Consider the following 57,671-nt stretch of genomic DNA (forward strand, 5'->3'; position numbering starts at 1 on the left):
GATACAACACCTGCACCCACGGTACGACCACCTTCACGGATCGCGAAGCGCAGACCTTCGTCCATCGCAATCGGGCAGATCAGGGTAACGGTCATCTGGATGTTGTCACCAGGCATTACCATTTCTACGCCTTCCGGCAGCTCACAAGCGCCGGTCACGTCAGTGGTACGGAAGTAGAACTGAGGACGGTAGCCCTTGAAGAATGGAGTGTGGCGACCACCTTCATCCTTGGACAGTACGTAAACCTCACCTTCGAACTTGGTGTGAGGAGTGATAGAACCGGGCTTAGCCAGTACCTGACCACGCTCAACCTCGTCACGCTTGGTACCACGCAGCAGAACACCAACGTTCTCACCGGCACGACCTTCGTCCAGCAGCTTGCGGAACATCTCTACACCAGTACAGGTGGTAGTGGTGGTGTCTTTGATACCAACGATTTCGATTTCTTCACCAACCTTGACGATACCGCGCTCAACACGACCGGTAACAACGGTACCACGACCCTGGATGGAGAATACGTCTTCGATCGGCATAATGAAGGCACCGTCGATCGCACGCTCAGGCTCAGGGATGTAAGAGTCCAGAGTCTCAACCAGCTTCTTAACAGCGGTGGTACCCAGCTCGTTGTCGTCTTCGCCGTTCAGGGCCATCAGGGCAGAACCAGGGATGATCGGAGTGTCGTCGCCAGGGAACTCGTAAGTGTCCAGCAGCTCGCGCAACTCCATCTCAACCAGCTCCAGCATCTCGGCGTATTCTTCAGAATCAACACCGCCACAGTCTTCAGCCAGCAGGTCAGCCTTGTTCAGGAACACAACGATGTATGGTACACCAACCTGACGAGACAGCAGGATGTGCTCGCGGGTCTGAGGCATTGGGCCGTCAGTCGCACCACATACCAGGATAGCGCCGTCCATCTGAGCAGCACCGGTAATCATGTTCTTAACGTAGTCGGCGTGACCCGGGCAGTCTACGTGCGCGTAGTGACGATCGGGAGAATCGTACTCTACGTGAGAGGTGGCGATGGTGATACCACGCTCACGCTCTTCAGGCGCATTGTCGATACCGTCGAAAGCAACGGCGTCGCCACCCCAAACCTCGGCACATACGCGAGTCAGGGCTGCTGTCAGGGTAGTTTTACCGTGGTCAACGTGACCGATGGTACCCACGTTTACGTGCGGTTTGGACCGCTCAAATTGCTCTTTTGCCACTGTTTTATTCCTCTAAAAAATATTCAGCAACGAATGATAAAACGGTAAGTTATTCACCGCCCTTGTATAAATAAGCCAGTGCCAACCACTAGCTTTTAGCCATCACTTCATCAGCGATATTTTTTGGAGCCTCTGCATAACGCTCGAACTCCATGGTAAAGGTCGCACGACCCTGAGTTGCCGAACGCAGGTCAGTGGCGTAACCGAACATTTCGGCCAACGGCACCTCAGCGTTAACAACCTTACCAGATGGATTTTCATCCATACCCTGAATCATGCCACGACGGCGATTGAGGTCACCGACCACGTCGCCCATGTTTTCTTCAGGGGTAACCACTTCAACCTTCATCATTGGCTCGAGCAATACCGCACCGCCCTCTTCTGCCAATTTTTTGGTTGCCATGGAGGCTGCAATCTTAAACGCCATCTCGTTAGAGTCAACATCGTGGAAAGAGCCATCATAAAGCGTAGCCTTCAAACCCAGTAAAGGAAAGCCGGCCAGTACGCCATTTTGCATCTGCTCAGAGATGCCTTTTTCAACCGCGGGAATATACTCTCGCGGTACAACGCCACCTACGATTTCGTTAACGAACTCGAGGCCTTCGGCATTGGAATCTTCTGCAGGTTCGAACTTCACCCAAACGTGGCCATACTGGCCACGACCGCCTGACTGGCGCACAAATTTACCTTCAATTTCCGATATCCGGGTAATGCGCTCGCGATAGGCCACCTGAGGCTTACCGATGTTGGCCTCAACGCTGAACTCGCGTTTCATACGGTCAACAATAATGTCCAGGTGCAGCTCACCCATACCGGAAATAATGGTCTGACCCGTCTCTTCATCGGTTTTAACACGGAAAGACGGGTCTTCCTGGGCCAGCTTGCCCAGCGCCACACCCATCTTTTCCTGGTCCGCCTTGGTGCGAGGCTCAACCGCTACCGAAATAACCGGCTCGGGGAACTCCATGCGCTCCAAAACGATCTTGGACTCTTCGCTACAGAGGGTGTCGCCTGTTGTCGTGTCCTTGAGACCGATGGCAGCGGCAATATCACCCGCCAGCACTTCCTTGATCTCTTCGCGGGAGTTGGAGTGCATTTGCACCATACGGCCAACGCGCTCTTTTTTGCCCTTAACGGAGTTGTAGACCGCTGTGCCACTTTCAAGCTTGCCGGAATAAACCCGGAAGAAGGTCAGCGTACCCACAAACGGATCGGTGGCAATCTTGAACGCCAGCGCTGAGAAAGGGGCATTATCGTCGGCTTCGCGGGTTGCAACGGTCTCACCGTCGTCGAGCGTACCTTCGATGGCTTTTACCTCTTCCGGGGAGGGCAGGAATTCAATCACGGCATCCAGCATGGCCTGAACACCCTTGTTCTTGAATGCCGAACCACCAATGACCGGAATAATCTCATTGGCCAGCGTGCGCTGACGGATGGCTGACTTGATTTCCTCTTCGGACAATTCACCGTCTTCCAGGTATTTGTCCATCAGCTCATCGTTGGCTTCGGCGGCAGCCTCAACCAGAAACTCGCGCATTTCTTCGCACTTGTCCTGCATCTCCGCCGGGATGTCGCCGTACTCGAAGGTCATGCCCATGTCATCCTCATTCCAGAGTATGGCCTTCATCTTGATCAGGTCGACAACACCTTTGAATTCGTCTTCGGCACCGATGGTCATTTGCAGAGGTACCGGGTTGGCGTTCAGCCGCTCTTTCAGCTGACTGACAACCATTTCAAAGTCTGCGCCAGCACGGTCCATCTTGTTGACGAACACCATGCGGGGGACTTCATACTTGTTGGCCTGGCGCCAGACCGTTTCGGTCTGAGGCTGTACACCGGAGGAGCCACACAATACAACAACCGCACCGTCCAGCACTCGCAGCGAACGCTCTACCTCAATGGTAAAATCCACGTGCCCGGGAGTGTCGATGATATTGATGCGATGCTTATCGAACTGCTGCTGCATACCGGACCAAAAACAGGTGGTTGCTGCAGAGGTGATGGTGATACCGCGTTCCTGCTCCTGCTCCATCCAGTCCATCGTGGCTGCACCGTCGTGGACTTCGCCGATCTTGTGAGACAGACCGGTGTAGAACAGAACCCGTTCAGTGGTGGTGGTCTTGCCGGCATCTACGTGCGCACAGATACCAATGTTGCGGTAGCGTGCGATAGGAGTAGTACGTGCCACGAGGGTTCTCCAAATGTTTGCTGCTTTTTATTGCGGCTTGTAAACGGTAAAAGGCAGCGATAGTAGCTGCCTTTTATTAAGCCTTTTTGACGTCTGGGCCGCCATCCAGCGGCCCGGCCTTGCGGCCCTGTCGCTACCTTAGAAGCGGTAGTGAGAGAACGCCTTGTTGGCTTCGGCCATGCGGTGCACGTCTTCACGCTTCTTGACTGCACCACCTTTGCTCTGGGATGCGTCGAGCAGCTCACCAGCCAGACGCTGGGCCATGGACTTCTCACCGCGCTTGCGAGAGAACTCCACCAGCCAGCGCATTGCCAGCGCTTGACGACGGGCCGGGCGAACTTCAACCGGCACCTGGTAGGTTGCACCACCCACACGGCGAGACTTAACCTCTACCAGTGGGGCAATTTTTTCCAAAGCGTCATCGAACAGCTCGAGAGCGTCATTTCCGCTTTTTTCGGCAACGATATCCAGAGCACCGTATACGATGCGCTCAGCGACGGACTTCTTGCCGCTTACCATTACCATGTTCATAAATTTCGCCAGAGTGACATTACCGTACTTGGGATCTGGTAATACTTCACGCTTGGCGACAACGCGTCTTCTTGGCATTTGCTTCGCCTCTTCTTCAGGTTTGTTCTAAGACAACGCTCTCACAACTTCTTCGTGCTTTCGCCTGCTTTAAGCTACTTGCTGATTTAACTATGAGCGCGCTTAGCCTTACTCGGTTCAACCGAAAACGTTAATACAGTTTCACAACGCCCTTACTTGGGACGCTTGGCACCGTACTTGGAACGACCTTGCTTACGATCGCTCACGCCAGAGGTATCGAGGCTACCGCGGACAGTGTGATAACGAACACCTGGCAGGTCTTTAACACGACCGCCACGGATCAGTACCACGCTGTGCTCCTGCAAGTTGTGACCTTCACCACCAATGTAAGAAGTCACTTCAAAACCACTGGTCAGGCGCACACGGCAAACCTTACGCAGAGCAGAGTTTGGCTTCTTAGGAGTAGTGGTGTAAACGCGGGTGCAAACACCACGGCGCTGAGGGCAAGCTTGCAGAGCGGGAACGTCGCTCTTCTGAACCTTACGTTTTCTAGGCTTACGAACCAATTGGTTGATCGTTGCCATGAAAAATAACTCCAAAAAAATGAATGCCTTACGAATAAGGCCAGTTAACAGTAGTCGGTGCGCCGTGCCGGTTAACCGGACACGCGAACCAGCCCCAATTTCCAGGGGTCGCGCATTGTACGGGGTCGGGTCTGGCAGGTCAAGTCCTGTGAATTGCGGCCAGGGGTACAACTATGGCTATAGAAGATGAGGGAGCCAGACAACGGCTATAAGGAGGAATCCAGGCTGTCCGGTAAGCCACTGAGCACAAGGTCATTTTAGGCCAAACACGGTTGAATTGAAGCCCGTTGTGTTGGGTGCCGCCACCCCTCCCTGGCAGCGACACCCGAACCGGCTACCTGAAAGTGGGCGGCCGGCATGGTTCCACTGGAGCTGAGCTCCGGCGTCGAGAGTGCAGGATGCTTGTCCTGCAACCTGACTGAAGAGCTTGGAGTCACCTCCCCAGCAGGCCGAAGCCATGATCAGGGATTACGGCGGATCTGTCTGTGTGCAAACGATGCGGATTATGTAACGGTTTGTAACCAGGCGACAATCAGATGGTTTCCGGCACCATCAGATAACCGCGGTTGCGCACGGTTTTAATCCGGCTTGGATTGTTGGGGTCATCACTGATTTTGTGGCGCAAACGGGAGATAGTGACATCCACAAAGCGGCTGATGCCATCGTACTCGATGCCTCTCACGTCGGAGAAAATGGACTCTCTGCTGAGCACCCGCCCGGCGTTGCGCGCCAATAGATAGAGCACGTCGTATTCGTGGGTGGTGAGCTCCAACGCCCGCCCCCGTTGCCTCACTTCACGGGCGACATTGTTGATGTGCAGATCCTGCACCGCAAGGGTTGTTTCGTTGGCGCCCAAACTTTGTTGAATACGACGGCTGACCGCATTGATCTTGGCGGCCAGCAAACGGGGCTCCACAGGTTTGCAAATATAGTCATCAGCCCCCATTTCCAGCCCGATGATCTGATCGATCTGGTCACTGCGAGCAGTCAACATGATGATCGGATTGCTAAAGACCTGTCGGACTTCGCGACAGATATCGATACCACTCTTGCCCGGCAACATAATGTCCAGCAACACGACATCAGGCTGCTCTTCCAGGATTCGCTCAACCGCACTTAAACCGTCGGCTTCGTGGCTGAGGCGATAATCAAAGTTACTCAGATACTCAACGGTCAATGCCGCCAATTCAGCGTCATCTTCAATCAGCAATATGTGAAGCTGGCTCATTGTGTTCAGAATCTCCTGTGCAGCTGCAACTGCAATTGGCTGCGCTCGTAATCGTGCAATCGATGATTGGCATGGTTACGATAATTGGACAAGGTCATGGACAGGCTGGTTTCGGCGGTAACCTTATAACGCCATCCCACTCGCAATAAATGAAAGTCCTCCTCTCTTTCATCATCATAGAGAGGTGCTTCGGGCGCTTCATAGTGGCTCGATCGCCAGTACCATTGAGACCAAAGCGCCCAGCTTGGCTGTGTCTGGTAAAAGAGTTTGGCACCGACCTCGGTAGCGTCGTAACTGTATAAATCGGCCTGCGCGTTATTCGTCACCCGATGAGCCTGTAAACTCAAGCGATAATTGGGATTGAGCCGCAGTTGATAATCCACACCTATCCCGAGGATATCGGCATCTTTATCTGACTCCGGCAGGGTTTGCTGATCACGAAAATTGTATCCCCGCTGGCGATATTCCATCTGCACACTGATTTGCCAATGCTTGTCACGCCACTGTATTTCCGGCGTCAGGCTGATGTCATTGATGTCTGTTCCACTGCCATAGCGATAGTGAGACAGCTCCCACTCCAGGCCCACCTGCCAATGGCTGGAAGTAAGCAGTGTCAGTTCACCCAGATACCGGAGATTACCCAGGTCGGCATCGTTTTGATCGGTATAGCTGCGTTGGTATATTGACAAGTAGTGACGCCAACGAAACTCGTCTGTACGCTTGTATGCATTCAGGGCCAGCAGCGCACCTCCGTAGTGGTCGCTTGCCTCCAGTGCCGAGGATGCCAGGCGCCGATTATCGACGCCGATATCTGCATCTTCCGGGCCGCTGTTGGCGTTGCTGTCGTATCCAAAGAAGCCGCTCAGGTCTCCTCCAAAGCGCCAATCAGCAGAATCAGAATTCGACGGCATGAGCGGCTGCTGGCGCTGTGCAAACAAAATTTGCTGATAAAAACGCAAGGTGTTTTCCCTGACCGTATCCGGCAGGGGCGCCTCGCTCATCACCTGACGAACCATCTGCCGGGCATCGCCATAACGCCCATCCAGGAAATATAAACGGGCCAGATCGAGGCGCCCCCGATGCCATTGAGGGTATTGCTCCAATCGATTTTCGAGGCTGCCGATTGCCTGTTTCGGCTGACTGCGGGAGAGAGTCGACAACTGTTTCAGGTAATCGGTGTGGATTCCGGGGAAACCCGTTTCTACGGGCTCTGCGTCCTGCGCCTGCAATGGCTGTATAACTACCAGCAGTGCGGTGATCAGCCATTGGACAATATTAGGGGAGCCTAGCCGTTCCATCAGCCTTAGTCTTTAACCGGGTGCTCAAATTCAGGTGCCAGGGTATCGAAGCCGGGCTTCGCCAAGGTTGTGTCTTCTTCCTGGTCCAGGTCGGGCGCCAGCGTCACGCCTTCGTCATCAATATTGTCCGAACCACTGACAATGGATTCTGGCATATCCCTGTCGGCATCGCTGCCGGTCACATTCCCGAGATTTTCGAACTGGCTGACAAAGTTGTCCAGAACTTCAGATTTGTTGAAATCCTGATCCACCGGCGTCATAGCTTCAATAGCATTTCCATCTCGGGTACCAACAGTCTCAATGGATTGTGTCCGCAGCAATATCCGATCCTGGGCTCCATCTATCTTCTGCGGTAGGCCACCCAGAGACTGCTCCATTCGCTCCAGCAACTCCAACTGTTCCATTTGCTGCAGTAGCGTGTGTTGGTGATCATGGGGATCGGCCTGTGCGTTATCGCGATCACCCGAGAAATTGCGATCGGCACCGTAGTCACCCAAGTCACTGCCATCCAGATGTTCAAACTGGGCCCGCTCCGGTGCCTCCAGATCTTCTGACAGTCCGGGCTTGGCACCGGGTCCAGGCTGTCCAGCAGGCAGGGGTTGCTCCACTTCCTGAGCCCAGTCACCCCAGTCTTCAGCCTCACCCCAGGCTCTGTTCTCAGCCCAGACAAGGGGCAACACCTGCAATACCAACACCAGCACAGGCCATTTGAGGTTGCGCATGACATCGGAGTAGTGGGAAAACAGCAGGGACAATCGAATGTTCACGTAAATTTCTCGCCGGATTCGGGCAGGCTTTCAGTATCCGGGCTTTGGTGCCACGAGTAAAATACTAATGTGTATCGGTTTGTATCGAATAACTATCTGTATCGGCTGGGGCAGTGCCACGACAGACGAACTCAAGACTGGCCTCTGCACCTCCCATCTTGGACTGACCTATCGACACCTCGCCACCATGCCAATGGGCAATCTGGCGCACAATAGCGAGCCCCAATCCAGTACCTCCTGTACGGCGGCTGCGGCTGCTTTCCACCCGTGTAAAGGGTTCAAGCACTGATTCCCGATGACTTTCAGGAATTCCAGGTCCATCATCACCAATTCGAACAATGACCTTGCCTTCAAAGCTGGCAGCAGTCACTGCAACGGTTGTTTCGGCGTATTGAAACGCGTTGTTCAGCAGGTTTTGCAGTGCTCGCTTGATGTAGTGTGAATCCGCGTCAATCATCAGACCCGGTTCCAGATGTCGCTGCACCTTGAGGTTTGGATTCTGTTCAACCAGGGGTACCAGCAAAAGCTCCAAAGCCGGTGCCAGGGGAAACTGCCGCAGCTGCAAATCGGGCCGATGGCTTTCCAGGCTGGCATAGAGCAGTATCTCCTCCACCAGGCTGTTCAACTCACCCAGATTGTCGCTGATTCCCCGCAGGTGCTTACGGGCAGGGTTATCGCCATCATTGCCTGCCGACGTCAGCTTTTGATCCGCCAGCTCCAAATGGAACCGACAGCGTGACAATGGCGTTTTCAGCTCGTGAGATACCGCGTGATTGAGATCCCGCTGCGCCTTGAGTAATTGGCCAATGCGTTCCGACATGGTGTTGATACTACCTGCGACCGCCGTCAACGTATCCCGGCCCTCAACCGTTAAATGGGTCGTATCAACACCGGGTTGCAGCGCCCGCACTTCGTCCATCATCCGATTGAGACGCCGTTCCAACGGGCGTATCAACAAAAAGCACAGCCCGGCTAAAAGCAGCAGACTCAAAATGATGAGAGCGACCAACCAGGCACGGGGAAATGGCACGTACAGCGGTGCATCCCCAAGCTGCAAAAATTCTCCGCTGTTGCCGATGGGGGCCAGGGTGCGAATGGCCCTGTCACCGTTGTCGAGAGTGGTCAGCTCTACCACCGTATCTCCACGACTGAGCGCCCGGTTTTGCACGTAGCCGGCCGCCAGTTGATCGCGACTGAGCCACCGCAGTACAAACCCGAATTGGTCCTGCATTTCTCTCAGTGCTTGCTGCCTGGACTGCTTCGGCAGGCGACCCAACTCATTCAACAGCAACAGCGTGGTTCCTCTGAAGAATTGTTCGCTGACTTTTCGCTCCGACAATACAAAACGCAGCCACTGGTCAGACACCCCGTCGAGCTGGGCCAACACCAACCGCTTGTCATCGCCGAGCCTTGCGAGGTGCAATTGCAGCGGCCCCCAACGGGTGGTCTTGAGCTGGACAGTGAGGTCCTTCGGCACCAGCTCAAAGTCTAGACCTGTGACTCGCTGACTCAGCTCTTTCCATTGATCCTGCCGCTCTCCACGATGCCGCTGCATGCCTTCGAAAATTAACTGAATGGTGCCACGTGACTGTTGCAGAAGATATTGATCGAGCCTCTCCGCCTGCCAATAGCGATACCCCAGCAGTGCACTGGTACCAACGGCGATAACCGCCAGCACGATACCAATATAAACTCGAAAAAAGATGCTTCGCATGTGCATTCTCCCGCCCCTGAACCACTCGATTCTAATTTTACTCTGCCCTAAAACGCAAAAAGCCCCCAGATGGGAGCTTTTTGCTGGCGGTTTAAAAGCGCTGAAATCAGCTGGCGCTGGACTTCAGTGCCTCGGTCAGAGCCGCTTCCACTTCTTCTGCTGTTGGTCCATCAGACTCGATGGTCAGCTCGGCATCGCGCTGGCGACGGCGTTCGGAGTGGTAAGCCAAACCGGTACCGGCAGGGATCAGTCGACCCACCACCACGTTTTCTTTCAGGCCGCGCAGGTTGTCCACCTTGCCGGTAACTGCCGCTTCGGTCAGTACGCGGGTGGTCTCCTGGAACGAGGCCGCAGAGATAAACGATTCGGTGGCCAGAGAGGCTTTGGTAATACCCAGCAGCTGGCGTTCGAACGTTGCGGGCTGACGATCGTCTGCTCGCAGTTTTTCGTTCTCTTCCAGCACGCGGTTGTACTCCGCCTGCTCCCCTTTAACGAAGGAGGAATCGCCCATGGAGCTGATTTCCACCTTACGCAGCATCTGGCGAATGATCACCTCGATGTGCTTATCGTTAATCTTCACACCCTGCAGACGGTAAACGTCCTGGATTTCGTTGGTGATGTAGCGGGCCAGTGCCTCAACACCCTGCAGACGCAAAATGTCATGCGGGTTACTGGGGCCATCGGATACAACTTCACCCTTCTCCACCTGTTCACCTTCGAACACGGTCATTACACGGTGCTTCGGAATCAACACCTCGTAATGGGTGGAACCATCCGGCAGCGGCTGGCCATCGTTCGGCGTGATCACCAGACGACGCTTGCCCTTGGTCTCCTTACCATAAGAAATGGTACCGGAGATTTCAGCCAGAATGGACGGCTCTTTCGGCTTACGCGCTTCAAACAGGTCGGCCACTCGAGGCAGACCACCCGTAATATCGCGGGTCTTCGAACCTTCCTGCGGGATACGTGCAATAACGTCACCGACACCGATCTGGTCACCGTTGGTGATGTTCAGAATCGCCTTGGCTGGCAGCATGTAGTGAGCCGGCACATTGGTGTTGGCCAGGGTCAGCTCGTTACCGGCTTCGTCGATCAGGGTCACGGCAGGCTTCAGATCCTTACCAGCGGCAGGACGTTCGGCCGGATCCAGTACCTCAATCGAGGTCAGACCGGTAAGTTCGTCTGTCTGGCGGCGAATGGACAGGCCATCTTCCATGCCAGCGAACAATACCTTACCCGCCACTTCGGTGATGATTGGGTGCGTGTGGGGATCCCACTTGGCGACAAACTGACCGCCGTCGACCTTCTCACCATCTTTGACCGTGATTTCAGCACCGTAGGGAACCTTGTAGCGCTCACGCTCGCGGCCGTTCATATCGGCTACCGCCAGTTCACCGGAGCGGCTGACTGCCACCAGGTTACCGGCGGCGTTTTCCACCACTTTCAGGTTAATCAGACGAACGGTACCGTCCTGCTTGACCTGTACGCTATCCACGGCAGAGGCCCGGGAGGCCGCACCACCAATGTGGAAGGTCCGCATGGTCAACTGGGTACCCGGCTCACCAATGGACTGTGCTGCAATAACACCCACGGATTCACCGGGGTTGGCACGATGGCCGCGGGCCAGATCACGGCCGTAACACTGGGCACAGATACCGTGGCGGGTTTCACAGGTAATCGGAGAGCGGACCATAACCTCATCGATGCTCATCTCTTCGATACGGTCGACCCACTTCTCGTCGATCATGGTACCGGCAGGCACCAGAATCTCATCGCTGTCGGCGCGGATCACGTCGCGGGCAACCACACGACCCAGGATACGATCACCCAGGGATTCGATAACGTCACCGCCCTCGATCACAGGCGCCATGGTCAGACCGTGGTCAGTACCACAATCGGTCTCGGTTACAACCACGTCCTGGGCAACGTCCACCAAACGACGGGTCAGGTAACCGGAGTTCGCGGTCTTAAGTGCGGTATCCGCCAGACCCTTACGAGCACCGTGGGTAGAAATAAAGTACTGACCTACGTTCAGACCCTCACGGAAGTTCGCCGTAATGGGCGTTTCGATGATGGAGCCATCGGGCTTGGCCATCAGACCACGCATACCGGCCAGCTGACGGATCTGAGCGGGGCTACCACGAGCACCTGAGTCGGCGTACATAAAGACGGAGTTAAAGGAGGACTGCTTCTCTTCCTCGCCGTCGCGATTGATGACCGACTCGTGGGAGATGCCTTCCATCATGGACTTGGCCACCAGGTCGTTGGCGCGGGACCAGATATCGATCACCTTGTTGTACTTCTCGCCCTGGGTTACCAGACCGGAGGCGTACTGGGATTCGATTTCCTTTACTTCCGCTTCGGCGGCGGCTACCAGAGAGTGCTTCTCGTCAGGGATTTCGAAGTCGTTCACACCAATGGAAGAACCGGACTTGGTGGAGTACTCGTAACCCATGTACATCAGCTGGTCAGCGAAGATAACGGTGGCCTTCAGACCCACGATACGGTAGCAGTAGTTGATTACCTGGGAGATGGCCTTCTTGACCATCGGGCGGTTAACCTGCTCAAAAGGCATGCCTTTGGGCACGATTTCCCACAGCAGAATACGACCGACTGTGGTCTCTACGATAGAACACCGTTCAGTGACTTCGCCGTCCTCACCCGTGATGTGCTCAACGATACGAACCTTGATACGCGCCTGCAGGCCAACTTTCTTGGCGTTATAGGCACGGGATACCTCCTGGGTATCGGCAAAAATCATGCCTTCGCCGGGTGCGTTAACGCGCTCACGGGTCATCCAGTACAAGCCCAATACTACGTCCTGGGAAGGTACGATAATAGGCTCACCGGAGGCCGGTGACAGAATGTTGTTGGTAGACATCATCAAGGCGCGGGCCTCCAGCTGCGCCTCAAGCGTCAGAGGTACGTGAACCGCCATCTGGTCGCCGTCGAAGTCAGCGTTATAGGCCGCACATACCAGCGGGTGCAGCTGAATTGCCTTACCTTCAATCAGTACCGGCTCAAACGCCTGGATACCGAGACGGTGCAACGTAGGTGCACGGTTCAGCATGACGGGGTGTTCGCGAATCACTTCGTCCAGGATATCCCAAACGATGGCTTCTTCACGCTCCACCATCTTCTTGGCCGCCTTAATGGTGGTGGCCAGGCCGCGCAATTCCAGCTTGGAGAAGATAAACGGTTTAAACAGTTCCAGTGCCATCTTCTTGGGCAGACCACACTGGTGCAAACGCAGGGTCGGACCTACCACAATCACAGAACGACCGGAGTAGTCCACTCGCTTACCCAGCAGGTTCTGACGGAAACGACCCTGCTTACCCTTGATCATGTCAGCCAGAGACTTGAGCGGGCGCTTGTTGGAACCGGTAATGGCACGGCCGCGACGACCGTTGTCCAGCAGCGCATCCACAGACTCCTGCAGCATACGCTTCTCGTTGCGCACAATGATGTCCGGAGCGTTCAGGTCCAGCAGGCGCTTGAGGCGGTTGTTACGGTTGATGACCCGACGATACAGATCGTTCAGGTCGGAAGTCGCAAAGCGGCCGCCATCCAGAGGTACCAGAGGACGCAGATCGGGTGGCAGAACCGGCAGCGCTTCCAGCACCATCCACTCGGGCTTGTTGCCTGAGTTGTAGAAGGCCTCCAGCAGCTTCAGGCGCTTGGACAGCTTCTTGATCTTGGTCTCGGAGTTGGTGTTCGGAATCTCTTCGCGCAGTTCCTGGATTTCGGCTTCCAGGTCGATGTCGCTCATCAGCTCCTGAATGGCCTCGGCACCCATCTTGGCTTCAAACTCGTCACCGAATTCTTCCATTGCCTCGAAGTACTGCTCATCGGTCAGCAGCTGGCCCTTCTCCAGTGTGGTCATGCCGGGGTCGGTAACCACATAGGATTCAAAGTAAAGGACACGCTCGATATTACGCAGTGTCATATCCAGCAACAGGCCCATGCGGCTTGGCAGGGACTTCAGGAACCAGATGTGGGCGGTCGGACACGCCAGCTCAATGTGGCCCATGCGCTCACGACGAACCTTGGACAGAGTGACCTCAACGCCACACTTCTCACAGATAATGCCACGGTGCTTCATGCGCTTGTATTTACCGCACAGGCACTCGTAGTCTTTTACCGGGCCAAAGATCTTGGCACAGAACAGACCTTCACGCTCGGGCTTGAAGGTCCGGTAGTTAATGGTCTCAGGCTTTTTCACTTCACCAAAAGACCAAGAACGAATCATTTCAGGCGACGCCAGTGCAATACGGATCGCATCAAACTCTTCGGTCTGACCTTGGGACTTCAGCAGATTAAGTAAGTCTTTCAAGGGAATGTCTCCAATTGTCTTAGCTGTCAGTTTCCAGCTCGATGTTGATACCGAGTGAGCGAATCTCTTTAACCAGTACGTTAAAGGACTCCGGCATGCCGGGCTCCATACGGTGATCGCCATCGACGATGTTCTTGTACATCTTGGTTCGGCCGGCCACGTCGTCCGACTTGACCGTCAGCATTTCCTGCAGGGTGTAGGCAGCACCATAGGCTTCCAGCGCCCAGACCTCCATCTCCCCGAAACGCTGACCACCGAACTGGGCTTTACCGCCCAGAGGCTGCTGGGTAACCAGACTGTAAGAACCGGTGGAACGGGCGTGCATCTTGTCGTCCACCAGGTGGTTCAGCTTCAGCATATACATATAGCCAACGGTCACCGGACGTTCAAATGTATCGCCGGTGCGGCCGTCACACAGCTCCATCTGACCGGTGTCGGACAGATCGGCCAGGCGCAGCAGCTCCTTGATTTCAGCTTCTTTGGCACCGTCGAATACCGCGGTGGCCATGGGGACACCGCCGCGCAGGTTACCGGCCAACTCAATGATTTCTGCGTCACTGAAGGAGTCCAGGTCTTCTTTGCGGGTGGCATCACCAGCAGTATTGTAGACCTCATGCAGGAAGCCGCGAATTTCGGCGACCGCACGCTGTTCACGCACCATTTCGTCGATTTTCACGCCAAGACCCTTGGCTGCCATACCCAGGTGAGTCTCGAGGATCTGACCCACGTTCATCCGCGAAGGTACACCCAGTGGGTTCAGAACGATGTCGACCGGCTCACCGTTGGCGTCATGGGGCATGTCTTCCACTGGCATGATCACGGAGATCACACCCTTGTTACCGTGGCGACCAGCCATCTTGTCACCGGGCTGGATGCGACGCTTGATCGCCAGGTAAACCTTGACGATCTTGAGGACGCCGGGCGCCAGATCGTCGCCGGTTTCCAGCTTGCGCTTCTTGTCTTCAAAACGCTCGTCCAGGATCTTGCGACGCTCGACCAATTGCTCTTCCGCACGGTCCAGCTGCTCATTCAGAGCGTCGTCAGACATACGCAGCTTGAACCACTGCTCACTGGGCAATTCATCCAGTTGGGCATCGGTCAGAGGCTCGCCGCGATTGACACCCTTACCGCTGGTGACAACCTGGCCGACCAGAGCATCGCGCAGGCGTTCAAAGGTCGCGGTTTCAACGATGCGGTACTCTTCGTTCAGGTCCTTGCGGATAGCGTCCAGCTGGCTCTTCTCAATTTCGAGGGAACGCTGGTCTTTCTCCAGACCGTCGCGGGTAAACACTTGTACGTCAATTACGGTACCGCGGGTACTGGTAGGCACGCGCAGAGAGGTGTCTTTAACGTCAGAGGCTTTTTCACCGAAGATGGCGCGCAGCAGTTTTTCTTCCGGCGTGAGCTGGGTTTCGCCTTTCGGAGTTACCTTGCCCACCAGAATGTCGCCAGGACCCACTTCCGCACCGATATAAACGATACCGGACTCATCCAGCTTGGACAGAGCGCCTTCACCGACATTGGGGATATCGGCAGAAATCTCTTCGCTGCCCAGCTTGGTGTCACGGGCGATACACGTCAATTCCTGGATGTGGATCGTAGTGAAACGATCTTCCTGTACAACGCGCTCGGACACCAGGATGGAGTCCTCAAAGTTGTAACCGTTCCAAGGCATAAACGCGATACGCATGTTCTGGCCGAGAGCCAGCTCACCCAGGTCCACAGAAGGACCATCGGCCAGAATATCGCCACGGGTAACGGTATCGCCGGTTCTGACGATTGGACGTTGGTTGATACAGGTATTCTGGTTGGAACGGGTGTACTTGGTGAGGTTGTAGATATCCACACCAGCGTCACCGGCTTCGGTCTCGGCATCGTGCGCCTTGACCACGATACGACCGGCGTCAACACGCTCGATCACACCACCGCGTTTGGCCACCACACAGACACCGGAGTCAGAGGCAACATTGCGCTCCATACCAGTGCCCACCAGAGGCTTCTGGGCACGCAGAGTCGGTACCGCCTGACGCTGCATGTTTGAGCCCATCAATGCGCGGTTCGCATCATCGTGTTCCAGGAACGGAATCAGAGATGCCGCCACAGATACCACCTGGCGTGGAGATACGTCCATATACTGGACTTCGTCGGCGCTCTTCAGGGTAAATTCACCCATGTGGCGCACAGACACCAGCTCATCAACCAGCTTGTTGTTTTCGTCCAGCTGCGCCGAAGCCTGGGCGATGATGTAGCCGGCTTCGTTAATGGCGGACAGGTATTCGATTTCGTCGGTAGCTACACCGTCGTTCACTTTACGATAAGGTGCTTCCAGGAAACCGTAGTTATTAGTACGAGAGTAGGTTGCCAGTGAGTTGATCAGACCAATGTTTGGACCTTCAGGTGTCTCAATTGGGCACACACGACCGTAGTGAGTGGGGTGTACGTCTCGCACTTCAAAGCCAGCACGCTCACGGGTCAGACCACCAGGGCCAAGCGCAGATACACGACGCTTGTGAGTCACCTCAGACAGCGGGTTGTTCTGATCCATAAACTGGGATAGCTGGGAGGAGCCGAAGAACTCTTTCACAGCGGCAGCAACGGGCTTGGCGTTGATCAGGTCCTGTGGCATCAGGCCTTCGGACTCGGCCATGGACAGACGCTCTTTAACAGCGCGCTCCACACGCACCAGACCCACACGGAACTGGTTCTCAGCCATCTCACCCACGGAACGCACACGGCGGTTACCCAGGTGATCGATATCGTCCACAACACCCTTACCGTTACGGATGTCCACCAGAGTCCTGAGCACGTCAACGATATCTTCGTTGGACAGAGTACCCTCACCGGTATCTTCATCACGCTGCAGGCGGCGGTTGAACTTCATGCGACCAACAGCCGACAGGTCGTAACGCTCCTGTGTAAAGAACAGGTTTTGGAACAGCGCCTCGGCAGACTCTTTGGTTGGCGGCTCGCCAGGACGCATCATGCGGTAGATTTCTACCAGTGCTTCCAGCTCACTGCGGGTCGGATCGATGCGCAGGGTATCGGAAACGAATGGTCCACAGTCCAACTCGTTGGTGTACAGGGTCTCAAGAGAGGTCAGGCCGATTTCGTCGACCTTTTCCAGAATCTCTTCAGTAATTTCGGTGTTACATTCGAACAGCAGCTCGCCGGAGTTGGTGTCAACCAGGTCACGCGCCAGGGAGCGACCCATCAGGTAGTCACGCGGTACTTCCAGCTCGGTCACACCGGCTTTTTCCAGTTGACGAATGTGGCGGGCGGTAATGCGACGCCCTTCTTCCACAATCACGCTGCCGTCGGCATCCTTGATATCGAAGGTCGCCACATCGCCACGCAGGCGGGAAGGCACCAGCTCAAGGCTGTAAACACCGTCTTTAACACTGAAGCTGCTGGTTTCGAAGAACATCTCGAGCATTTGCTCGGAAGTGTATCCCAGGGCACGCAGCAGAATACTCGCCGGCAGTTTGCGGCGGCGGTCAATACGTACGTAAACCAGATCTTTGGGATCGAATTCGAAATCCAGCCAGGAGCCGCGGTAAGGAATAACCCGCGCGGAGTAGAGCAGCTTACCGGAGGAATGGGTCTTGCCCTTATCGTGATCGAAGAATACACCCGGGGAGCGGTGCAGCTGGGAAACAATCACTCGCTCGGTACCGTTAATCACAAAGGTACCGTTGTCCGTCATGAGCGGAATCTCGCCCATGTACACTTCTTGCTCTTTAATATCTTTAATGGTTTTGTTCGCTGATTCCTTATCGTAGATAATCAGTCGAACTTTAACACGCAGCGGCACCGCGTAGGTGATACCACGTGATTGACATTCGGTTACATCAAATGCGGGCTTACCCAGAACGTAGCTTACGTATTCGAGGGCAGCACTTCCCGAGTAACTCACGATCGGGAACACAGATTTAAACGCAGCGTGCAGACCTACGTCCAGACGCGCCTCAGGCGACATGTCACCCTGAGTAAACTTGCGATATGAATCCAACTGTATCGCCAGGAGGAACGGGACATCCATGACGTGCGGCAATTTGCCGAAGTCCTTGCGGATACGTTTTTTCTCAGTATATGAGTAAGCCATCAGTATTCCCCAGCTTGTAAACGGATAAGGCTTTATCTCGCCACGGCAAAATCCCGTGGTACTCTAATCACCACGGAGACCTCCCGTGGGACTGCAAACGTGGCGGAGCTTCCCACTCCCCACAAGTTCGGCCTTGGTTTTGTCATTGCCGTTGGCCGAAAACGGCAAAAAGGCCGGCGGGCACAAACCCGCCAGCCTTAAGTCAGGCAGCTATTAAAAACGAATGGCTGCCAGACTTAGCGCTTGCCGAGATCTGAATTACTTCAGCTCGCCAGTCGCACCAGCTTCTTCCAGCTGCTTCAGAGCGTCTTCGGCTGCATCCTTGGCGGCGCCTTCCAGAACAACGGCTGGAACAGCTTCTACCATAGCCTTGGCTTCTTTCAGGCCCAGGCCAGTGATGGCGCGAACGGCTTTAATAGCGTTAACCTTCTTCTCGCCAGCACCGGTCAGTACTACGTCGAATTCGGTCTTCTCTTCAGCAGCACCGCCACCTTCACCAGGAGCAACAGCTACAGCAGCAGCGGCAGCAGTTACACCGAACTTCTCTTCCATTGCTTCGATCAGTTCAACAACGTCTTTTACAGACATCTCAGCAACAGCATTGATGATATCTTCTTTAGTCAGAGACATGAGTCTATTCCTACATTCGTTTGAGCCTTAATGGGCGAGACTGTTACGAAAGTCAAAACTGCCCGGCTCGTTAAGTCGTTTAAGAAAGCGATTTCCCAACAAGAGGAAATTAAGCTGCTTCCTGCTCTTCTTTTTGGTCGCGGATGGCCGCAATAGTGCGAACCAGTTTGCCAGCGGCTGCTTCTTTCATCACGCTCATCAGCTGGGCGATTGCTTCGTCGTATGTTGGCAGCTTGGCCAGCATTTCGACGTCAACCACTTCACCTTCGAAGGCTGCTGATTTCAGCTCCAGATTGTCATTACCCTTGGCGAACTCCTTGAAAATACGCGCACCGGCGCCAGGATGTTCGTTAGAGAAAGCAATCAGAGTGGGGCCGACAAAAGTGTCAGTCAGACACTCATAATCAGTACCTTCAACTGCGCGACGCGCCAGAGTGTTACGAACGACTTTTACCCAAACGCCGTTCTCACGAGCCTCTTTACGCAGAGCGGTCATGTCAGTCACAGATACACCACGTGCATCAGCGATTACTGCAGACAATGCGCTCTTAGCAGCTTCCTGGACTTCAGCGACAATCGCTTTTTTGTCTTCGAGTCCTAATGCCACAAGATTTCTCCTGGATTTGATTAGCTCAACTTAAATTCGTTTGACCTCGGGTCAAATTAACAAGGAGCGCCAATCGTTACTTCAATCCCTCTCCCAAACCTCGGGAGAGGAACGTTTTCGGTGATCAAATCCAGCTATAAACTGAATTGGGTCTCACCGTCTGCGCAGGGAATTAAGTGATCCAAGACATGCAATCACACCTGCGGTCTTTGACGGCCTGGGCTGGATAAACCAGCCCAGACCCCAAAGTACGTTAATCAGAGCGTCCGGATTAAACTTCCAGAGTGCTCTGATCCAAAACCACACCTGGGCCCATGGTTGTGCTCAGGGAGATCTTCTTCAGATACACACCCTTGGCAGAGGCAGGTTTGGCTTTCTTCAAATCGGCAATCAGCGCTTCCAGGTTTTCCTTCAGCTGCTGAGCATCAAAAGTCAGCTTGCCGATGGCTCCGTGGATGATACCGCCCTTGTCGGCACGGTAACGCACCTGACCGGCCTTGGCGTTTTTAACCGCAGTGGCGACGTCTGGAGTGACAGTACCGGTCTTGGGGTTAGGCATCAGGCCGCGGGGGCCCAGAATCTGACCCAACTGACCCACAACACGCATGGCGGCAGGATCAGCGATCACTACGTCGAAGTCCATGTTGCCAGCTTTAACGTCGGCGGCCAGTTCGTCCATACCAACGATGTCTGCACCGGCTTCTTTCGCGGCATCAGCGTTGGCACCCTGGGTGAACACAGCGACGCGAACTTCTTTACCGGAACCGTTGGGCAGAGTGGTGGCACCACGTACAGCCTGGTCGGATTTACGAGGGTCAATACCCAGGTTGATAGCAACATCAACAGTCTCGCCGAATTTGACGGAAGAGACTTCTTTCAGCAGGGATACTGCTTCTTCGATGCCGTATTGCTTGGTTGAATCCAGCTTCTCGCGAATCGCGCGCTGGCGCTTGCTCAGCTTAGCCATTACACCACACCCTCCGTTTCAAGACCCATTGCACGGGCGGAGCCGGCAATAGTACGTACCGCTGCGTCCATGTCGGCAGCAGTCAGATCCGGCTGCTTGGCAGTCGCGATCTCTTCCAGCTGAGCGCGGGTCAGCTTGCCGACCTTCTCAGTGTTGGGACGACCGGAACCACTCTTGATACCGGCAGCTTTCTTCAGCAGGAAGGAAGCTGGTGGAGTCTTCATGGTGAAGGTGAAGCTGCGATCGCTGTATACGCTGATCACAACAGGCACAGGAGCACCGTTTTCCAGGTTTTGGGTCTGGGCGTTAAACGCTTTACAGAACTCCATGATGTTCACACCGTGCTGACCCAGTGCAGGACCTACCGGGGGACTTGGGTTGGCCTGACCGGCAGGCACTTGCAGCTTAATATAAGCTTCAACTTTTTTAGCCATTGTATTACTCCCAAAGTTGGGTGTTAGCGCCTCGAGTAAGCTGTGGCGCAGCGTACCGTCTCAGGCTCCCCTATCTCTAAAGCATGCCGCTTAAACGGCAGTTTTTCAGAGACGCGAAAGCCCTCCTCTGCGCAAAGCAGAAGAGGGCCAGATTTTTCAGCGGAGTGGTTAGGCCTTTTCGACCTGACCAAACTCCAACTCAACCGGAGTTGAGCGTCCGAAGATCAGAACTGCAACGTGCAGCTTGCTCTTCTCGTAATTGACTTCTTCAACGACACCATTGAAGTCGTTGAATGGACCATCAATAACACGAACCATTTCACCGGGTTCGAAGATGGTCTTGGGCTTGGGCTTGTCGACAGAGTCATCCACACGCTGAAGAATAGCGTTGGCTTCTTTCTCGGTAATCGGGGCCGGCTTGTCCGCCTTGCCACCAATGAAGCCCATAACGCGAGGCGTTTCTTTCACCAGGTGCCAGCTGTCATCACTCAGCTCCATTTGCACCAGCACGTAACCCGGGAAAAACTTCCTCTCGGATTTACGTTTTTGACCACCGCGCATTTCCACCACTTCTTCGGTGGGGACCAGAATATCACCAAACTGGTCTTGCATACCGTGGAGTTCCACGCGCTCTTTGAGAGCTGAAGCTACTTTCTTTTCGTAGCCCGAGTAAGCGTGAACCACATACCAGCGTTTAGCCATGCCTCACCTCTATCCGATGATCAGAGATGCCAGCCAGCCCAGTAAGGTGTCCAGCAACCAGAGAATTACCGCCATAACAATCACAACGGCCACGACGATGAGGGTGGTCTGATTCACTTCCTGGCGGGTAGGCCATACCACCCGACGAAACTCCGCCTGCGCCTCGCGCAGCAGAGACCAGAAAGCCATGCCCTTGGCGGTATTAATCGCAACAAAGGCTGCTACCGCTCCGCCAGCCACCAAGGCAAGGACGCGGTAGAGTACAGCAACATCAGAGTAGTAGGAGTTGCCCACAACACCGGCGGCAACCAGCAGAACCACCACCAGCCACTTAAGGCCATCCAGGCGGTATTCCTTGGCTTCAACCTTGGCATTCATGGAATTGTGCAGCTCCGAGTGTACTCTTGAATGGAATATGGCAGGCCAGGAGGGACTTGAACCCCCAACACCCGGTTTTGGAGACCGGTGCTCTACCAATTGAACTACTGGCCTGAAAAGTTTGATGGAAGGCGATCCAATAAATCCTACCTTCCATCAACCGGCAAAGCAAAGCCTGCTTTGCCAGTTATTTCAGATCATCACTCGATGATCTTGGATACAACACCTGCACCCACGGTACGACCACCTTCACGGATCGCGAAGCGCAGACCTTCGTCCATCGCAATCGGGCAGATCAGGGTAACGGTCATCTGGATGTTGTCACCAGGCATTACCATTTCTACGCCTTCCGGCAGCTCACAAGCGCCGGTCACGTCAGTGGTACGGAAGTAGAACTGAGGACGGTAGCCCTTGAAGAATGGAGTGTGGCGACCACCTTCATCCTTGGACAGTACGTAAACCTCACCTTCGAACTTGGTGTGAGGAGTGATAGAACCGGGCTTAGCCAGTACCTGACCACGCTCAACCTCGTCACGCTTGGTACCACGCAGCAGAACACCAACGTTCTCACCGGCACGACCTTCGTCCAGCAGCTTGCGGAACATCTCTACACCAGTACAGGTGGTAGTGGTGGTGTCTTTGATACCAACGATTTCGATTTCTTCACCAACCTTGACGATACCGCGCTCAACACGACCGGTAACAACGGTACCACGACCCTGGATGGAGAATACGTCTTCGATCGGCATAATGAAGGCACCGTCGATCGCACGCTCAGGCTCAGGGATGTAAGAGTCCAGAGTCTCAACCAGCTTCTTAACAGCGGTGGTACCCAGCTCGTTGTCGTCTTCGCCGTTCAGGGCCATCAGGGCAGAACCAGGGATGATCGGAGTGTCGTCGCCAGGGAACTCGTAAGTGTCCAGCAGCTCGCGCAACTCCATCTCAACCAGCTCCAGCATCTCGGCGTATTCTTCAGAATCAACACCGCCACAGTCTTCAGCCAGCAGGTCAGCCTTGTTCAGGAACACAACGATGTATGGTACACCAACCTGACGAGACAGCAGGATGTGCTCGCGGGTCTGAGGCATTGGGCCGTCAGTCGCACCACATACCAGGATAGCGCCGTCCATCTGAGCAGCACCGGTAATCATGTTCTTAACGTAGTCGGCGTGACCCGGGCAGTCTACGTGCGCGTAGTGACGATCGGGAGAATCGTACTCTACGTGAGAGGTGGCGATGGTGATACCACGCTCACGCTCTTCAGGCGCATTGTCGATACCGTCGAAAGCAACGGCGTCGCCACCCCAAACCTCGGCACATACGCGAGTCAGGGCTGCTGTCAGGGTAGTTTTACCGTGGTCAACGTGACCGATGGTACCCACGTTTACGTGGGGCTTGGAACGTTCAAATTGCTCTTTTGCCATTGTGAGGGCCTCCTCAAAGTTGTAATCACTTAAATTAAAGCAATTTCGCGACCCTCACGGACCGCATTACACTCAAACACACAAAACCGCCGCTAAGACGACCGGTCTCACGACGATTATAAAATGGAGCTCTTGAGCGGATTTGAACCGCTGACCTCACCCTTACCAAGGGTGTGCTCTACCAACTGAGCTACAAGAGCTTATCTTGCATAAAGCAGAACCTGGAGCGGGTAGCGGGAATCGAACCCGCATCATCAGCTTGGAAGGCTGAGGTTCTACCATTGTACCATACCCGCTATACGCACCTTTCGGCCTGCATGGCGCGAACGCCTTGTAAACCGGGGCTTGCGAGCCCACCGCCACAACAACCTTTCCTAGCGGCGATCAGCCAACCCAAAATCGGGCCGACAAATAATGGTGCAGGGGGGTGGATTCGAACCACCGAAGCTTTCGCGTCAGATTTACAGTCTGATCCCTTTGGCCACTCGGGAACCCCTGCGAAAAGGAGGCGGTATTCTCTGCCTCTCTCCCCCTGATGTCAACCGTTAAATTCTTTAAATTCACCGGGTTACATCAGAAAGATAAATAAAATTGGAGCTGGCGAGAGGAGTCGAACCCCCGACCGGCTGATTACAAGTCAGCTGCTCTACCAACTGAGCTACGCCAGCCCAACACACCCTCCGCAAGCCCTTGCAAACCAGGCCTTGCTCAAGTGAGGGCGCGATTCTAGAGAAACTTTTCGCCGGACGCAACAGCTGGACAGAAATTTTGTCTCATCTCCAGCCCTTCTTCCCGGTTGAGCAGCTCAAGCCACAATTCCTCGCCCACTTTTTGAGCTTCTTGAGCAGATAGCACCACCCAGATCTCCTCGAAAGTGCGCTGCATGGCACGGGTTTCGGCGGGATATCCCAAGGCCCGGATTTCTTCCAGCCGCTCCTTGGCACCCGCCTCCAGATTAAAGAGACCAAAGGAGATACCATTGGCCAGATCACCCTTGGGAATCACATAACTGTCGACACCCTTGGCCTGGAACTCGTGAAGTTTGCGCAGGGCCGCCTTGCGCGAGGACTCAGGCGGCAGATAGACCCAAAATCCTTTCTCACCCGGCACCTCAACCGTTTTCACCTGGGCATCAATTTCCAGGGCCGCAAGATGCTCCACAAAGTACTCTGCCGGCAACAACGCCTTGAAGGGGCCAACTAAGGCGCAGAGAGGCTGATCACTGCCGGCCTCTGCCTCATCCTGCAATTGCAGACGCTCTTTGGCGGCAACCATGGCTTGAAGCTCCTCCTTGCGGAGTTCCTCCAGCATCACCAGGCGGTCACCAATACTGGCCGCCCGCACCTGAGTCTCCCGGGGCAGCTGGGTTGACGCGCCACTACCCGTCGCGGATTCACCGTCCATACCCCGCTGGAATAACATCCAGCCTGCCAATAAAAGGTTCACCACAACCAAACTGATGAAGATCCAGCGCATATCAATCCTTTATCTCTTCTCTTTCCGCCAAGGACAATCCATCCAGCACCAGATCCGGAGCCCTATAAACTTGATGCTCTCCCAGCAGAGGCGCAATGACCGCGGCATCCCCCCCCGTCAGATAGACAGGACCACTCCAGCCACCCCAGCCCCAGGCGTTCTTTTTCAGGCGATCGAGTACCTCGACGACCAAACCTGCTGCCATCAGGGGCAGACCATGATCTACAGCCTCTTCGGTGACTCGGCCCGGTCGCGCATCGTCACCCAGAGCAACTTCTGCAACTTTAACCTGCTCTGTTTCACGAAAAAGTGCGCCGCGCATCAATCTGAGCCCCGGAACGATATAACCGCCCCGATGATCCTGACCGTGCAAAACATCTACGGTGATGGCACTGCCGCAATCCACCACCAGCGCACCCTGAGGTGACCGCACCGAAGCCGCAAGCACAGCCAGCCAGCGATCAACGCCCAGCCGATGGTGCTCCTCATAACCCACAGTCACACCTGCCGCACGGCGACTGACCCGAGCAAACTCCGGCGCCAGACCATAGTGATCGCGAGCCCAGACATCTATCGCCCCGGCGATTGCATCAGAGGCCACCGACGCCACCCACAAACCTGAAGGGGCTCGCCCGATTTGCACGTCCACCTCTTGCTTTATAACAGCCAGCAATTGGGCACAATCATCATAGTCCGCGTGTACAAGAGCACCCGCCCCCAGCACCTTGCCAACTGCGTTGTCCCGTAGCCGCCATTTCAGGCGTGTATTGCCGACATCAAACTCCAGCAGAGGCGATCGACCGTCAGCATCAGTCACGATTGCCGCTCCGGCCGCAAGGACACCTCTCCACCGGCAAACTCCTGCTCCTGGCCATTAACGTCGAGGCGCAATGCTCCTGTCGCCGAAACACCCAACACCCGGCCGACAATCTCTTCACTTACCGTACTCAGGCGCACCTCCTGATGGTGGTAAACATGGGCTGCCTGCCATTCTTCTCGATAGGCGCCAAATCCCTGCACCTCAAACGACCCCAGTACGGGCAACAGCTCATTAATAACCGCAACCGCAACCTGATTGCGGGACACGCCAGGCAAAATCTGGCCAACATCCGCCCAGGGCTGATCGATTTCACGGGCGGCCTGTTCAGAGACCTTGATATTCAGCCCCAGGCCCACCACTACTTGGCAGGCTCCAGCCGGGTCGCCGGTCATCTCCAACAGCACCCCCGCCAGTTTGCGACCATCGAACAGCACATCATTGGGCCACTTCAAGCCAACGCCCTGCCCGCCAAGCGCAGACAATGCCCGCACCAGAGCCACACCCACCGCAAGACTGAGCCCCTCCAGAGCGGCGGCCCCACCCTCGAACTGTACTACCGCCGAGAGATAGAGACTCTGGCCAAACGGGCTGCTCCAACGTCGACCGCGACGCCCGCGACCACCCGTTTGATGCTCTGCCAGGCACACATAACCATGGCCCCCACTGGCGGCACGCTCCATCGCCAGCAAATTGGTGGACTCAACAGATTGGCGAATATCCAGCTGACTCAGAAACGCCTGTGCATCGGCACTCAGTCCGCTCTTGATACGCGTCTCATCCAGCAATTCCAAACCACCTGGAAGACGATAGCCTTTGCCTTTAACCGACTCCAAAGGCAAACCGTAAGACTCCAACTTTTGCAGGTGCTTCCAGACGGCCGTCCGACTGACACCCAGGACCTCTCCCAGGGCTGCTCCCGAGTGATACTCACCGTCACCCATGAGTTCCAGAATGGCTTGAAGATTCACACTTCCCCCGTCAAATGATCAAGTAGCTCGCGCAACTCGCCGCGCAGCTGCGAAATTTTATCCAGCGACACACTGTGCTCCCCGACTTGGGACTGCAGCCATTCGCTGGCCTTGGCACTGAGCGCGTATCCCTGCGCCGTGACCTCGACCAGTACACGCCGCTCATCACTGTCATCGCGGCGGCGGCTTACCAGGCCTGCCTGCTCCAGCCGCTTAAGCAGTGGCGTAAGCGTACCGGAATCAAGCTGCAGACGCTCGCCCAAGGCTTTTACCGTTTGCTCAACCGGGGGCTGATCATGCCACTCCCACAACACCATCAGCACAATGTATTGGGGGTAAGTGATGCCCAACTTCTTGAGCATGGGCTGATAGGCCCGTGTCATGGCCCTGGAACAGGCATACAGCATGAAGCACAGCTGATTGTCGAGGCGAATGATATCGCGATCGGTCACACTCTGCCTCCCTGGAATCTGCCGGTTTGGGCTGTGGGTCTCACAACAGCCCCTCAATAGCAGAGGCCAGTGATTCAGGCTTATCGGTGGGCGCGAACCTCTTGACCACCTTACCATCACGGCCAATCAGGAATTTAGTGAAGTTCCACTTTATGCGCTGGCTGCCGAGAATGCCCGGTGCCGACTTTTTCAAGTGCGCGAACAATGGATGGGCATTGTGGCCATTCACGTCCACCTTCTCAAACAGCGGAAAGGTGACACCAAAGTTGCGCTCACAGAATTCACCAATCTGATCACTGTTACCGGGCTCCTGATGCCCAAACTGATTACAGGGAAACCCCAGAATCACCAGCCCCTGATCCTTGTACTTTTGGTAAAGCGCCTCCAGGCCTTTATATTGCGGAGTAAAGCCGCACTTACTCGCTGTATTAACCACCAAAACGACTTTATCGCGATAGTCGTCCAACGCCTGCTCCTGCCCGCTCAGCGTTTGTGCCGCAAATTCGTAAAACTGCCCCATTAGACTCTACTCCTTACCTGTATTGATTGAACCCGAATCGATCAAACCAAAGTTTGGCCTGCCAAAATTAAATTGTGCACAATCAAAGTTAGCCAAAAAAAAGGTGAGATGCAAGAGACTGCACACCACCCTTTGCGACTGACGGTTCACGCGTTAAAGCGTCACCCCTCCGCTGACTTCGATAACATCACCGGACAAGTAATTGTTCTCGAAGATATGTTGCACCGTCTGGGCAATGTTATCCACATCGCCAATACGCTTGAGAGGAATGCCCGCAGCAATGGCGTTGAGGGCATCTTCCGGCATGGAGCGCAGCAGCTCAGTATCAATGGTACCCGGTGCAATAGCCATGGAGCGGATGTTGTAGCGCCCCAGCTCCTTCGCCCAGACTTTGCTCTGGGCAACAATACCCGCCTTGGCGGCAGAGTAGTTGGATTGACCAAAATTGCCCCGATAAGCAATGGAAGACATGTTGACGATACAACCCTCCTCCACACCCAGCTCGACCATATGCGCAGCTGCCTCTCTGGCACAGAGGAATGCCCCTTTCATGTGCACATCCACCACCAGGCTGTAGTTGTCGGCAGTCATCTTCTTCACCACCTTGCCATCCTTCACCTTGATCAGCTGCGCATCGCGGAGAATTCCGGCATTGTTCACAACACCGTGCAGACTGTTGAAGTCAGCGACAATCTGATTAAAGGTGGTTTCGACAGCTGCCTCATCGGCGACATTACAGATGTAACCTCGAGCTTCAGAACCCGCTTCTTTAACCAGATCACAGGTTTGGGTCATTGCCTCTTCATCCAGATCCAGCAGCGCCAGCTTGGCACCTTGAGCAGCCAAACGCAGGGCAATGGCGCGCCCGATACCCTTGCCACCACCCGTGATAGCAACAACTTTACCTTGTAACTCCATATTGGTTCTCCGCACAACAGTGATAAATGCATTAGTCGTAACTATGCCCTGAGCGGTCGGATTGCGGAATGTTGGTGGCGACCAAGAGGATTGTCGAAATGTTTCAGGAGAGCGAGGGGAGGACAGAGAAGGCGGGATGCAAGAATCAGGAGACGGGACAGACGCCCGTCTCCATTGGGTGGAGAGTTATACGTGACGAACGTCGTCGATCTCGTATTCCACCTCGCCGCCGGGGGTGCGAATCACAACCACATCGCCGACCTCTTTACCCACCAGCCCGCGGGCGATGGGAGAGTTAACGGAGATCTTGTTGGATTTCACGTCCGCTTCATCATCACCCACAATTTTGTAGGTGACGGTGTCGTCGGTATCAAGGTTAATAATATCTACAGTTGTACCGAAGATCACCTTGTCGCCAGCAGGGATCTGAGAGATATCGATCACCTGAGCACTGGCCAGCTTACCCTCGATTTCCTGGATACGACCCTCACAGAAACCCTGCTGCTCACGGGCCGCATGGTACTCCGCGTTCTCTTTCAAATCGCCGTGCTCGCGAGCTTCGGCAATAGCCTGAACAATACGCGGGCGATCAACCTTCTTGAGGCGCTCAAGTTCTTCGCGCAGAGCTTCAGCCCCTTCAACGGTCATTGGAACCTTATTCATCATGCAATCCTCCCATGCAGTTCCTGCAGGCTTCGTACTTGTTGCTGCTGGCCGGACTTCAACGCCATGCAGACGGCTTCGGCGCCAGCAATCGTTGTTGTGTAGTAAACGCGATGGTTCTCAGCGCTGCGACGGATGGATGCAGAGTCCTTAATCGCTTGTTTGCCTTCCGTGGTATTGAACACCATGGAGATCTCATCGTTCTTAATCATATCCACAATGTGCGGACGACCTTCAACGACTTTGTTGACAACCTCAACTTCCAAACCCTTTTCTTGCAGGTACTTGGCGGTGCCGCGTGTGGCAACGATGTCAAAACCGAGATCAATCACATCCTTGGCAACCGGCAACAGACCCTCTTTGTCGAAATCACGCACACTGATAAAGACCTTGCCAGTGGTGGGAATTTCATCGCCTGCACCCAGCTGAGCTTTGGAATAGGCCTCTGCAAAAGTATCGCCTACACCCATAACTTCACCGGTGGATTTCATCTCTGGCCCCAGGATGGGGTCAACCGCCGGGAACTTGTTAAAGGGGAATACCGCTTCTTTGACACTGTAATAGCTGGGTACAACTTCCCGGGTAAAGCCCTGCTCGGCCAGGCTCTTGCCAGCCTGAACCCGGGCGGCAACTTTGGCCAGCGAGGTACCGATACACTTGGACACGAAAGGAACGGTACGTGAACCGCGTGGGTTCACCTCGATCACATAGATCTCACCACCCTGGTAGGCCAGCTGCACATTCATCAAGCCGATAACGTTCAGCTCGACAGCCATCTTGCGCACCTGCTCGCGCATCTCATCCTGCACATTGGCGGGCAGCGAATACGGCGGCAGAGAACAGGCCGAATCACCAGAGTGAACACCGCACTGCTCAATGTGCTGCATGATGCCGCCAATCACGACATCGGTACCGTCGCAAACTGCATCGATATCGACTTCGATGGCGGCATTGAGGAAGTGATCCAACAGAACGGGGGCGTCATCGGAAACCTGAACCGCCTCGCGCATATAGGTACGCAGTTCTTCTTCCTTGTGCACGATTTCCATGGCGCGGCCACCCAATACGTAAGAGGGGCGCACAACCAGTGGATAACCCACTTCTTCGGCCTTGCGAACCGCTTCTTCGGTGGAGCGAACAATGGCATTGGACGGCTGCTTGAGATCCAGGCGCATCAGCATCTGCTGGAAACGCTCACGGTCTTCTGCACGGTCAATAGCTTCCGGGCTGGTACCAATAATTGGCACACCTTCGGCTTCCAGAGCACGGGCGAGCTTCAGCGGCGTCTGACCACCGAACTGAACAATCACGCCCTTAGGCTGCTCCTTGCGAACGATTTCCAGTACGTCTTCCAGCGTCACCGGCTCGAAAAACAGACGGTCAGAGGTATCGTAGTCTGTGGAAACCGTCTCGGGGTTACAGTTGACCATAATGGTTTCGTAACCGTCTTCTCGACACGCAAGAGCCGCATGCACGCAGCAATAATCAAACTCGATACCCTGACCGATACGGTTGGGGCCGCCACCGAGAACCATGATCTTTTCACGGTCAGACGGATTGGCCTCGCACTCTTCCTCGTAGGTGGAGTACATGTACGCCGTGGAGGTGGAGAATTCAGCTGCACAGGTATCCACACGCTTGTACACGGGATGAATTCCCAGCTTAGTGCGGTGATCTCGCATGGTTTTTTCACTGACACTCAGCAGTGCAGCCAAACGCTTGTCGGAGAAACCCTTGCGCTTCATGCGGAACATCAAATCCGCATCCAGCTCAGTCAGTGGCATGGACGACAACTGAGTTTCGGATTTAACAATGTCTTCGATCTGTACCAGGAACCAGGGATCAATCGCGGAGGCTTCGAATACCTCCTCGATGCTCATGCCTGCGCGGAAGGCATCGGCAACATACCAGATGCGTTCAGCACCCGGCGTGGAAAGATCGCGACGGATCTGTGCCATAGCCTCGTCAGAGTCCAGATTAACTTTGGGCTCAAAGCCGGCAGAACCCACTTCCAAGCCACGCAGAGCCTTTTGGCAGGATTCCTGGAAAGTGCGGCCGATGGCCATAACTTCACCAACGGATTTCATCTGAGTGGTCAGACGGGCGTCAGCGTCGCCAAATTTTTCAAAGGTGAAGCGGGGAATCTTGGTAACTACATAGTCGATGGAAGGCTCAAACGACGCTGGAGTGGCACCGCCAGTGATGTCGTTCTGCAGCTCGTCCAGGGTGTAACCCACCGCCAGCTTGGCAGCCACCTTGGCGATTGGGAATCCGGTGGCCTTGGACGCCAGCGCCGAAGAACGGCTGACGCGGGGGTTCATTTCGATAACCACCAGGCGGCCGTTTTTCGGGTTCACAGCGAACTGCACGTTGGAGCCGCCGGTTTCCACACCAATTTCACGCAGTACCGCCAACGAGGCATTACGCATGATTTGCAGCTCTTTGTCCGTCAGGGTCTGGGCCGGGGCAACGGTAATGGAGTCACCGGTGTGCACACCCATGGGATCAAAGTTTTCGATGGAGCAAACGATGATGCAGTTGTCGTTCTTATCACGGACAACTTCCATCTCGTACTCTTTCCAACCGAGCAGAGATTCGTCGATCAGCAGTTCATTGGTGGGCGACAGATCCAGACCACGGGCACAGATCTCTTCAAACTCTTCCCAGTTGTAGGCCACACCACCACCGGAGCCACCCATGGTAAAGGATGGACGGATGATCACCGGGAAACCGAACTTCTTCGGCACTTCCTGGGCCTCTTCCATGGTGTGAACGATCTCAGCGCGGGCGCACTCCAGGCCGATTTTCTTCATGGCCTGGTCAAACAGGTTGCGGTCTTCGGCCTTGTGAATGGCCTCCTGGTTGGCACCGATCAGCTCAACATCAAACTTCTCCAGAACACCATTGTCGTGCAGATCCAGCGCACAGTTGAGCGCAGTCTGGCCACCCATGGTGGGCAGAATCGCGTCCGGGCGCTCTTTCTCGACAATACGGGCAACCGTGCGCCATTCGATGGGCTCGATGTAGGTGGCGTCGGCCATCACCGGGTCAGTCATGATGGTGGCGGGGTTGGAGTTTACCAGAATCACCCGGTAGCCTTCTTCGCGCAGGGCCTTACAGGCCTGGGCACCGGAGTAATCGAACTCACAGGCCTGACCGATAACAATCGGGCCCGCACCCAGAATCAGAATACTTTGAATGTCAGTTCTTTTTGGCATTTTGCTCTCAGATTCCTATATTAACGACGGGCCTAAATTAGTTACGGGCTTCCATCAATTCGATGAAGTGGTCAAACAGTGGTGCGGCATCGTGCGGGCCGGGACTGGCTTCGGGGTGACCCTGGAAGCTGAAGGCCGGCTTGTCGGTGCGATGGATACCCTGCAGGGTGCCGTCGAACAGCGACTTGTGAGTGGCACGCAGGTTATCCGGCAAAGTGTCTTCGTCGGCGGCAAAGCCGTGGTTCTGGCTGGTGATCATTACCGTGCCGTCATCAATGCACTGTACAGGGTGATTACCGCCGTGGTGACCATGGCCCATCTTGACGGTCTTGGCGCCGGACGCCAAAGCCAACAACTGATGTCCCAGGCAGATACCAAAGACAGGAATGTCGGTTTCCAGCAACTGCTGAATAGCCTCAATGGCGTAGTCACAAGGTTCTGGATCGCCGGGTCCATTAGACAGGAAAACACCGTCGGGATTCATCGCCAGCACCTCAGATGCGGGGGTCTTGGCAGGAACTACCACCAGCTCGCAGCCGCGGTCTACCAGCATCCGCAGAATATTGCGCTTAACGCCGTAATCATAGGCCACGACCTTGAACTTGAAGGTTTCGGGGCTGGTGAAGCCCTTGCCCAACTGCCAGCTGCCGTCGCACCAAGTGTATGGCTCCTGAGTGGTGACAACCTTGGCCAGGTCCATGCCCTTGAGACCGCCAAAGTCCTTTGCTGCCGCCAACGCTTTATCTTCATCCACCTCGCCAGCCATGATACAGCCGTTCTGCGATCCCTTGTCTCGCAGGATACGGGTCAGGCGACGGGTATCGATATCGGCAATACCGAGAATATTGTGGTCTTTGAGATACTGGTCCAGGGCCTTCTCGTTGCGGAAGTTGCTGGCCAATAATGGCAGATCGCGAATCACCAGGCCCTTGGCCCAGATACGATCACACTCTTCGTCTTCGCTGGTCGTACCGACGCTACCAATGTGGGGGTAGGTCAGAGTCACGATCTGCTGTGCATAGGATGGGTCGGTCAGGATTTCCTGATAGCCGGTAATGGCGGTGTTAAATACCACCTCACCGGTGGACAGTCCGTCGGCGCCAATGGCGCTGCCGCGGAACACACTACCGTCTTCAAGTACCAGGATTGCGGGTCGATGGGCACCAGTGCTCAAGTCAGCCTCCTAACAATGGTTGGCGTGGGCGTTTTCCTGCAGGCTGCCGGGCTGGCGGTCCGGAACATAGCCTGCGCATTTTCAGTAGACCGAGAGACACTGCCGCGCGATTTCGCACGTTATCCGGGTGGCATGGAACTCACCATGCTGGCGTCGGGAGGTGGAATTGCCCGGTCTCAAGTTGCAAAAAAGCGAGATGAAACCCTGTGCTTCATCTCGCTTTTGATATTTTGCCTCTTAGACCAGTCTAGCTCGCTATTGCGGCCTTGGCCAAGATCGATCTGAGGCGCGATTGTACGCGAAGTGCCCGGTGCCTGTCCAATGCCTCTTGGGCATTGATCGGGAACCGGGATTTCGTGGGCATCAGAGCCGGAACTGCTTGACGATACCTTCCATCTTGGAGGCCATTTCCGCCAGGGCGGCGGTACTGGCAGCAATCTCCACAGAGCCCTCAGAAGTCTGGCGGGCGGCATCGGCAATATTGTTCATATTGCGCTCCATCTCCCGGGTCGCAGCACTCTGCTCTTCGGAGGCACTGGCCATCTGATTGGTCTTATCCTTAATTGAGCTGACACCATCGGTAATGGCATCCAGGGAGCGACTTGCCGCTTCAGCCTGATTGACGGATTCACCCGCCTGGGCGGTACCCTTCTCCATCATCTGTACAGCTTCACGGGCGCCGGTCTGCAGACGCTCGATCATCTCCTGAATCTCTTGGGTGGAACTCTGGGTACGGGATGCCAGTGTACGGACTTCATCAGCCACCACCGCAAATCCACGCCCCTGTTCACCAGCTCGGGCCGCTTCGATCGCGGCGTTCAGCGCCAGCAGGTTGGTTTGCTCGGCAATGCCACGGATCACGTCCAGTACGGAACCGATGTTGTCGGTTTCCTGCTGCAGCTTGTCAATCACCTCAGAAGCGGCATTGATATCCTGGGCCAAACTCTCGATCTGCCCCATGGTAGCTGTCACAACACGGTTACCCTCTTTGGCCTCACCGTCAGCCTGCTCGGCGTTATCGGCGGTCTGGGTAACGTTGTGGGCAACGTCTTCAACCACTTGCGCCATTTCGCGCACAGCGGTCACCACCTGCTGGATCTCCGACTGTTGGCTGACCACGCCGCGCTCGGTCTCTTTGGCGGTATCTGAAAGGCGAGTGGCATTGCTGTTAAGGTCTGTGGCGGTCACGGAGAAATCGGAGATGATTTCGTGCACGCGCTCAATGAAGGTATTGAACCAACGCGCCAGCTGCCCGACTTCGTCGTTGGACGTTACAGGCAGCCGCTGAGTCAGGTCACCCTCACCCTCGGCGATATCCCTCAAGGCGTTTACCGCGGCGTTAATCGGAGTGACGATTCCCGCCTGAATAACAAAGGAAACTGCGGTAGCCAGAGCACTGATGACCAAAACCGTCACCACAGAACTCCAAATGGCCGCGCTCACTGCGTCTTCAAGCTCATTGAGATTGACGCGCATAAAGATCGTACCGGCTTTTACGCCGTCGGCCCTGATGGGCTCAAACAGCTCCAGGTACTCATCCCCGAATTCGACCTTTTGGCCACCGGCACGACCGGGCAGACCTGCGGGCAGATCACCAGAGGTTTTCTTAACGCCCTTTTTGTAGAACACAAACGGAGAACCGTTTTCGCCGTAAATAACCGCTGCTTCTACCCGGGCACTGTTTTCGAGCGTCTTGAGAGTATCACCGGCAGAAGCGGTATCTCCAAAGGCCATAGCTCCTGTGGTGCTGCCACCGACAATACGAGCCAGGGTAACAGTATCTTTTTCGATGGCCTCATTGAGGCGACCCACCTCACTGCGAACGGCTAGAGCGCTGGATACGATGACTGCGATCACACTGGTCACAGTGACGCCCAGCAGCACTTTCCACTTTAACGACAAACTACCCATATCGATATTCCAACTTATAATTTTGACGGTTAGGCCAGGTAACCTGGCGGTCGGCTAGCCCGCTCTTTTGGTGTCACTTGTAGAAGGGTTATCGTGCGCTTCCATAAAACCTTTAGCACTATAAAATCACTTCATTAGTAGTGAATACTCACTTTCACCTTATCTGGAACTCTCCATCGACTCCAATGATTGATCATAGCGCTATTGAGGTACATCTCAACCCCCAAAACCCCTTAACATCGGGAAAATTGTCCCCAGCAGAAGAGATTTAGCGAAACCTTGAACCACCAGCCCAAAAAACAAAACCCCCGAGTGCTTCCACTCGAGGGTCTTATCAGGTTCTTTTCGCCGGGGCGCTTAGAGCCCGAGCACGTCCTGCATGTCGTATAGGCCAGCATCCTGCCCCGCTATCCAGGCAGCGGCCCGTACCGCACCGCGAGCAAATGACATGCGACTTGATGCCTTGTGGGAAATTTCCACCCGCTCACCATCCGCCATAAACATGACCGTGTGATCACCCACCACATCACCACCACGCACAGTGGCGAATCCTATGGTTTCACGCTTGCGCGCTCCGGTCTGGCCTTCGCGACCATAAATAGCCACGTCGCGCAGATTTCGCTCCACTCCGGCGGCTACCGCTTCGCCCATAGCCAGAGCAGTGCCAGATGGGGCATCGACCTTGTGACGATGATGGGCCTCGTAGATTTCAATATCGTAGTCATCACCCAGAATCTCGGCAGCCTGACGCAACAGTTTGAGTGTCACGTTAACACCGGTGCTGAAATTGGCGGCTTTACAAAGCGCCGTCTTGTCCTGGTTGGCCAGCAGCTGCTGCTCCTGCTCAGGAGTAAAGCCAGTGGTGCCAATAACCATCTTTTTGCCGGCGGCCGCACAAACAGACGCATTCGCCAAAGTCGCCACCGGCGCGGTAAAGTCGATAAGGACGTCGAACTGATCCACCACCTCATTAATGTCGCCAGCAATGACAACACCATTTTTGCCCAAGCCAGCCAGTTCACCGGAATCGGCACCAATCAGGGAGCTTTCCGGGCGCTCCAGTGCAGCCGTCAGCTCCACGCCTTCGGCGTTGGCGACAGCTTCGATCAGGGTCTTGCCCATACGACCGGCAGCGCCAGTCACACCAATCTTTATCATCTGCAGTGTCTCGATTAGATTTTCATGTCACCAAAGAAATTCTTCATGCCCTCAAACCAGCTGTTCTGGCGCGGGGAGTTTTTATCCCCCTTCATAGAAGCTTTGAATTCCTTCAGGAGCTCTTTCTGTTTGTTGCTGAGATTCACCGGTGTTTCCAGAATCACCCGGCACATCAGATCGCCGGGATTACCGCCCCGCACAGGAGTAACGCCTTTACCGCGCAAGCGGAACAGCTTACCGGTCTGGGTTTCCTGAGGCACCTTCAGTTTGACGCGGCCATCCAATGTCGGCACATCCAGTTCGCCACCCAGAGCAGCGTCTACAAAGCTGATGGGGACTTCGCAGTAGAGGTTCTTGCCATCGCGCTGGAAGATTTCGTGCTCTTTAACCGAAACCTGAACATAGAGATCTCCGGACGGACCACCATCGGCACCGGCCTCACCTTCGCCCGACAGTCGAATGCGGTCACCGGTATCGACACCGGGAGGCACCTTAACCGACAAGGTTTTGGTCTCTTCGATGCGCCCCTGACCGTGACAATCGCTGCAGGGGTCAGAAATGATGGTGCCCTTGCCGCGACAGTTGGGGCAGGTCTGCTGTACGGAGAAAAAGCCCTGCTGCATACGCACCTGACCCACACCGCCACAGGTGGTGCAGGTGGTCGGCTTGGTACCGGCCTTGGCGCCGGTGCCATCACAGGTATTGCAGCCAACCAGGGTGGGGACTCGAATTTTTACCGAAGTACCCTTAACCGCATCTTCCAGATCCAGCTCTAACGTATAACGCAGATCGGAGCCACGCTGAGGACCGCCCCGACCGCGGCCGCCACCACCACCGCCAAAGATATCGCCAAAGACGTCACCAAAAATATCGCTGAAGTTGCCGCCGCTAAAGCCGCCACCGCCACCAAAGCCGCCCTGCTGGTCAACGCCCGCATGGCCAAACTGATCATAGGCGGAACGCTTTTGGGAATCCGAGAGCACTTCATAAGCCTCACTGGCTTCTTTGAATTTCTCTTCGGCTTCCTTATCGTCAGGGTTGCGGTCTGGGTGAAACTTCATGGCCACCCGGCGATATGCCTTTTTCAGGTCTTTCTCGGAGACATCTTTCGCAACCCCGAGCACTTCGTAGTAATCACGTTTGGACATAGGAACTCAGCAATAGGTACTCAGCAAATTGGCAAACTCTATATACGCCAAACGCTGAAGTGAATTCAGCGTTTGGTAAACAGCTTTGATCGTTTGGCCGCGAGCATTTCAGGACTCTAGAGCCCGCCGGCTGCCCGCCGCCAGAGACAAGTAATCAAACTTGATTATTTGTCGTCTTTGACTTCTTCAAACTCGGCATCGACAACACCGTCGTCAGCGTCGCCGCCAGCGCCCGCATCACCGGCATCAGCAGCGCCTTCCGCACCACCGGCAGCCTGAGCCTGGGCAGCCTGCTCAGCGTAAAGCTTCTGTGCCAGAGAGCCGGAAGCCTCGGTAAGTTTGGTCGTCGCAGCTTCCATAGCAGCTTTGTCATCGCCCTTGACCACTTCCTCTGCTTCTTTCAGAGCGGCTTCGATTGCAGACTTCTCTTCGTCCGTCGCCTTGTCACCGGCTTCTTCCAGAGTCTTCTTGGTCGCACCAATCAGACCATCCAGCGTGTTACGGGCAGAGACCAGCTCTTCGAACAGCTTATCAGCTTCAGCATTGGCCTCGGCATCGCGAACCATTTGCTCGATCTCGTCGTCGCTCAGACCAGAGGACGCCTTGATAACGATGGACTGCTCTTTACCCGTAGCTTTGTCCTTCGCGCTTACATTCAGAATACCGTTAGCGTCGATATCGAAGGTCACTTCGATCTGCGGCATGCCGCGAGGCGCGGGCGGAATGTCGGCCAGGTCAAAACGACCCAGAGATTTGTTTTGTGTTGCCTGCTTGCGCTCACCCTGAACCACGTGAATGGTTACCGCAGTCTGATTGTCTTCTGCGGTAGAGAACACCTGAGACTTCTTGGTCGGGATGGTGGTGTTCTTCTCAATCAGCGGCGTGGCAACGCCACCCATGGTTTCGATACCCAGGGTCAGAGGGCTCACATCCAACAGCAATACGTCTTTAACGTCGCCGGACAGCACAGCGCCCTGAATGGCCGCACCCATGGCAACGGCTTCGTCGGGGTTGACATCTTTACGCGCTTCTTTGCCAAAGAACTCTGCCACTTTTTCCTGAACCATTGGCATACGAGTCTGGCCACCCACGAGGATGACGTCATCGATGTCGCCCACAGACAGGTCAGCGTCCGCGATGGCCTGCTTCACAGGCGCCAGAGAACGAGTAACCAGTTCTTCCACCAGGGATTCCAGCTTGGCACGGGTCAGTTTCACCACCAAGTGCTTGGGCCCGGTTGCATCTGCAGTAATGTAAGGCAGGTTTACCTCGGTCTGCTGCGCAGAGGACAGTTCGATCTTGGCCTTTTCCGCCGCTTCTTTCAGACGCTGCAGAGCCAGAGGATCGTTGTGCAGATCAATGCCATTTTCTTTCTTGAATTCGTCGGCCAGATACTCGATCAGGCGCAGGTCGAAATCTTCACCACCCAGGAAGGTGTCACCATTGGTGGACAGCACTTCAAACTGGTGCTCACCATCAACGTCAGCGATTTCGATAATTGAGATATCGAAGGTACCACCACCGAGGTCGTAAACCGCAATGGTGTGGTCGCCCTTGGCCTTGTCCATACCATAGGCCAGCGCCGCGGCGGTCGGCTCGTTGATGATGCGCTTAACATCCAGACCGGCAATCTTACCGGCATCTTTGGTCGCCTGACGCTGGGAGTCATTGAAGTAAGCGGGTACAGTGATCACCGCTTCAGTGACATTCTCACCCAGGTAGTCCTCGGCGGTCTTTTTCATCTTTTTCAGAACTTCAGCAGAGATCTGAGGTGGTGCCTTTTTATCGCCCTTGGCCTCTACCCAGGCATCGCCATTGTCTGCTTCGACAATGCCGTATGGCACCATGGTGATGTCCTTCTGTACAACATCATCTTTAAATTTGCGGCCGATCAGACGCTTGACGGCAAACAGGGTGTTCTTGGGGTTGGTAACGGACTGGCGCTTGGCGCTCTGGCCAACCAGGATTTCATTGTCGTCGGTAAAGGCAACAATGGATGGTGTGGTGCGATCGCCTTCGGCGTTCTCAATCACCTTGCTCTTGTCGCCTTCCAGCACGGACACACAAGAGTTGGTGGTGCCCAGATCGATACCGATAATCTTACCCATGAGGAGGATCTCCCGAATTCTATTCTACTAACCAGCTAATGCTGTCTAAGTTGATTTCTATATTGGATCGGTTGCGCGATTTTCAACCCCGCCGACCCGGTTTTTTTGACCTTTTGTGGCTCGCCCGCGGCTTACTCAGCGGCCTTGGCGACCACGACCATTGCCGGGCGCACCAGCCGACCGTGCAGGGTGTAACCCTTTTGGAACACGTTGATCACCGAATTGGGCTCTGCATCGGGGCTTTCCACCATGGACATGGCCTGGTGGAACTGGGGATCAAACGGCTCGCCCAGTGGGTGAATCGCTTCCACCTTGTGGCGTGCCAGGGTGTCCTGAAAGGACTTCAGGGTCAGCTCAACCCCTTCGATGACTGCCTTGAGCGCCTCATCATTGGCATCAATGGATTCAAGCGCGCGCTCAAGGTTATCGATGATAGGCAACAGGTCTGAGACCAGCTTTTCCTGCCCAAACTTGTGGGCCTTCTCGACATCCTGCTCGGCGCGACGGCGGATATTCTGTACTTCAGCCTGGGCGCGCAGCACATGATCCTTAGCTTCGGACAGCTCACCGGTCAGGGTTTCAATCTCTGCCTGGATAGCATCAACCGTCGGAGCCTCGGCGGTGGTTTCCTCAGCTGCGGCCTCGGTGGCCTCAGCGGCTGCTTCTTCAACGTCGGGGGATGTCTGCTGTTCGTCTGACACTCTGAACTCCGTAATCAATCATTGGCTTTGGTGAAAATTTGCGCTATCGCAGGACCTGCTTGGCAATATGGGGCCGGAGGAGCAACTTTCAAGGGATTTTTTGAGACTTTTGCAGGCTTTATTCACCCCCCGATTCAACCCCTGAACAGCAAGGTTGGAGCGGGCCAGTTTTTACTGTATAAATAACCATGTTTGAGACCATCAACTGTTAAAGACCATTTAAAGGACCTTCCATGCTGACTCACCTGAGCGTTCAGAATTTTACGCTGGTCGACCGCCTGGAATTGGAAGTCGACCCCGGCATGACCGCCATCACCGGTGAAACCGGCGCCGGTAAATCCATTATTCTGGACGCGCTGGGTTTGACCCTGGGTGACCGGGCGGAATCCGACCGGGTTCGGGCCGGTCGCGCCCGCGCAGACATCTGCGCCACCTTTGATGTGTCCGCTATCAAACACGCCCAGCACTGGCTGGCCGAACACGATCTCAGTACCGATGATGAATGCCTGCTGCGCCGAGTCGTGACCAAGGAAGGGCGTTCTCGGGGCTACATCAATGGTCAGCCGGTGCCGCTGACACAGCTGCGTCAGTTGGGTGAAATGCTGATCGACATCCACAGCCAGCATGCCCACCAATCCCTGCTGCACAAAGACACCCATCGCCGCCTGCTGGATGACTTCGGCGGGCACCAAAAGCTGGCCAGGCAATGTCGCCAGGAGTTCAAAGACTGGCAGGCGGCAAAACAGCGTTACGAAGAACTGCGCGATAATGTCGAGGAAGCCGGCGCTCGCCTGCAGCTGCTGCGCTATCAGGTGCAGGAGCTCGAAGCGCTGGAACTCCAGGAAGGCGAGTTGCAACAGCTCGAAACCGAACAGAAACAACTGGCAAACGCCGAAACGATCCTGGGGAATTGCCAGGCCATTGTGCAGCTTTGCAATGACGATGAGATGGGTCTGACCAGTGGCATTCACCGTGCAGTGCACCTACTGGGGCAGCTGGGCGATAAACCGCAGGCGCTCGCCAGCGCCGAAGAACTCCTGCAAAGCGCCCAAATCCAGATTCAGGAAGCCCAATCTGAGCTGGACCACTACGTCGACAGTTTCGAACTCGACCCCATGCGCCTCAGAGAAGTGGAGGATCGCCTCTCCAGCTGCTACGACATCGCCCGCAAGCACCGAATCAGCCCTGAGGAGCTGCTGGATTTGCAGCAACGCCTCAGCGAAGAACTCGCCATGCTCGATGGCGGGGATGAAATGTTGGACAAGCTACAGGCCGACGCCACTGCCGCGCGCGATGCGTTTATGGAAAGCGCCCGCAAACTGACACGCAAACGCCAGGCTGCGGCCAAGAAGCTACAGACCGCCATCAATGCGCAGCTTCAAGAGCTGGTCATGAAGAATGCCAAAGTTGCCATCGAGCTGGACACCGACGAGAACAATGCTGGCTCTCAGGGCCTGGATGACATCGAATTTCTGGTGAGCACCAACCCAGGCCAGCCACCCAAATCATTGGCCAAGATAGCCTCTGGCGGCGAACTATCCCGCATCAGCCTGGCGATTCAAGTGGTGACCGCCCAGAGCTCCACAACACCGACATTGGTGTTTGATGAAGTGGATGTGGGTATCGGTGGCGCCACGGCCGATGTGGTGGGCCAGCTGCTGCGCCGACTCGGCCAGCAGGGGCAGGTTATTTGCGTAACTCATCTGCCCCAGGTTGCCAGCAAAGGGCACCAGCATCTGCTGGTCCACAAAGAGACCGACAGCCAATCCGCTCAATCTACACTGACACCGATTGAAGGTGACGAAAAGATAATGGAAATTGCCCGGATGATGGGCGGACAGGAATTAACTCGCCAAACCATTGCTCACGCCAGGGAGATGCTGGACCTGGCAGCGCAGGAAACGAAAGAAGCGCAGAAAGAACCGGCTTAATACGAATAGCTCTTTACATCGCATGAATTCGACCTGCCGCCCTCCCCTTGGAGATACTATGGCAATTTTCAATGGCTAAATGCTTACCGTAGCAGCGCGCTCTGAGCGCGACCGGTGCCAAACCCGGTCGCCCTCGGGCTGCTACAGGGTTATGTACGTCGAGCAGTGGAGATCAGGCTTCTGTGCCTGATTCGCCGTCGTCTTTGCGCAGAGATTCGTACTGATCCGGGTCGACAAACATCAAGCGCAGAATGATGTCTTCCTTTTTGCCCGGTTCAATAGCAATCACCATGACATTGTGTTGCTCACCAATGCGAATAACACCCGGCTGGTGAACCAATGCACCACCGGTTTCCTGATTTGTGAGGATATTGAGATCCTTCTTGGCACGCAGGGTCTGGGCAATCTGGTTGAGCATGGCGCGCAGCGCGGCATCAAAAGCCGGATGGTTAAAGCCCGGCCCTTTGAATTCCGTGTAATCAAGCTCAAGGGACAGAGGCACTTCGAGCGAATCCACCACATCACCTGCTTCACTTTTGTTGCTCAGTGTCAACGCCCCCAAAGAAACACGCTTGCCGCCCTTGAGTTCTTTGAGCAAAGCCTTGGCCTTATTGGCCGGCTGCTTGATAAACGCCTGGTTCAATATGCCACAACCCAGATCCAGCACCTGTACCAGATTCAGATTAAATTTTTTCTTAGGTGACTGAGCTTCACTCATTGTGGAAAAACTACCTCATTCATTATTAGTATAACTGTTGGTTTCAGTCTTTAGGGCGCACGTACAAGACCAGGCTGTGACCAGTGAGTTCGAAGCCGTGTTCTTCCGCAATGGCAATTTGCAGCGCCTCAATCTGATCGTTGTGGAATTCAATGACTTGACCGGTCTCCACACAGACCATGTGGTCATGATGGTCACCCCGCTCCAGCTCGAATACCGAATGTCCGCCATCAAAATTGTGGCGAACGACCAGACCCGCAGTCTCAAACTGGGTCAAGACTCGGTAAACAGTGGCCAAGCCTACGTCCTCTCCGGCAGCCATCAATTTCTTGTAGACGTCTTCCGCGCTCAAATGACGCGTCTCAGAAGCCTCCAGGATTTGCAGGATTTTTACCCTTGGCAAGGTTACCTTCAGGCCTGCCTTGCGCAACTCCTGATTTTCATCAGCCATGATCACCCCTAGTTGTTGCCCATTGGAGGGCAGTTGGTCCTCGTGCTGTTTCAACCGCCAAGGCGCGGATTTCGCACCCTCAAGGCTTCTCAGCATCCTTAAAGATCGGGTATTATCCCCGTTCAATCTGGCTTGTGGAACCCCTGCTATGCAAAAATCCCTGTTTCGACTGCTGGCCCTGGCCGGCCTGCTCACCCTCGGTGGCTGTCAGTATTTTCAGTTTCCCGGTGTGCATAAAATCAACATCCAACAGGGCAATATCGTTACCCAGGACATGGTTGATCAGCTCAAACCCGGCATGACACGCCGCCAGGTTCGCTTTGTGATGGGTACCCCGCTGGTACAGGATACGTTTTCACCGGATCGCTGGGACTACTTTTACAGTATGGTGCCAGCCCGGGGTGAGCCCACCAAAGAACGCATCAGCATCTATTTTAAAGACGATAAACTGACCCACTTTACCGGCGATTTTGCGCCATCTGCTTCAGCGACAACAGGAGCACAATAGGCCACCGGCCCGCCGGATGGTTGCCTCTCAGCCCTGGGCGGCCTGTTTGGCTTTTTCAGCGCGCTTGCGACGCACTTCTTTGGGGTCGGAGATCAGCGGACGATAGATCTCCACCCGGTCCCCCGCCTGCAAAATGTGCTCGTTGGCTTTTTTCAAACCCTTGGTGCCCAAAGCCTGGCCAAAGATACCCAGTTTGGCAGTTTCAAGGTCCAGGCCTTCAAATTCTTTGTCCAGACCGGAACGCTGCACCGCTTGCAGAGCTGTAGTGCCGGGCTTGACCAGCAGCTCAACAATTTTTTGTTTGTGGGGCAGCGCATAGGCCACCTCCACAGTAATCATTTCTATATCTGACATCACTACTCCTGCAGGGTTACCGGTATTTCGGCCTCAACCGTAGACCTGTTGCGCCCGTCGGCACAGGCCATCGACCAGCTCATTGGCCACGGATTCCAGCCACTTGCCGGCGGCCTTGGCCACCAGCGTGTTGGAAAACTCGAAATCCAGATACAGCGACACCTTACAGGCACTTTCCGACAGCGCCTTAAACGCCCACTCACCATGGAACCGCTGAAACGGCCCTTCCACCAGCTCCAAGGTCATAGAGACCGGCGGGCGCAGTTGATTATTGGTGGTAAAGCTGTAGCGCATACCCATTTTGCTGAGATCCAGGCGGGCTGTAAGTGCGTGCTCCAGGCGCTCCAGTACCTCAGCCCCCACACAGCCATCCATATAGTGTGGATAGGCTTCAATATCATTCACCAGATCAAACATCTGACGATCGGAATAGGCCACCAGGGCGCTGCGCTCTATTTGGGTCACGGTCTACTGCTTCGTATCTGATTGGCGGCCACTTTGAGGCGGCCTTAGGCGCTCGATTGTAGTGGTTGGTGCCCACGGAGACAAATTTCATCAAAATTTGATAGTATCGAGCCGGTTGTTCCAATCACCCCGATGACGGCGCAAAACCCATGAAATCCTTACCGCTGCCGCCATCCCCAAAATCGAATCGATGAGATAATAATGACTGCAAATCGCGAACAATTTGGCTCCCGACTGGGCTTTATTCTTGCCGCCGCCGGCTCCGCCGTTGGCATTGGCAACCTGGTGGGATTCCCGGTAAACGCCGCCAAGAACGGCGGTGCCGCCTTTCTGTTGCTCTATGCCCTGTTTGTATTCCTGATCTGCCTGCCTGTCATGATGGCGGAGCTGGCTGCCGGCCGCAACAGCCGCAAGAACCCTCTGGGGGCTTATCAGCACTTTGCTCCCGACAATAAACTCTGGCATATCGGCGGCTGGCTTTCCCTGGTTACGCCCTACATGATTGCCGTGTTCTACGCGGTGATCACTCTGTGGGTGCTGGGATATCTGGTGGCCATCCTTAATGGCGAACTGGAAGCCCTGACCACCACTGAATATTTCGGCAATTTTATTAACAGCCCCTCGATCTTTATCTACCTGGCATTGATTGCAGTGATGGTGGGTGTGATTTTGCATTTCGGGGTGAAAGAAGGCATCGAGCGCGGCGCCAAGATTATGATGCCATCACTGTTTATAATGCTCTTGGGGCTGGTGGTGTTTGTTCTGACCCGGGACAACGCCATGGCCGGCGTGCAGTATTATCTGATTCCAGACGTGAGTAAAATCGATGCCAAGGTGATCAATGGCGCCATGGGGCAGGCCTTTTTCTCCTTGTCCCTCGGCATGGGTATCCTGATCACCTACGGCTCCTACGTCGACCGCCAGGCCAGCATCGCCAATTCCGCCAAGATGGTGGCCCTTGCAGACACCGGCGTCGCCTTTACCGCCGGCTTGTTGGTGTTACCTGCGATATTCTCCTTCAACCCCAATGTCAACACAGCTGAGCTTTCCGACTCTTCCGTTTCGCTGATCTTCACCTTTCTGCCCAAAATCTTTTTGGCAATGCAGGCTTCCGTCGGCTACTGGGGCGCGAGTATCGTTGCCGCCATCTTTTTCCTGCTGGTGTTTTTCGCCGCACTCACGTCTTTGGTGTCAATTATTGAAGTGCCGGTCTCCGGCGTGATGGACCAGAAGGGCGTCACCCGCCACCAGGCATTGCTGATGGTCGGCAGCACGATGGTGGTGGTGGCCCTGGCCTGTGCCGTTTCCTTCGGTATGGTCGACTTCTTCACCAGCTTTATTCACTACGGCGGTGCCAGTAAATCCTTCTTCGATCTGGTGATCGACGTGTTTTATGACACCATTCTTCCGCTGAACGGATTTCTGATTTGTATGCTGGTGGTGTATCGCTGGAAAAAAGCCCAGCTGAATAAAGAACTGGAACAAGGGGATCCTGAATATAAAGGTTCTCTGGCGGAACGTTATATCAACTTCTCGCTGGGTACATTTATACCTGTGATCCTGCTGTTTGTATTTATAAACACCGTGCTGAACAAGTTTTTCAGCATGAGCCTGATCTAGACCGACGAATAGTTCGGAATCAAAAAAGGCGAATCCGGTAGGGATTCGCCTTTTTTGTTTGCCTGTTGCCAGCCTGAGGCACAGTTTTACTCAGGCTTGGAATACAGCTGCTGAATGCTGGAAAAATCCTGCATGCCTTTATCACTGTCACCGCTGTTTTTATGCAGATTAAACAGATTACGAGCCGCCGTGCCCATAGGAATAGAGGACTTGCTGCCAACGGATGCTTCCATCGCCAGGCTCAGATCCTTGAGCATCAGGTCAACCATAAAGCCACCCTGATAACCGTTAGAGGCCGGAACACCCTCCATAACGCCAGGCACCGGATTGTACTTTTCCAGAGACCAATTGCAGCCGGAACTCTTCAACATGATTTCTGACAACACCTTGGGATCCAGACCATTGTCGATACCCAACTGCAGCGCTTCCGCTGTACCGCTCATATGAATGGCCAGCAACATGTTGTTGCAGATTTTTGCCACCTGCCCGGCGCCGACGTCACCGGCGCGGAAAATATTAGCACCCATCGCCTGCAGTACCGGCTCGGCTCGCTCGAAGTTGGCTTCACTGCCACCCACCATAAAGGCCAGTGTGCCTGCAGCCGCTGCGGCAACACCACCAGACACCGGCGCATCGACAAACTGCACACCCAGTTTCTCCGCTTGCGCTCCGACGCGGCGGGAGTTGGCAGGAGCTACGGTTGAGCAGTCCAACACCAGCGCGGTCTTGGGAATAAACTGCAACAGTTGATCGCCATCGATATAAACGCTTTCCACGATGGGGCCGTTCGGCAACATGGACACCACATAGTCCACACCCTCTACGGCTTTTTTGGCGCAATCCACCGGCGTGCACCCGGCATCTGCGGCCGCCTTCAGATTGGCTTCCATCAGATCAAAGGCATTGACCTCAAAACCGGCCTTAACCAAATTGGCGGCCATGCCGCCTCCCATGTTTCCAAGCCCGATAAAGGCAACTGTCTTGCTCATGGTTTTACTCCCAGAAAAATCGATTACAAGTCGGCCAGCGGATGCTGGTCCCAGGGCTCTTCGAAGAAGGCGGCAACTTCCGCCTCACTCACCTCTGCGACCGAGGCAGGAGTCCATTGGGGGTTGCGATCCTTGTCGATCAATAGTGCGCGCACACCCTCTTTAAAGTGTCCACGCCTGGCACAATTAGTGGACATGGTCAGCTCCAGGCGAAACACATCGGCCAGTGACAGGTGCCTGGTGCGCTCCAACTGCTGCTGCACCAAATAAGGCGTAATCGGGCAACCGCCGGCCAGACCCTTGGCGGCCTTGCTCAACCACTTGTCGTCGCCTTCATAGCCGGTAATGCGGTCGAACAACTCCGCAATCGTGTCGGCATCGGTCAGGTCTTGAATCTGGTCATAGTGAGACTGCACATTGCCGGCAGGCTGCTGCTCGATATTGTCTTTTTCAAATTTGTGCAGCACAGCAGAGATGGTGGCGGAGGCGTTCTCAGAAAGATCCGTCTCTGCCAGCGTCGACAACACGGAATCCTTTTCGGCAGCAGGCACGAAGCGATCGGCCAGCCCTACAAACTTGGCATCGGCCGCATTAAAAGACGCGCCGGTCAACCCCAGATACAAACCGGTACGGCCGGGCGCGCGGTTGAGAAACCAACTTCCGCCCACATCGGGGTAGAGACCAATAGTCACTTCAGGCATTGCCATACGGGTGGATTCGGTCACCACTCGATGACTGGCACCGGACATCAATCCCAGGCCGCCACCCATCACAATGCCGTTACCCCAGACCACAATGGGTTTGGAATAGGTGTGAATGTGGTAGTCAACTTGATACTCACGGGTAAAGAAATCGATGGCGCCCTGGTTGGGCAGCTCTTCGCCGTAAGCCGCAGAGCCTGCGTGCAACGCAACAACATCGCCGCCGGCACAGAAGGCTTTTTCACCACTGCCCTGCAGGAACACACAGGCGATATCGGCGTCAGCCTCCCAAGCGGTGAGTTTTTCCTGCAGCAGATCAATCATATCCAGCGTCAGGGAGTTCAGTGAACGCTCTGCATTCAGCGTGGCAACGCCGATCTTTTTCCCCGCCGCGCCCTGGCGCTCTTCAAACAAAACCGATGGCAGATCAGTCATGGTGCTCTCCAGTATTAACTCTTATCCGTTCTTCCATTCTGGCTTGCGCTTTTCAAGAAACGCGCTGACACCTTCTTTCTGGTCCTGGGTATCCCACAGCTTCACAAACATCTCACGCTCTTTGGCGTAGGCGGAAGTAATGTCGCCGCTGCGGGCTTCCATAATCAGCTCCTTACAGAAGCGCACGGAGGTTGGAGACTGGCCTTCAACTTTGGATGCCAGCTCCAGGGCTTTGTCCAGTACGGTTCCGGTTGCAACCACTTCGGAAACCAGACCAATCTTCTCAGCCTTGTCCGCTTTCAGGCGCTCACCTAACAGAATCATACGCTTGGCCCACTGCTCACCGACCAGCCAGGACAACTGCTGAGAACCCAGACCGCAGGGCAACAGACCCACCGCCGCTTCCGGCAGCGCCATTTGCGACTGCTCTTCACAGATACGGATATCACAGGACAAGGCCACTTCCAGACCGCCGCCCATGGCATAGCCGGTAATGGCAGCGATGGAGACGCCCTGGTAGTTGGACAGCGCTGTGAAGGCTTCGCCGAAGGCCAGAGAAAATTCGAAGGACTTGCCTTTGTCGTCATGGTTGAACTGGTTCAAATCCGCACCGGCACTGAAGAACTTTTCGCTCTCACTGGTGAGAATCAGGGCGTAGTTGTCCTTGTCGGCGTTCAGCTCATTAACGATCTGCTCCAGGTAGCGCAGGCTCTCCGGAGTCCAGGTGTTGGCGGGTGGATTATTGAAGGTAACAATGGCGGTATGGCCGCGCTTTTCCAGCTTTAGTAATTCACTCATGTTTTTCTTCCCAATACGGTCTTTGACGAATGGCGCTTAACGGATCACGTCCGTCGCACCCTCTTCCAGCACCCGGCGCGCGGTGATCATGCGCATCACTTCGTTGGTGCCTTCCAGAATCTGGTGAACCCGTGCATCTCGCATATAGCGCTCGATCGGGTATTCCTTGATGTAGCCATAGCCACCATGTAACTGAATGGCGTTGTTACAGACCTCAAACCCCACATCGGTGGCGAAGCGTTTGGCCATCGCGCAGTAAGTGGTTTTGTCGGCATCATTGGCATCCAGTTTACTGGCCGCCAGACGAATCATTTGTCGCGCCGCCACCAGCTCGGTCACCATATCGGCGAGCTTGAACTGCAACGCCTGGAAGCTGGCAATGGATTTACCGAATTGCTTGCGCTCGTGCATATAGGCCTGGGTATGGTTGATACAGGCTTGGGCGGCACCAATCGAACAGGTGGCGATGTTAATGCGGCCACCGTCGAGGCCCTTCATCGCGATCTTGAATCCTTCGCCTTCGCTGCCGAGCAGGTTTTGCACGGGAATGCGGACATTTTCAAAAGAAATGGCGCGGGTCGGCTGGGAGTTCCAGCCCATCTTGTCTTCGTTTTTACCGTAATGAATGCCATCGAGATTCGCCGGCACCACAAAAGCACTGATACCGCGAGCGCCGTCTTCCTGACCGCCGGTACGGGCCATAAGTACCAGCACATCAGTACTGCCGGCCCCGCTGATAAACATCTTGCCGCCGTTAATCACGTACTCGTCGCCTTCTTTTTGGGCGGTGGTGCGCAAGCTGGCGGCATCGCTGCCGGCACCGGGTTCCGTCAGGCAGTAAGACGCCAGTTTCTGCCCCATGGTCAGATCACCGCACCACTCGTTCTTAATGGCGTCGGTCCCCCAGGTGGACATCATCCAGGTGGCCATGTTGTGGATAGAGATAAATGCCGCCGTCGAGGTACAACCCGCGGCCAGCTCTTCCAGAATGATGGCGGTATCCAGACGAGACAGCCCCATGCCACCGACGTCTTCGGGGCAGTACATGCCACAGAATCCCAGCTCACCGGCTTTGGCGATCACATCCGTGGGGAAGATCTTTTCTTCATCCCATTTGGCTGCCAGTGGCGCCATTTCGCCCTGAGCGAAAGCTCGCGCCGCTTCCTGAAATGCCAGTTGTTCTTCGTTTAAAGTAAAGTCCATACCGCACCCTCTTTGATCAGATGATCGATCCCCAACAGTGTGACTACAGTGTAGTGTTTTTGTGTTGGTCTGCCCCGGCTTGAAGCCCGGGTATAGCCGCCAACGTTAACTTCCTATGAAAACACAGGCCCGCCTTACGTGGGGATTGACGATCTTGGCGTTATAATGGACGATCTTGCGGTGACCTAGATTGCCCATAAAATCACAACAAAAACACAAAATCGATAAAAATCAAACAGTTATCATGCAACTGACATCAAATTGGCCATTGCCAGACAAAGGAATTCGCTTTCTGACCCCTCAGTTCCTGTGCGACCAACTGAGCCTGCATGCGCTCACCCAGGGATTGTTTCCGGTCGCTATGGGTTATTACCCGAAAGCCGAAAAACACCACATGGTGCGCGAGCAGCACAGCAACAACCTGATGATCTATTGCACATCCGGTCGGGGCACGCTGATGCTTGAGGGCAAGACCTATCGCATTCGCTCCGGCGATCTGATCCTGCTGCCCGAAGGCCTGAGTCACAGCTATAGCTCCCACAGCCGCTACCCCTGGTCGATATACTGGATTCACTATGAAGGGCAGCTGTGTGAGGAGTTTCACCGTCATTTGGACACCAGCGGGCCGGTGCAGGCCATTGGCATGCAGCCGCGTCTGATCTCGGATTTTGAAGAGCTGTTTCGCCTGCGCCACAGTGGCTACAACCTGGCATCGTTTGTACACGGCTGCCATCAGTTGCAACAGATTATGAGCCACCTGGCTCTGCTGGTGCGCCAGCGCCGCTCCCAAACCGGCAAGCAGATTGACCTGGACGCCGCCCGCGCCTATATGAACGAACACCTGCACGGGCAGCTCAACCTGGATTCCCTGGCCGCCCACAGCAAGCTCTCCAAGTATCATTTTTCCAAGCGTTTTAAGGCGTTAACGGGCCATTCACCGATTCAGTTTTTTATCAACTTGAAGATGCAACACGCCTGCTACCTGCTCGACTCCAGCACGCAGTCGGTCAAGCAAGTGGCGGCGAGCTTGGGGTATGACGATGCCTATTACTTCTCGCGACTGTTTAAGAAGGTTATCGGTTTATCGCCGGATCAATACCGAAAGAGTAAACATCGATAACAGGCTTAAAGGTTTCGAGCTTCTTGTTGCCTGATATGTTCAAGGCACTCTTGCCAGTGACTGGTGGCCAGAAAGTGGGTGGCGCCGGAGATGATGTCGGTACGGGCGTCGGGAAAATGTTGTTGCAGGCAGGCAGCGATAGTGCGAAGAATCGGATTGGATTGATCACCGCACACCACCCGCACGGGCGCCTGGAAGCCAGCATACTCCTCAATCGGGTGTTTGAGTTTCTGGCAGAGGTCCCAATGGCGAATATTGTGGGGCGTCAGCGGCTCCATGGCCTCCTTGATAAACTCGGGCATGGGCTCGAACAGGCCTTCGCCACCCCAAAAATCGATCACCCGGCGGCAGGCGTATTGCTCTCCGCCGGCAACCGCGGCTCGGTATCCCAGGCAGAATTGCCGCACCGCCTCGGCCTCCTCCTCTTGACCGGAGACTTCCAGCACGCCGGTGGTTACCGGTTCGAACAGAGTCAACAGACGAATATCCACACTGCCTTTGAGTGCCAGCGCCGTAGCCACAACACCGCCATAGGAGTGGGCCACCAGATGAATAGGGCCGAGCCCCAAATGCTGAACCACCTGTTCAACGATCTTCACTTCGGTTTCCACACTGGGGGCGTCGAAATCGTCCGGATCAGGCGCGCCACCGTGGCCGGGCTGCTTGATGCAGATACAGTGATAGTCGCCGGCCAGCTCCGCCACAATCTGCTTCCAGGTAGAGGTATTGGCAAATGAGCCGTGAATAAAGACGATTGGGTCACCGGAACCCTGTTCTACAAAATAGTCGCTGATGGCCATTGTCTGTCCCCCTCACCACAGTTTCACCTACCGGGCGAGCATTCTAGACACTGAAAGGCGACATCTCCAGGGAATTTGGTATCAAAAAAAGAAAGCCCGCTTCCAAATAACTCGTTGGTGAGCAGCGCACGGAAGCGGGCTTTAAGGTGGTCTTGCGTTTAGGGGTTGGCGTGAGCCGAATTACTTGAGCTTGTTGATAACATCCCCAAACAGCACCTCATCGGCGGGCAATACCTTGGGAGTGGCCAGCGGCTTGGAGATCCAGGTGATATTCACCAGATGCTTCCAGTTGATGTTCTCATTGGTGGAGTTGCCGCCCCAGGTGCCACAACCCAGCGAGAAGGTCTGGCGCATGCCATTCCACAGGTTGCCGGAGTTGGACGGCGCCTGTGGCTGGTTGACCATAACCCGCGAGGTCTTGGTGCCCATGCCCAACTTCAGAATGTGCTCGTCATTGTTGGAGTAGATACCGCAGGAATGCCCCATGCCCTGGTAGGCCTGGATTTCATTGGTCAGGGCCACGGCTTCGTCGATATCCTTGACCTTATAGAACGCCATGATGACCGACAGCTTCTCGCCGGAGTATGGGTGCTCCGGACCAGTGCCGGTTTCAGGCATGATAATAAACAAGCGGTCTTCCGGGATGTCCACACCTGCCAGCTCACACAGTACCTGAGGCTTCAGAACCACCGCCTTGGTATTAAGGGCGCCGTCTTCCCAGAGCACATCGGCGATTTTGCGGTAGTCCTCTTCAGAAGCCAGGTATCCGCCCTGGGCAATCAGTTTTTCCAGCAGCTGTTCGTAGATGGCTTCCACGGCAATAACCGAGTTATCGGAAGAGCAGGAGGCGGCCAGGTCCAAGGTCTTGGAGATACGGATCTTCTCAGCAGCTTCGTCGAGGTTGGCAGTTTCGTCCACAGTGATCACCGCGTTACCCGCACCCACTCCCAGAGCCGGAGTGCCACTGGAGTAGGCAGACTTAACCATGGCCGGGCCACCGGTCGCCAGAATCAGGTCGCACTGTTTCATCAGCTCGTTGGTTTTCTCCAGCGACGGCAGCTCAATCGCCTGCACCAGATCCGCCGGTGCACCCATGGCCTCCAGCGCTGCGCGCATCTTATCGACGATCATCTTATTGGTCAGTTTGGCGCGGGGGTGTGGCGCCACAATGATGGCATTGCGGCCTTTCACCGCGTTAATGCCCTTGATGACCGGGGTGGCTTCGGGATTGGTGGATGGCGACAAAGCGCCAATCACGCCAACCGGCTTTGCAATTTTGATGATATTGCGCTCGGTGTCTTCTTCGATCACACCCACGGAAATGTCGTCGATGATGTCCATCAGCGCGGCGCGGGTTTTGGTGTTGATCTTGAGGAATTTGCCGTTGTAGTCACCCAGCTGGGTTTCGTCGAGGGTGTGCTGGGCAATTTCTTCCGCCACGCCCGGCTGGCAGCAGGACCAGACCATGGCCTTGATCAGCTCATCGACCTGTTCTTGAGTGTAATTCTCGATCTGGGCCTGGGCCACACGGGCCTTGGCGATCATGTTCGCGATTTCGCGCGCGTCTTCGGTATCTGCAATTTGCTTGTCTAGGGCCATCTGAATAACCTCCGTTGTGATTATGGGGCTCTGTCGCCCTTATTGGGTGGCTGCCGCTTAACTGTATAAGTATTGAACAGCTTAGCCGCTCATGTTAGCAGCTGTCAGATTTTGGCCAATTGATTATATTGCGTAGCAGATGGATTATATTGCGCTTTGCGCACTGGGCTGCCAGGGCACTTGCTGAGCCCTCACGGGCTCACTGAGCAGATAACCCTGCACTTCGTCGCAGCCGATGTTTTGCACAAATTCGAGCTGCATGGGATTTTCAATGCCCTCAGCAATGACTTTCAGATCCAGGCTTTTGGCCAGGGCGACAATGGCCTGAATAATGCGCTGATCCTCGTTGGAGGGCAGCCCCTCGATAAAGCTGCGGTCAACCTTGAGATTGTCGACGGGAAAACGCTTGAGGTAGTTAAGGGAGGAATAACCGGTACCAAAGTCATCAATCGAAATGCTCACCCCCATGCGTTTCATTTCATCCAGCATTTCGGCGCTGAAGACATGGTCGTGCATCAGGGTGCTTTCCGTCAGCTCCAATTCGATGGCGTCGGCGCGCATCTCAGTGGTTTTCAGAATATCCCGCAATGTCTGAATAATGTAGCCGCCGACAAACTGTTTCGCCGATACATTGACGGCCACTCTGGGTGGCTGCACCCCCTGCTGATGCCAGCGCACCCACTGGGCGCAGGCCTCGCGCAGCACCCAATTGCCAAGCGGGCGTATCAGACCGGACTCCTCGGCAATCTCGATAAACTGGCTCGGCATGATCAACCCTTTTTCGGGATGCTGCCAACGCAACAGCGCTTCCATGGCCGTGGGCTCACCATCTTCCGCGCTGAGAATCGGCTGGTAATAAAGCTCAAACTGCATCTCCTTGACGGCCTGATGCAGAGAGTTTTCCATATTCAGGCGCGCCTTGGCTTTGGCGTTCATCGCCTCGGTATAAAACTGGTAGTTGTTCTTGCCCACTTCCTTGGCGTGATACATCGCGGTATCCGCATTTTGCAACAGCGTTTTGGGCTCACTGCCGTCGGATGGATAAAACGAGATACCGGTGCTCGCACCCGTGAAGACTTCGCGATTGCGAATCACAAAAGGCTCCGACAAGGCGTGTTTGATTTTCTCTGCCACGTGCGCCGCCGTTGTCACCGCCTGAGTACGATCCTGCAGGTCGCCCAGAATCACAGTAAACTCATCGCCGCCCATGCGCGCGATGGTGTCCTCATTGCGCACGCAATCGCGCAGCCGCTGCCCCACCTGGTGCAGCAACGCATCTCCTAAAGCGTGCCCCAGTGTATCGTTGATGGATTTAAAGCGATCCAGATCGAGAAACAGCAACGCCACCTGGCCACTTTTGCGTTTGGCGCGATTGATCGCCTGCCCCAGCCGATCAGAAAACAGACTGCGGTTGGGCAGACTCGTCAGCGGGTCAAAATACGCGAGGCGCTGAATGCGGTTTTCGCTGTTCTTTTTTTCCGTAATGTCGGAAAAGTAGCTGATGGTGTTGATGACCTTGCGATTGATATCACGAAGAACGGTAATCGCGACCCACGCCGGGAACACCTGCCCGTCTTTACGGCGATGCTGAATTTCTCCTTCCCAGAAGTCCTTGCGCTCAAGACTGTCGCTGATGGATTTGAAATAAGAGGAGGCATAACGCTCAACGTCCATCAGCTGGGGCGACTGTCCCACTGCCTCCTCAACGCTGTAGCCGGTAAGGCGGGAAAAGGCCTGATTCACCTGCACAATCTTGCCCTGGGTATTGGTGATATAAATGGCCGTCAGGCTGTTTTCAAACACCTTGGCCGCCAGAGCCATGGCCTCCAGATTCTGCTTGCGGGTGCTGACGTCTCTGCAGATACAGATCGCGCCCTGTAACTGCCCGTGGTCGTCCAGAGAGGGAACACATTGAACCTGAAGCGTCACGCGAAACCCGTCGCGGTGATTCACTACCAGGGTTTCCGGCGAGGTCCCCTTGGAGACCAGCTCTGCAGCCGATAACTGCCTGAGCTGGTTCGATACAAAACGCTGCACCACCCGAAAACGGCTGTCATCGGCGTAAGTCATTGCATGGTTGTATAGTCGCTTGAAGACTTCAGCGGTGTAGCCGAGTACATTCTCGACGGAGGGTCCGACATAGTAGAGGCTGCCATCAATCCCCACCCCCAGCACCATATCGCTGAGGCGGTCAGCCACCTGAGACAGTAAAAAACCGGGATCAGTCGAGTCCACCTGGCCCTGGTGAAGCTCGGATTCGTCGCTGAGTACGCGGCTGACATCAGCCCAGGAGGGGTCTGCCTGCGGGGCAGTGTTAGAGGTTTTGGCCTTGGACCCGCCAGAGTCCTTTTTATCAGCAGGGGCGGCCGTCGCAGAGTCGGACTGGGGGCTTCGGGAAACCGGCTTGTCTGACATCCACTTCCTCCCTTGTCGCGTTCTTATGATCGGCCTTTCAAATAGTATAGGGTGATATCGACGCTGCGGTGGCGCGCAATTCAACTTTATAGAAAAGTCATCTATCGATTGCCGAGATCCTTCCATTTAGCTCTTAAAAACGTCCGCCAGATGATTGACTCCATTGCCGCTTTTGCCGAAACTTGCCGCCATTTACCGCAGAACGCTTCTTTTAGTTTTTTAGCTTTCCATTTGAGGTTACCAGCCATATGGCACAGTACGTTTACTCCATGAACCGGGTGGGCAAGGTCGTCCCCCCAAAACGCGAAATCCTGAAAGATATCTCCCTTTCTTTCTTCCCTGGGGCCAAAATTGGTGTGCTTGGCCTTAACGGTGCGGGTAAATCGACGCTGCTGCGCATCATGGCTGGTGTCGATACCGACTACAACGGCGAAGCCCGCCCGATGCCCGGCATCAAAGTGGGTTACCTGCCCCAGGAGCCTCAGCTCGACCCGGAAAAGGACGTGCGCGGCAATGTCGAAGATGGCGTACGCGAAGCGCTGGATGCCATGGCCGCTCTGGATCAGGTGTTTGCCGACTACGCCGAACCGGACGCCGACTTTGACGCCCTGGCCAAAAAGCAGAGCCAGCTCGAAGACATTATCCAGGCCTGGGATGCCCACAATCTGGATCACAAGCTCGAAGCGGCTGCCGACGCCCTGCGCCTGCCGCCCTGGGATGCCGATGTCACCAAACTCTCCGGCGGTGAACGCCGCCGTGTGGCACTGTGCCGCCTGCTGCTGTCCCGCCCGGACATGCTGCTGCTGGACGAACCCACCAACCACCTGGATGCCGAATCTGTCTACTGGCTGGAGCGCTTCCTGGTGGACTTCCCCGGCACCGTCGTCGCCATTACCCACGATCGCTACTTCCTCGACAATGCCGCCGGCTGGATTCTGGAACTGGACCGTGGACACGGCATCCCCTACGAAGGCAACTACTCCAGTTGGCTGGAGCAGAAAGAAGCTCGCCTGGAGCAGGAAAAGCGCTCAGAAGCCTCTCACCAGAAAGCCATCAAAGCCGAACTGGAATGGGTGCGCCAGAACCCCAAGGGGCGTCAGGCCAAGAACAAGGCGCGTCTGGCTCGCTTTGAAGAGATGCAATCTCAGGAATTCCAGACCCGCAACGAAACCAACGAAATCTATATTCCACCCGGCGAGCGCCTGGGCGACAAGGT

Annotated in this window: 47 protein-coding genes and 5 tRNA genes (1 of these 52 running past the window's edge); 5 read left to right on the top strand and 47 right to left on the bottom strand. The window is 55.1% G+C overall.

Translation table 11 applies throughout. The annotated features are described in order from the left end of the window. From tuf (HBA55_RS33625) to grpE, 36 genes are all read right to left on the bottom strand, one after another. Window positions 1-1,208 (bottom strand): elongation factor Tu (gene tuf / locus HBA55_RS33625; RefSeq protein ID WP_167000131.1); only part of this gene is annotated, 1,208 nt, incomplete at its 3' end. An 88-nt stretch (window positions 1,209-1,296) separates the two neighbouring features. Further along, a complete protein-coding gene (fusA, locus tag HBA55_RS33630; protein ID WP_167000132.1) occupies window positions 1,297-3,396 on the bottom strand; it encodes an elongation factor G in 2,100 nt (699 codons plus the stop codon). Window positions 3,397-3,534: 138 nt separating this feature from the next. Next, entirely contained in the window at window positions 3,535-4,005 is a 471-nt protein-coding gene (gene rpsG / locus HBA55_RS33635) for a 30S ribosomal protein S7 (protein WP_167000133.1), read from the bottom strand. A gap of 152 nt (window positions 4,006-4,157) precedes the next feature. After that, on the bottom strand, window positions 4,158-4,529 hold the full coding sequence (rpsL, locus tag HBA55_RS33640) for a 30S ribosomal protein S12 (RefSeq protein ID WP_167000134.1): 372 nt from the start codon (window positions 4,527-4,529) through the stop codon (window positions 4,158-4,160). A gap of 532 nt (window positions 4,530-5,061) precedes the next feature. Then, window positions 5,062-5,757 (bottom strand): winged helix-turn-helix domain-containing protein, encoded by a 696-nt coding sequence (locus HBA55_RS33645; protein WP_167000135.1) that lies wholly within the window; start codon window positions 5,755-5,757, stop codon window positions 5,062-5,064. 5 nt (window positions 5,758-5,762) lie between these two features. Then, window positions 5,763-7,055: a tetratricopeptide repeat protein gene (locus tag HBA55_RS33650; RefSeq protein WP_167000136.1), complete on the bottom strand. Its 1,293-nt coding sequence runs from the start codon at window positions 7,053-7,055 to the stop codon at window positions 5,763-5,765. Between the two features lie 5 nt (window positions 7,056-7,060). After that, window positions 7,061-7,822: a hypothetical protein gene (locus HBA55_RS33655; protein ID WP_167000137.1), complete on the bottom strand. Its 762-nt coding sequence runs from the start codon at window positions 7,820-7,822 to the stop codon at window positions 7,061-7,063. Window positions 7,823-7,886: 64 nt separating this feature from the next. Further along, window positions 7,887-9,536 (bottom strand): ATP-binding protein, encoded by a 1,650-nt coding sequence (locus HBA55_RS33660; RefSeq protein ID WP_167000138.1) that lies wholly within the window; start codon window positions 9,534-9,536, stop codon window positions 7,887-7,889. A gap of 106 nt (window positions 9,537-9,642) precedes the next feature. Beyond that, the gene (gene rpoC / locus HBA55_RS33665; protein WP_167000139.1) at window positions 9,643-13,869 is read right to left on the bottom strand and encodes a DNA-directed RNA polymerase subunit beta'; all 4,227 of its coding nucleotides are present in this window, start codon (window positions 13,867-13,869) and stop codon (window positions 9,643-9,645) included. A gap of 19 nt (window positions 13,870-13,888) precedes the next feature. Continuing rightward, window positions 13,889-17,971 carry a DNA-directed RNA polymerase subunit beta gene (rpoB, locus tag HBA55_RS33670; RefSeq protein ID WP_167000140.1) on the bottom strand — a complete coding sequence of 1,361 codons (4,083 nt, stop codon included), beginning with the start codon at window positions 17,969-17,971 and terminating at the stop codon, window positions 13,889-13,891. A gap of 258 nt (window positions 17,972-18,229) precedes the next feature. Further along, entirely contained in the window at window positions 18,230-18,601 is a 372-nt protein-coding gene (gene rplL / locus HBA55_RS33675; RefSeq protein ID WP_167000141.1) for a 50S ribosomal protein L7/L12, read from the bottom strand. Between the two features lie 109 nt (window positions 18,602-18,710). Continuing rightward, window positions 18,711-19,208: a 50S ribosomal protein L10 gene (gene rplJ / locus HBA55_RS33680; RefSeq protein WP_167000142.1), complete on the bottom strand. Its 498-nt coding sequence runs from the start codon at window positions 19,206-19,208 to the stop codon at window positions 18,711-18,713. Window positions 19,209-19,479: 271 nt separating this feature from the next. Further along, window positions 19,480-20,175, bottom strand: coding sequence for a 50S ribosomal protein L1 (gene rplA, locus HBA55_RS33685; RefSeq protein WP_167000143.1), 696 nt, complete (start codon window positions 20,173-20,175; stop codon window positions 19,480-19,482). Beyond that, a complete protein-coding gene (gene rplK / locus HBA55_RS33690) occupies window positions 20,175-20,609 on the bottom strand; it encodes a 50S ribosomal protein L11 (RefSeq protein WP_167000144.1) in 435 nt (144 codons plus the stop codon). Before rplK ends, rplA begins: the two co-directional genes overlap by 1 nt. Window positions 20,610-20,777: 168 nt before the next feature. Next, window positions 20,778-21,311, bottom strand: a complete 534-nt coding sequence (gene nusG, locus HBA55_RS33695; protein WP_167000145.1) for a transcription termination/antitermination protein NusG — start codon at window positions 21,309-21,311, stop codon at window positions 20,778-20,780. Window positions 21,312-21,320: 9 nt separating this feature from the next. After that, window positions 21,321-21,689, bottom strand: a complete 369-nt coding sequence (gene secE / locus HBA55_RS33700; protein ID WP_167000146.1) for a preprotein translocase subunit SecE — start codon at window positions 21,687-21,689, stop codon at window positions 21,321-21,323. A gap of 38 nt (window positions 21,690-21,727) precedes the next feature. Beyond that, a tRNA-Trp gene (locus HBA55_RS33705) sits at window positions 21,728-21,803 on the bottom strand. Window positions 21,804-21,889: 86 nt separating this feature from the next. Beyond that, window positions 21,890-23,113 carry an elongation factor Tu gene (gene tuf / locus HBA55_RS33710; RefSeq protein WP_167000147.1) on the bottom strand — a complete coding sequence of 408 codons (1,224 nt, stop codon included), beginning with the start codon at window positions 23,111-23,113 and terminating at the stop codon, window positions 21,890-21,892. A 124-nt stretch (window positions 23,114-23,237) separates the two neighbouring features. Beyond that, window positions 23,238-23,313 (bottom strand) — tRNA-Thr (locus tag HBA55_RS33715). A 22-nt stretch (window positions 23,314-23,335) separates the two neighbouring features. Continuing rightward, window positions 23,336-23,409, bottom strand: a tRNA-Gly gene (locus HBA55_RS33720). Window positions 23,410-23,528: 119 nt separating this feature from the next. Continuing rightward, a tRNA-Tyr gene (locus tag HBA55_RS33725) sits at window positions 23,529-23,612 on the bottom strand. Between the two features lie 93 nt (window positions 23,613-23,705). Continuing rightward, window positions 23,706-23,781, bottom strand: a tRNA-Thr gene (locus HBA55_RS33730). A gap of 58 nt (window positions 23,782-23,839) precedes the next feature. Continuing rightward, complete coding sequence (locus tag HBA55_RS33735) at window positions 23,840-24,589, bottom strand: SPOR domain-containing protein (protein ID WP_167000148.1); 750 nt, start codon at window positions 24,587-24,589, stop codon at window positions 23,840-23,842. 1 nt (window position 24,590) lies between these two features. Continuing rightward, window positions 24,591-25,406 carry a type III pantothenate kinase gene (locus tag HBA55_RS33740; protein WP_167000149.1) on the bottom strand — a complete coding sequence of 272 codons (816 nt, stop codon included), beginning with the start codon at window positions 25,404-25,406 and terminating at the stop codon, window positions 24,591-24,593. Continuing rightward, window positions 25,403-26,377: a bifunctional biotin--[acetyl-CoA-carboxylase] ligase/biotin operon repressor BirA gene (gene birA / locus HBA55_RS33745; protein WP_338109500.1), complete on the bottom strand. Its 975-nt coding sequence runs from the start codon at window positions 26,375-26,377 to the stop codon at window positions 25,403-25,405. The genes HBA55_RS33740 and birA overlap by 4 nt, the downstream gene beginning before the upstream one ends. Beyond that, a complete protein-coding gene (locus HBA55_RS33750) occupies window positions 26,374-26,829 on the bottom strand; it encodes a MarR family winged helix-turn-helix transcriptional regulator (RefSeq protein WP_338109501.1) in 456 nt (151 codons plus the stop codon). The genes birA and HBA55_RS33750 overlap by 4 nt, the downstream gene beginning before the upstream one ends. A gap of 40 nt (window positions 26,830-26,869) precedes the next feature. After that, window positions 26,870-27,349, bottom strand: coding sequence for a glutathione peroxidase (locus HBA55_RS33755; protein WP_167000151.1), 480 nt, complete (start codon window positions 27,347-27,349; stop codon window positions 26,870-26,872). 153 nt (window positions 27,350-27,502) lie between these two features. Continuing rightward, window positions 27,503-28,267, bottom strand: coding sequence for an SDR family oxidoreductase (locus HBA55_RS33760; RefSeq protein ID WP_167000152.1), 765 nt, complete (start codon window positions 28,265-28,267; stop codon window positions 27,503-27,505). 186 nt (window positions 28,268-28,453) lie between these two features. Beyond that, window positions 28,454-28,930 carry a transcription elongation factor GreA gene (gene greA, locus HBA55_RS33765; protein WP_167000193.1) on the bottom strand — a complete coding sequence of 159 codons (477 nt, stop codon included), beginning with the start codon at window positions 28,928-28,930 and terminating at the stop codon, window positions 28,454-28,456. Further along, window positions 28,930-32,148, bottom strand: coding sequence for a carbamoyl-phosphate synthase large subunit (gene carB / locus HBA55_RS33770; RefSeq protein WP_167000153.1), 3,219 nt, complete (start codon window positions 32,146-32,148; stop codon window positions 28,930-28,932). The genes greA and carB overlap by 1 nt, the downstream gene beginning before the upstream one ends. A gap of 37 nt (window positions 32,149-32,185) precedes the next feature. Further along, window positions 32,186-33,322 carry a glutamine-hydrolyzing carbamoyl-phosphate synthase small subunit gene (carA, locus tag HBA55_RS33775; protein WP_167000154.1) on the bottom strand — a complete coding sequence of 379 codons (1,137 nt, stop codon included), beginning with the start codon at window positions 33,320-33,322 and terminating at the stop codon, window positions 32,186-32,188. A gap of 363 nt (window positions 33,323-33,685) precedes the next feature. Then, complete coding sequence (locus HBA55_RS33780; RefSeq protein ID WP_167000155.1) at window positions 33,686-35,233, bottom strand: methyl-accepting chemotaxis protein; 1,548 nt, start codon at window positions 35,231-35,233, stop codon at window positions 33,686-33,688. Window positions 35,234-35,590: 357 nt separating this feature from the next. Continuing rightward, a complete protein-coding gene (dapB, locus tag HBA55_RS33785) occupies window positions 35,591-36,391 on the bottom strand; it encodes a 4-hydroxy-tetrahydrodipicolinate reductase (protein ID WP_167000156.1) in 801 nt (266 codons plus the stop codon). 14 nt (window positions 36,392-36,405) lie between these two features. Then, window positions 36,406-37,539: a molecular chaperone DnaJ gene (gene dnaJ / locus HBA55_RS33790; RefSeq protein WP_167000157.1), complete on the bottom strand. Its 1,134-nt coding sequence runs from the start codon at window positions 37,537-37,539 to the stop codon at window positions 36,406-36,408. A 164-nt stretch (window positions 37,540-37,703) separates the two neighbouring features. Continuing rightward, window positions 37,704-39,647, bottom strand: a complete 1,944-nt coding sequence (gene dnaK / locus HBA55_RS33795; RefSeq protein ID WP_167000158.1) for a molecular chaperone DnaK — start codon at window positions 39,645-39,647, stop codon at window positions 37,704-37,706. 131 nt (window positions 39,648-39,778) lie between these two features. Further along, window positions 39,779-40,348, bottom strand: a complete 570-nt coding sequence (gene grpE, locus HBA55_RS33800; protein ID WP_338109502.1) for a nucleotide exchange factor GrpE — start codon at window positions 40,346-40,348, stop codon at window positions 39,779-39,781. Between the two features lie 233 nt (window positions 40,349-40,581). On the opposite strand from grpE, the gene recN reads away from it, so the two are divergent. Beyond that, window positions 40,582-42,279: a DNA repair protein RecN gene (gene recN / locus HBA55_RS33805; RefSeq protein WP_167000159.1), complete on the top strand. Its 1,698-nt coding sequence runs from the start codon at window positions 40,582-40,584 to the stop codon at window positions 42,277-42,279. A 172-nt stretch (window positions 42,280-42,451) separates the two neighbouring features. On the opposite strand, the gene HBA55_RS33810 is transcribed toward recN, so the two are convergent. Further along, complete coding sequence (locus tag HBA55_RS33810; RefSeq protein WP_167000160.1) at window positions 42,452-42,997, bottom strand: hypothetical protein; 546 nt, start codon at window positions 42,995-42,997, stop codon at window positions 42,452-42,454. Window positions 42,998-43,040: 43 nt separating this feature from the next. Further along, window positions 43,041-43,448 (bottom strand): ferric iron uptake transcriptional regulator, encoded by a 408-nt coding sequence (fur, locus tag HBA55_RS33815; protein ID WP_167000161.1) that lies wholly within the window; start codon window positions 43,446-43,448, stop codon window positions 43,041-43,043. Between the two features lie 148 nt (window positions 43,449-43,596). Here fur and HBA55_RS33820 point away from each other — a divergent pair, with 148 nt between their 5' ends. Next, window positions 43,597-43,956: an outer membrane protein assembly factor BamE gene (locus tag HBA55_RS33820; RefSeq protein ID WP_167000162.1), complete on the top strand. Its 360-nt coding sequence runs from the start codon at window positions 43,597-43,599 to the stop codon at window positions 43,954-43,956. A gap of 27 nt (window positions 43,957-43,983) precedes the next feature. On the opposite strand, the gene HBA55_RS33825 is transcribed toward HBA55_RS33820, so the two are convergent. Next, window positions 43,984-44,310 (bottom strand): RnfH family protein, encoded by a 327-nt coding sequence (locus HBA55_RS33825; protein ID WP_167000163.1) that lies wholly within the window; start codon window positions 44,308-44,310, stop codon window positions 43,984-43,986. 33 nt (window positions 44,311-44,343) lie between these two features. Beyond that, window positions 44,344-44,775, bottom strand: coding sequence for an SRPBCC family protein (locus HBA55_RS33830; RefSeq protein WP_167000164.1), 432 nt, complete (start codon window positions 44,773-44,775; stop codon window positions 44,344-44,346). Between the two features lie 201 nt (window positions 44,776-44,976). Between HBA55_RS33830 and HBA55_RS33835 the strand changes: the two genes are divergently transcribed. Continuing rightward, entirely contained in the window at window positions 44,977-46,395 is a 1,419-nt protein-coding gene (locus HBA55_RS33835) for a sodium-dependent transporter (RefSeq protein WP_167000165.1), read from the top strand. 86 nt (window positions 46,396-46,481) lie between these two features. Here HBA55_RS33835 and mmsB read toward each other — a convergent pair whose 3' ends face one another. Genes mmsB through HBA55_RS33855 form a run of 4 tightly spaced genes read right to left on the bottom strand, consistent with a single transcriptional unit; the run spans window position 46,482 to window position 50,521 of the window. Continuing rightward, entirely contained in the window at window positions 46,482-47,384 is a 903-nt protein-coding gene (mmsB, locus tag HBA55_RS33840) for a 3-hydroxyisobutyrate dehydrogenase (RefSeq protein ID WP_167000166.1), read from the bottom strand. 23 nt (window positions 47,385-47,407) lie between these two features. After that, a complete protein-coding gene (locus HBA55_RS33845; protein ID WP_167000167.1) occupies window positions 47,408-48,520 on the bottom strand; it encodes an enoyl-CoA hydratase/isomerase family protein in 1,113 nt (370 codons plus the stop codon). A 21-nt stretch (window positions 48,521-48,541) separates the two neighbouring features. Then, the gene (locus tag HBA55_RS33850) at window positions 48,542-49,318 is read right to left on the bottom strand and encodes an enoyl-CoA hydratase (protein ID WP_167000168.1); all 777 of its coding nucleotides are present in this window, start codon (window positions 49,316-49,318) and stop codon (window positions 48,542-48,544) included. A gap of 36 nt (window positions 49,319-49,354) precedes the next feature. Then, window positions 49,355-50,521, bottom strand: coding sequence for an acyl-CoA dehydrogenase family protein (locus tag HBA55_RS33855; RefSeq protein WP_167000169.1), 1,167 nt, complete (start codon window positions 50,519-50,521; stop codon window positions 49,355-49,357). Window positions 50,522-50,765: 244 nt separating this feature from the next. Here HBA55_RS33855 and HBA55_RS33860 point away from each other — a divergent pair, with 244 nt between their 5' ends. Continuing rightward, entirely contained in the window at window positions 50,766-51,641 is an 876-nt protein-coding gene (locus HBA55_RS33860; RefSeq protein ID WP_167000170.1) for an AraC family transcriptional regulator, read from the top strand. 5 nt (window positions 51,642-51,646) lie between these two features. Here HBA55_RS33860 and HBA55_RS33865 read toward each other — a convergent pair whose 3' ends face one another. The 3 genes from HBA55_RS33865 to HBA55_RS33875 form a co-directional block, all read right to left on the bottom strand. Further along, on the bottom strand, window positions 51,647-52,441 hold the full coding sequence (locus HBA55_RS33865; protein WP_167000171.1) for an alpha/beta fold hydrolase: 795 nt from the start codon (window positions 52,439-52,441) through the stop codon (window positions 51,647-51,649). Between the two features lie 180 nt (window positions 52,442-52,621). Further along, on the bottom strand, window positions 52,622-54,040 hold the full coding sequence (locus HBA55_RS33870) for an aldehyde dehydrogenase family protein (protein WP_167000172.1): 1,419 nt from the start codon (window positions 54,038-54,040) through the stop codon (window positions 52,622-52,624). Window positions 54,041-54,184: 144 nt separating this feature from the next. After that, window positions 54,185-56,455 carry a putative bifunctional diguanylate cyclase/phosphodiesterase gene (locus HBA55_RS33875; protein WP_167000173.1) on the bottom strand — a complete coding sequence of 757 codons (2,271 nt, stop codon included), beginning with the start codon at window positions 56,453-56,455 and terminating at the stop codon, window positions 54,185-54,187. A 248-nt stretch (window positions 56,456-56,703) separates the two neighbouring features. Here HBA55_RS33875 and ettA point away from each other — a divergent pair, with 248 nt between their 5' ends. Continuing rightward, window positions 56,704-57,671, top strand: the 5' portion of a protein-coding gene (ettA, locus tag HBA55_RS33880) for an energy-dependent translational throttle protein EttA (protein ID WP_167000174.1). Its footprint extends 697 nt past the window's final position; 968 of the gene's 1,665 nt are visible here — the first part of the coding sequence; it begins with the start codon at window positions 56,704-56,706; its stop codon lies off the right edge, out of view.

The organism is Pseudomaricurvus alkylphenolicus, from assembly GCF_011683955.1.
Lineage (GTDB): Bacteria > Pseudomonadota > Gammaproteobacteria > Pseudomonadales > Cellvibrionaceae > Pseudomaricurvus > Pseudomaricurvus alkylphenolicus.

Bases quoted from the DNA above. Each gene is read 5' to 3' on its own strand.
- rpsG (WP_167000133.1), bottom strand. From the start codon at position 4,005: ATGCCAAGAAGACGCGTTGTCGCCAAGCGTGAAGTATTACCAGATCCC.
- rpsL (WP_167000134.1), bottom strand. From the start codon at position 4,529: ATGGCAACGATCAACCAATTGGTTCGTAAGCCTAGAAAACGTAAGGTT.
- HBA55_RS33645 (WP_167000135.1), bottom strand. From the start codon at position 5,757: ATGAGCCAGCTTCACATATTGCTGATTGAAGATGACGCTGAATTGGCG.
- HBA55_RS33650 (WP_167000136.1), bottom strand. From the start codon at position 7,055: ATGGAACGGCTAGGCTCCCCTAATATTGTCCAATGGCTGATCACCGCA.
- HBA55_RS33660 (WP_167000138.1), bottom strand. From the start codon at position 9,536: ATGCGAAGCATCTTTTTTCGAGTTTATATTGGTATCGTGCTGGCGGTT.
- rpoB (WP_167000140.1), bottom strand. From the start codon at position 17,971: ATGGCTTACTCATATACTGAGAAAAAACGTATCCGCAAGGACTTCGGC.
- rplL (WP_167000141.1), bottom strand. From the start codon at position 18,601: ATGTCTCTGACTAAAGAAGATATCATCAATGCTGTTGCTGAGATGTCT.
- rplA (WP_167000143.1), bottom strand. From the start codon at position 20,175: ATGGCTAAGCTGAGCAAGCGCCAGCGCGCGATTCGCGAGAAGCTGGAT.
- rplK (WP_167000144.1), bottom strand. From the start codon at position 20,609: ATGGCTAAAAAAGTTGAAGCTTATATTAAGCTGCAAGTGCCTGCCGGT.
- nusG (WP_167000145.1), bottom strand. From the start codon at position 21,311: ATGGCTAAACGCTGGTATGTGGTTCACGCTTACTCGGGCTACGAAAAG.
- secE (WP_167000146.1), bottom strand. From the start codon at position 21,689: ATGAATGCCAAGGTTGAAGCCAAGGAATACCGCCTGGATGGCCTTAAG.
- tuf (WP_167000147.1), bottom strand. From the start codon at position 23,113: ATGGCAAAAGAGCAATTTGAACGTTCCAAGCCCCACGTAAACGTGGGT.
- HBA55_RS33735 (WP_167000148.1), bottom strand. From the start codon at position 24,589: ATGCGCTGGATCTTCATCAGTTTGGTTGTGGTGAACCTTTTATTGGCA.
- HBA55_RS33755 (WP_167000151.1), bottom strand. From the start codon at position 27,349: ATGGGGCAGTTTTACGAATTTGCGGCACAAACGCTGAGCGGGCAGGAG.
- HBA55_RS33760 (WP_167000152.1), bottom strand. From the start codon at position 28,267: ATGGAGTTACAAGGTAAAGTTGTTGCTATCACGGGTGGTGGCAAGGGT.
- greA (WP_167000193.1), bottom strand. From the start codon at position 28,930: ATGAATAAGGTTCCAATGACCGTTGAAGGGGCTGAAGCTCTGCGCGAA.
- carB (WP_167000153.1), bottom strand. From the start codon at position 32,148: ATGCCAAAAAGAACTGACATTCAAAGTATTCTGATTCTGGGTGCGGGC.
- HBA55_RS33780 (WP_167000155.1), bottom strand. From the start codon at position 35,233: ATGGGTAGTTTGTCGTTAAAGTGGAAAGTGCTGCTGGGCGTCACTGTG.
- dapB (WP_167000156.1), bottom strand. From the start codon at position 36,391: ATGATAAAGATTGGTGTGACTGGCGCTGCCGGTCGTATGGGCAAGACC.
- dnaJ (WP_167000157.1), bottom strand. From the start codon at position 37,539: ATGTCCAAACGTGATTACTACGAAGTGCTCGGGGTTGCGAAAGATGTC.
- dnaK (WP_167000158.1), bottom strand. From the start codon at position 39,647: ATGGGTAAGATTATCGGTATCGATCTGGGCACCACCAACTCTTGTGTG.
- recN (WP_167000159.1), top strand. From the start codon at position 40,582: ATGCTGACTCACCTGAGCGTTCAGAATTTTACGCTGGTCGACCGCCTG.
- HBA55_RS33810 (WP_167000160.1), bottom strand. From the start codon at position 42,997: ATGAGTGAAGCTCAGTCACCTAAGAAAAAATTTAATCTGAATCTGGTA.
- fur (WP_167000161.1), bottom strand. From the start codon at position 43,448: ATGGCTGATGAAAATCAGGAGTTGCGCAAGGCAGGCCTGAAGGTAACC.
- HBA55_RS33820 (WP_167000162.1), top strand. From the start codon at position 43,597: ATGCAAAAATCCCTGTTTCGACTGCTGGCCCTGGCCGGCCTGCTCACC.
- HBA55_RS33825 (WP_167000163.1), bottom strand. From the start codon at position 44,310: ATGTCAGATATAGAAATGATTACTGTGGAGGTGGCCTATGCGCTGCCC.
- HBA55_RS33835 (WP_167000165.1), top strand. From the start codon at position 44,977: ATGACTGCAAATCGCGAACAATTTGGCTCCCGACTGGGCTTTATTCTT.
- mmsB (WP_167000166.1), bottom strand. From the start codon at position 47,384: ATGAGCAAGACAGTTGCCTTTATCGGGCTTGGAAACATGGGAGGCGGC.
- HBA55_RS33845 (WP_167000167.1), bottom strand. From the start codon at position 48,520: ATGACTGATCTGCCATCGGTTTTGTTTGAAGAGCGCCAGGGCGCGGCG.
- HBA55_RS33850 (WP_167000168.1), bottom strand. From the start codon at position 49,318: ATGAGTGAATTACTAAAGCTGGAAAAGCGCGGCCATACCGCCATTGTT.
- HBA55_RS33855 (WP_167000169.1), bottom strand. From the start codon at position 50,521: ATGGACTTTACTTTAAACGAAGAACAACTGGCATTTCAGGAAGCGGCG.
- HBA55_RS33860 (WP_167000170.1), top strand. From the start codon at position 50,766: ATGCAACTGACATCAAATTGGCCATTGCCAGACAAAGGAATTCGCTTT.
- HBA55_RS33865 (WP_167000171.1), bottom strand. From the start codon at position 52,441: ATGGCCATCAGCGACTATTTTGTAGAACAGGGTTCCGGTGACCCAATC.
- HBA55_RS33870 (WP_167000172.1), bottom strand. From the start codon at position 54,040: ATGGCCCTAGACAAGCAAATTGCAGATACCGAAGACGCGCGCGAAATC.
- HBA55_RS33875 (WP_167000173.1), bottom strand. From the start codon at position 56,455: ATGTCAGACAAGCCGGTTTCCCGAAGCCCCCAGTCCGACTCTGCGACG.